We start from the raw sequence: 57671 nt of genomic DNA on the forward strand, positions 1-57671 counted from the left end.
GAAAACAATATACATTTGGCAAAGGGCCTGAATATGAAAGTGAAACCGCTAAGTTACAAGCAGAGAATCGTTATTTAAAGCAACAAATTGAAGTGTTAAAAAAGTACGCAGAGTTGGAGAGGAAGTGGTCCCAAAAGTTGTAGTAGAGCTAGTAGAGGAGTTAAAAGAAAGGATGCCGATTGGTGAAATCTGCCGTCATTTAGGTGTAGCTCGTTCGTCGTATTATCGCTGGAAGGTCAATGAAAATAAATTCACTCAAAAGGATCTTCGAGACCAACAAATTGGCGACTTGTGCAAGTTACACAAATTCAGATACGGCTATCGAAAAATCACAGAATTACTTACTGACATTAGTGAGAAAACGGTGCAACGTGTGATGCAAAAATACGGCTGGCAATGTCGTGTAAAGGTAAAGAAACGTAAACGTACGGGACAACCAGCTCACATTGTTCCTAACTTATTAGCACGTGATTTTACGGCATTAAAACCGCTAGAAAGGCTCGTAACAGATATTACTTACTTGCCTTTTGGACAATCTATGATGTACCTTTCAAGTATCTTAGACCTATTTAATGGCGAGGTTATTGCGTTTACAATTGGTTTTACACAAGATACCGACTTTGTCTTAGATACGCTAAATCAATTACCCGATCTACCAGAAGGCTGTATCCTGCATAGCGACCAGGGTTCTGTTTACACATCTTATGCATATCAGAAGGCAGTCAAAGAAAAAGGAATGACCATGAGCATGTCTCGTAAAGGCACGCCCGCTGATAATTCCCCAATTGAAACGTTTCACTCCTCGCTAAAGTCTGAAACGTTCTACCTCGATGATATTTATCGCACAACAAATGCGTGTGTCATAAATATTGTCGAAGAATACATTTACTATTATAACAATATTCGGATTAAAACGAAATTAAACAACCAGTCGCCGGTTCAATACCGTCAACTGGCTGTATAATAAGGTGTTTTCATACTGTCTCAAAAATAGTATTCAGTGCCTTTTGCTTTAGTGAAGGATAAGGTTCTTTATTTTTCGTACACAACAAACCAATCATTATTTTCTTTAAACATAGCTGTGCCTAGATAGCCTTGCTTTAAGAGCTGTTGCTGAGCTGCTGTATCTTCCATTGATACGGTTTGTTTATCTGTAAAAACAGGCAGTTTTTGACGTAAATCCTTATAGAAAATATAACGTAATTTATCGACATATTTAATTTTTAAGCCTTTAATCACAAGCCCTTGAGAAAATTTATCCTTTAAGCTTGGAATATTATAGGGCTTCACGGTTGAGCATATATAATCGTATTTTTCTAAATCAATATGGCTCATCACCACCGCTGCTAATGTTTGCTGTAAGCCATAACCGCGATATTTCGGGGAAACATTGGATATTTCCTGATATAAAACGCGATGGAAATCATGCTCTGCAATGCCACAGTCGTATCCAAGATGCTCATCGTCAATCGGAGGATTTAATAAAGCACGAAAGGCTATTAATTCTCCCCCTACATACGCACCAATCATCATACCATTGCCATTTAAAATATAATCAAATTCCTCTGTCGTTAAAGGCTGTAAAATCGTTTGATCTTCTAATGCCTGATAAACCTCCATCTGTAGCCTCTCAATTTGCTGTAAATGCTGCGATGCTAATTGTATAACATAAAATGGTGTTTCACCAAGCATCCCTGTATAAAGCTTTTCCATACGCTACCCCCTTAGGCTGTGACAACTGCTGAGAATTGACATAATTCCTGAATGACAGCTTCATCTACATCTACGCCTAAGCCAGGCTGTTCATTTAAGCAAATAAATGGTACATCATAATGTAGGTTGCCCACATCTTTTGAGAATTTAAGTGGTCCTGTTAATTCAACACTCGTCATAATCTTTTTTGAAAATGCTACATGGAAGCCTGCAGCAGAACCTACAGAGGACTCTACCATGGAGCCAACCTGACATTCAATGCCTGCCATTTCAGCCATCACAGCAAGCTTCATAGCAGGATAAATGCCCCCGCATTTCATTAATTTAATATTTACTTTATCTGCTGCACGTTTAGCAATAATTTCACGCATTTCACGTACACCACACAGCCCCTCATCAATCATCAATGTTACATCCGATTTTGATTTAATCTCAACCATGCCATCAATATCTTCACTATTAACTGGTTGCTCTAGCCAATCAATATTCAGGTCTTTCATAACGCGTAAGCCCTGTAATGTAGTGGCTGCATTGCCCCATCCTTGATTGACATCAACTCGAATCGCAATATCCTCTCCCACGCGCTCACGTACTGCTTTAATACGAGCAACATCACGCGTTACCTCTGTTCCTACCTTCATTTTAAATGAACGGTAGCCCATTTCTACACGCTTAGCCGCCTCCTCTGCCATAGCTTCAGGTGTTCCAATACTTAAGACATGTGTAATTGGGAATTTCTCATGATAGCGTCCACCTAATAGCTGGTATACAGGCACGCCTAATGCCTTCCCTGCAATATCGAAGCAAGCAATATCAATAGCTGCCTTTGCGGCTGGTACATCCTTGACAATTTTATTCATTTTATCATGTAGCTTTTCAAATGCCATTGGGCTTTCTCCAATAACAACAGGCGCTAGATGATTTTTTAATACCTCATAGGTACTTTCCCATGTTTCACCTGTGACATGCTCATCTGGAACGGCTTCTCCATATCCAACAATACCTGTATCAGTTGTTACTTTTAAAATAATGGAAGGCATTGTATCATATGTAGCATAACTAATAATAAATGGTTCAATTAGTGGTAAATGGATAGCAAAAATATCTATTTGTTGGATTTTCATAATTATTCATCCCCTTATTACTTTATTGGTCGTTAATATGTCGCTAATTACTAAAAAAAATAGAAAAGGAACGATGCCCATGTCTACGAAAATAGCGATTATTTGTTCTAAAGCCTTTATGCAACGTATTATTAGTATCGCACAAACTATAACCAATATTCAATTAGAATTTTATTTGTACAATCACCCTGCTGAAGCACCTGCCCTATTAAAACAAATTAAACCTTGTGATGCTCTTTTACTTGGCGGGACATTGCCTTATTTACATGCCCAATCATTGCTTTCGGAACTACCAATACCTTGGAATTATATTAAGCAGGATGAAACAGCGATTTCTACAACGTTATTATCGCTAGTAGCTAAACATGCAATACCCATCCATCGAATTTCAATTGATGTAATGAACCCGATATTTGTTGATAATGTTTTAACTGAAATAGAATATGATGGGGAAGGACCCTATGTTCAGCATATATCCATCACAGAGCCAACTGAAACTATTTTACGCCAGCATATAGCTTTATGGAATACCAAAAGCATCGATTTTGTTATTACAAGTATTCATAGTGTTTTCGACGAATTACAACAACAACAAATACCTGCAATGCGCATGTTAGATACAACGAATGCTATTATCCAAAGTCTCGAGGAAACCAGATCAAAATCTCTATTAACCAAATCTGAATCCGTTAAAGCTGTCGTTGGCTTATTGGAAATTCCTGAAGATACGTCCGTTCAATCGACAATTATCAATCATATTGCTAAGGCTACCTTTTCAACGTATAAGCAAATTACCTCGCACTCCTTTGAGCTTTACACAACTGCTGGACATTTACAAAAAGTACTTGAAAAGGGTAACTTGGAAAAGCTTATTCAGAAAATCAATCAGCCTTTTAAACTGGCATTTGGCTATGGTCATTCCATTTTGGAAGCCACACAACATGCACAACATGCCCTAGCATTTACAAAGTCTTACGAAATTTATGTTCTCGATGAACATAAAAATTTATTAGGGCCTTTTCCAAATTCTGAAGGCAGATTATCTTTAAAAACGGATGACCCTTATGTTTTGCAAATGGCAAAGCTAACAAGCCTAAGTCCATTAAATATTTCTAAAATTATTAATTTCAGCCGTGAACGACAATCAGCTCAATTTACAGCACAAAATCTTGCTGAATATTTACAAGTTACGCGACGCACTACTGAACGTATTATTAAAAAATTAGTTGATAAAGGCTATGCTAAGGCTGTAGGTGAAGAAATGACGCATCAGCAAGGCCGCCCACGTACCATTTATGAATTAAATTTTGCTACATATTAAGGTAGAATTCTCGTAGATACACAGATGTCTACGAGAATTCTAAGCTATTAATCTGTCGTTATCATATGATCAGCTTCTTGTTCCTCTTGACGCTTCTCAGCGGCAGCAATTTCTTCAGGTGTTAGCTTCACAATTGCAAATCCAATATAACCATAAATAATTGAAATAATCGGCACTACAAAATTCAGAATAGCGTATGGTGCATATTCCATCGCACCTACACCTAAAGTTGCTAAAATAAACACACCGCACGTATTCCAAGGGAAGAATACAGAAGTTAATGTCCCCCCATCTTCTAAGGCACGTGATAGATTTTTGGAATGAAGCCCGCGTTTTTGATAGACACCTGCAAACATACGCGATGGAACAACAATTGAAATATATTGCTCAGAACATGTTGCGTTTGTTGTTACACATGCTGCAATTGTTGAAGCAATAAGACTACCTGTAGATTTAGCAAACTTCACAATGACATCCATCAGCGCTTTTAACATGCCTGAATACTCTAAAATACCGCCAAAAGTCATGGCAACAATTGTCATTGAAACCGTATACATCATAGAATCTAGGCCACCACGGTTAAATAAATCGTCTACCATATAATTGCCTGTCGAAATTGTAAACCCTTCCTGTAAGGCTTGGACAGCACTTGTAGCTGTACCGCCTTGTACAAAGATTTGTAGGAGGAAGCCTGCTACAATTCCAATAATTAAGGCTGGAATCGCGGGTACTTTTTTAGCAACTAATACAATAACCCCTACCGGTACAAGTAATAATAATGGAGAAATCACAAAGCTGTCCTCCATCACTTTTAATGTTGTTAAAATTTCATCTGACTGCATTGAAACATCTGCAAATTTTCTACCCATAATACCGAAGACAACAAGCGAAATAATCAATGCTGGAATTGTTGTATAAAGCATATGCTTAATATGATCAAATAAATCTGTACCTGTTAGGCCTGCCGCTAAATTCGTTGTATCTGATAACGGTGACATTTTATCCCCAAAATATGAGCCTGAAATAACCGCACCAGCAATCATTGCCGCTGGAATACCCATACTTAAGCCAATCCCCATACCTGCGACACCAATTGTCGCCATCGTTGACCATGAACTACCAATCGCTAAAGATACGATTGAACATAAAATCATAATTGTTACTAAGAACCACGCTGGAGAAATTAATTTTAAGCCATAAAAAATCATCGTTGCTACAACGCCGCCACCGATCCATGCACCAATTGTTAAACCTACTAAAATAATAATAACAATAGCAGGTAAAGCAAGACGTATTCCTTTATACATCATTTCTTCAATTTCTGACCATTTATAGCCATGTAATTTGGCAATAATTGCTGCTACAGTTGTACCGACAAGTAAAGGTACGTGAGGACTTTGCTCTAAAACAACTACAGTAATAAGCATTACAATAATCATAATAGCAAAAGTCAACAGTGCCCAACCTGCATTGATATTTTTTTTCATCTTTTCATCCCCTTTTTGCACCAAGCCCTATTTCGAATTTATAAAGACGCAAATATTTTTTTACGTTTTTTAGCTTAATATTCAAAAAATTAAAAGTCAACGCAAAAAAATTATGCTTCTCAAGCAAATTTCACTATTTTAGCGTAATAAAACGCTTCCAAGTAGCAATTGAAAACCTAGTAAACCCTTGAATATCCATGTATTTTTAAAAGTGTTCATACAAAAAGCTATATGAAAAAACGTTACATTTTTTCATATAGCTTTTTTTAATTTTTTATTCTGGTTTTTTTTCCAATACACATGCAAGCACTTTTGCAGCATCTATGAGGGCACTACGATCAAAGGTCATTTTAGGATGATGTAATCCTGGTGATAAGTTTGCCCCTATTCCAATCATTGCCGCTTTTAACTCTGGTTTTTTCACTGTATAGAAATGGAAATCATCACTGCCTGGTGTAGTTATTTCATCTGCTAGATGCTCCTCACCTAATGCTTCAATAATTGCATCCTTTGCCATTTTTGCAGCAATCGGTGAAACCTCAGCACCTGGTGTAAAGTCAAGCCACTTCCACCCCATATCAATATCAAATTGTTGCTGGATTGATTTTAAACCAGCTTCAATTTTACTGCGTAGCAACTCAAGTTGCTGATTATGTTGCGCCCGAATATCCATTGAAAAACTAGCCTTACCAGGAATAATATTGGTACTACCACCATCTGCAATAATTTTTGTTAGCTTTGCAGAATGTGGTTCAAAAGGCGATAGATGGATGCTATGTAGCATTTGTTGGACAGCCATAATCACATCAATCGAATTTTTCCCCTGATGTGGTCTTGCACCATGTGCGTCAATCCCTTGAATGGTTCCCTCTAAAAAGTAGGCTGCACCATGATGAATTGCTGGCGAAACCTTACCAAGTGGCAATTCTTCAATTGGTCGTAAATGTACACCAAATAAATGTGAAACCCCTTCAACCGCTCCATGGTCATAGGCTGCACATGCACCATTCCCCAGCTCTTCGGCGGGTTGGAAAATAAAACGTACACGATGCTGTAATGGTTGGTCTTTCAGCAGGAATAATGCACCAAGTACCATTGTGATATTCGCATCATGACCACAGGAATGATTCGCCTGCCATACCCCATCCACCTCTTGCCACAATGCATCCATATCTGCGCGTACCGCCACCATCTCATCGCCTGTTCCGATTTCAGCAAGTAGTCCAGGAACATCACCAAATAAACGATATCCTACATTCAATTCATCCAATATCGAAGCAATCTTCTTCGTTGTCTCAAACTCTTTCCAGCTTACTTCTGGATATTTGTGAAAATGATCAAACCATTGATAGATGGTTTCCTCTATTGTTAACACTGTTGACATCACTACACCTCTCTACGCATTTTTGTTTTTCATTATACATGAATCAATTTGATAAACACATATCTACCTTTAGACCTATCTAATCAAAAAAACTTACTATATTCAATAGATATGCCTCTAACCATCCATTTAGTCATCCCATATAAAAGGGCTATGTTAAAAGTTATCCACTTTTAGCATAGCCTCTTCGGTCAATCTTATAAACTTGTAAAAAACCCCTCTGGATATTCTTCATAATGTACTTTAGCTGTTTGCTCCTCCTGTTTCTCTTCCTCATCTTGAAAGTCAAACTCCTGATCCATCAAATATGTTTCGAATTTTGAGTTTAATAATTTTCCCATTATAATCACTCCCTAATTTATTGAATTTTCTGATAAAATAATTATACATTAAGAAATTAATAAAAAGCAATGATTTATACGCATTATGCATTATTTATATCAAACATATCTCATAATTAGATTAAAAATAAATCTATATACTGTTCAAATTTATTTCCCTTCAACCCATAAAAAATCCGCTCAATTTTAGTTGCTAAATTGAGCAGATTTATATTTTACTTTACAAAAAAATAAGCTAAAAGAACTAATTAATTTCATTAAAATTCTAAAATTTTCTGCCTGTGCTCTCTCTTTCTCCTGCTTAAGCATTTCATTATTACATAGAAATAATATTTTATCCTGTTGTTTATAGGAGATTTTACATTAAAAATTTAGTTTTTCAAGATACTGGAACACCTGTTTTATTATCCGTATTATCATGGTGATTGCCCTTTTTATGCGATAAAAATTGAATGACTAACATCACAATAAAGATGGCTAAACCTGTCCAATCGGAAAACTTCTCTGGATAAATAAGTAATAATCCTGTAGCAATAATAATGATTCTTTCAACCCAAAATAGTTTACGATACCAATAACCAATCACCCCTGCTCCAATTGCTATCATTCCAGTAATCGCCGTAAATATTACCCATAATATTTGTGGTATTGTTGTATCAATCATTAATAAGGCTGGTGAAAAAACAATCATATACGGAATAATAAATGCCGCAATGGCTAGCTTTGCTGAGTTAACACCTGTTTTAATTGGGTCACCACCTGAAATACCTGAAGCTGCAAAGGCTGCAAGTGCTACTGGCGGTGTAATATCCGCAATAATCCCAAAGTAGAACACAAAGAAATGAGCAGATAGCAGAACCACTACTGGTACTAATTCTTGCGGTGTATTTGGTGATAATAATGCCACAATTGCTGGTGCAGCAATTGTTGATGTGATTACATAGTTAGCCGTAGTAGGTGCTCCCATACCAAGAATTAAAGAAGCAATCATGACAAAAATTAATGTCAAAATAATACTACCGCCAGCTAAAGCTACTAAACTATTAGCTAGACTTAAGCCAAGACCTGTTTTTACAACAACACCTACAATAATGCCAGCACAAGCTGTAGCTGCCACAACACCTAGAGCAGTACGAGCACCTTCCACCAATGCATCAATCACATCTCTAGGTTTTAGACGTGTTTCCTTATTAAACATCGTTACGACAATTGAAATAACAATTCCGTATAGTGCTGCATGCATAACGGGCGTACCTGTTAACATTAATATGATAATAGCAATAATAGGTAGTAACAGATAAATCTTCTTAAAAACTTCTTTTCGATTTGGCATTTGATCATCTCGTAAACCTTTTAAGCCAACTCGTTTCGCTTCAAAGTGTGTCATAATCCAAATACCTGTAAAGTATAAAAGTGCTGGGATAGCTGCCGCTTTTGCAATATCCCAATATGTGATACCTCGGCCAATAAACTCGACCATTAAAAATGCTGCTGCGCCCATAATTGGTGGCATAAGCTGTCCACCAGTTGACGCTGCTGCTTCAACTCCCCCTGCGAATTCCTTACGATAGCCTAGCTTTTTCATCATGGGAATTGTATAAGAGCCTGATGTCACTACATTGGCGACAGAGCTCCCTGAAATTGTACCTTGAAGGGCACTTGAAAATACAGCTACCTTTGCAGGTCCTCCAATTAATTTACCAGCTAGTGCGACTGCTAGATCATTAAAATATTGACCTACCCCTGTTTTCACAAGAAATGCTCCAAATAGTAAAAATACAAAAATAAATGTGGCTGATACACTAATTGGTGTACCAAATATACCATCTGTTGTAAAATACATGAGGTTCACAATGCTTTCTAAATCCTGTCCTCTATGTGCCATAAACGCTGGGAAATATGGCCCATAGTATGCATATGCTAAAAAAACAATTGCAATAATTGTAATAGGTAATCCGACAGCACGTCGAGCAGCCTCCAATACTAATACAACCGCCGCTAGCCCGACAATAAAATCTAGCTGTGTTATAGAACCATTGCGATTCACAAGCTCTGCATAATTCATTGTCCAATACGAGCCTACCCCAATAGAAACCAACGCTAATAAATAATCAAACCATGCAATTTTATGCTTTGGCGCCTTTTTACGAGCAGGAAACAATAGAAAAATCAGCGTTAACCCAAATCCTAAATGGATCGTACGTTGAATCTGAGCTGGAAATTGCCCAAAAATAGCTGTATAAAGCTGGAATAATGAAAATGCTAAAAGACCAAAGAAAATAACATGCTTCATAACACCCGATATATTTCTTACATTTGATTCGATATCATATTTTTCAAGTATGGCTTGTTGCTCTTCAGCAGAAATTTGTTCGAACTCTTCTACTTTTTCTTCTTTTTGCGGTTTTCCCCTTGTTGTCATTTCATCCTAACTCCTTTCCACTGTTCATAGAATGATAATCGTTTAATTTGAAATAAATAGGATTTTCCCCTTTGTAAATTTTCTTTTAAATTATATTCAACATCTTGATAAATCAATACAAGCTCTAAATCTAAATCCCCTATATAAATAGTAAAATTATCAATTACCTTATCATAAAAATGTAGAAAATACTTGCCGTCTTGTTGAGTTAGCGTTTGATTTTCTTCTGCATAGCTAGGCATACCAATTGCTAAGTCCTCATACTCCATCTCTAACATTTGTAAACGATGACCCTCTACATATTGATAAGTTTCCAACACATCTGTTTGATGGATGGAATGCGTATATCTAATTTGAAATTTCTTCTCCGTTGTAAGTGGTATGTAGTACTGTTTTGGCTGTTCCGTACGTGTTTCTGTAAAGATGAACACCTTTTGAAGAGGAAGCAATAGGGCAATGCCTAGGCAAAAACAACATAAAACTGCTATCATCAATGTTCGCTGCCGCATTTTATCTATACCCCACTTTAAAAGCTATTCGTCTATACTTGCCGTAAGAAAGAGGCTCGAAGCTTTATGCAACCCGAACCTCTTTGTGTTTTAGACAATTATCATTTATATTTAGATCGCTTTATCATTATTTCTTCTCATCAAAGTATTTTTGAGCCCCTGGATGTACATCAATGCTAATACCATCTAAACCTGTTTCTGGCTTAATAAACGCTCCCTTCGGATGGGAAATTTTATCTGTATTATCATAAATCGCCTTTGTCATTGAGTACACAACATCCTCTGGTAAATCCTTTTTCACAGCTAACATCGCAAGCACAGAAACTGTTTCTACATCATTTGCAATACCGTACGTACCTTCTTTTACTGTATCTTTCGCATAATAAGGATATTTAGCAATTAGCTCATCTGCTTTACCCGCATCAACACCAATAATATTTACTTTCGTTGTAGCATTTAATGCTTCAACAGCAGCTGTTGGTGTACCTGCTGTAATAAATGCCGCATCAATTTGACCTGATTGTAAACCATCTGTCGACTCACCAAAATCTAAATTTTGAGCTTTAATATCATCCATTGTTAAGCCATGGATTTCAAGTAATTGCTCGGCATTTGCATAAGTACCTGAGCCAGGCGCACCTACAGATACCTTTTTCCCTTTTAAATCTGCATACGTTTTAATACCTGAAGCTTCAGTTGTTACTAATTGGATTGTTTCAGGATAAAGTGCCCCTAAAGCTGCAATTGTATCAATTTTATCTCCTTCAAACATTAACGTTCCTTCAGTAGCATAGTAAGCAATATCTGTTTGAACAAATGCAATTTCACCTTTATCTTTTTCTTTTAAAGCAGTCATATTGGCAGCCGATGCTTGTGACACCTCAGCCGTTGTTTTAATACCTGTTTCTGTTGAAATTAAATCAGCAAACGTACCACCAAGTGCATAGTAAGTTCCTTGTGTACCACCTGTTAATAAGCTCAAAAATTTAATATCAGACGTTGGCTTATCAGATGAGGCAGAATCATCTCCCTCAGAGCTCTCTGGCTCACTTCCGCTATCTGATCCACATGCTGCTAAAATAAATAGCGCAAAGATACTCAATAGCATCAATAATTTAAATTGCTTTTTCTTCATAAATAACCTTCCCCCTTTGGTTAAAATTTAAGAATCTCCTTAAAATTATCAAAGATAGTATAATAATGTCAATCTATTTATAGAAAATTTAGTATTTTATAATTATATTCTTTCTCCATTTCTACTAATTTACAATATACGTTATTCCTCTAATTACCCTTTTTTTTCTACAATAAACCACTATTTCATCCTATATAAAAACTGTATCCACCAGCTAGCAGATACAGTTTATCTATTATTTTATTGAATAACACCACAAGCAATTCTTGCCCCTGAATTACCTGCTGGATCTGTTTTATAATCATCCGCTGACTCATGAATCACAATGCTACTGCCATCGTTATCTAACAATGAATTTACTTGATCCTTTTGCAACGTAAGCCCCTCTGCTAAGAAGGTTAGATCTACATTCCCATCCTCACCAACTTCTAAATTCGGTAAATCGCCTAGATGATAGCCTTTTGGATTTAGCTTGCCATGCTCCTTATTAGTTGGGTTAAAATGCGCACCTGCTGATTCAAATTTAGGAGGCTCACACTTCCCTACCTCATGAATATGAATACCATGTGTACCCGGTGGCAAATCTGTTAATGCTAACGTCAGCATTACGCCATTACTCTCTTCCTCAAAATAGACATTTCCGTAACTTTCATTATTAGCTCCAATAACTTTTGCTGTAGCTGTTAGTTGCGATGCATTTACAGGCACCTGCTCCTCCTTTTTATCAAAGAAACTACAGCCACCAATAAAGACTAATAAAGAAAGACTGATTAAGCTTATTTTTTTCATCCACAATACCTCCTTTATTTCTGATGGTTGCCAACTTCACTACTACTTATGCAACATAAAAGGGATTTCTCCACATTTAAGAAATCCCTCACCCCACCTAATTTAAAACTTTCACTGTTACTGTTTTGACACCCCATTCGAGTGCTTGTCCCTTCGTTGGAATAAATACATCAATTTTATTTCCCTTAATTGCTCCGCCTGTATCAGCTGCTATTGCTTCACCATAGCCTTCCACCCAAACCCTTGTGCCCAGAGGAATTACACGCGGGTCTACTGCAATTACCTTTAAGTTTGGATTCGAACGAATATCTGTTCCGTTTGCTGTAATACCAGAGCAGCCCTCACAATATGCTGTATAAGCAGTAGCACGCATCGTAAATGTTTTACTAGCGCTATTTGTTGGAGCACTTACAGACTGTGTTTGTGCTGCTGTCTCAGGATTTGTAGAAGTACGCTCAACTGCCTTAGGTTTTGCCTTTGCTGCCGAAGCCTTGATAGCCAAGCTTTCACCCGCGTAAATTAAATCTGAGGCAAGATGATTCCATGCCTTTAATTCATCTACCGACACATTATTTGTACGTGCTATGGAAAATAATGTATCACCCTTTTCAATCATATACTGGCCCTCTGGCATTTTTATTATTTCCGTTTTTTCCTCATGCGCCTTTTGTTCTAAGGACTGTCCTAGTGACTCCATTTCGTTTAATTGTTGAAATTCACCAACCGATAAATTATAAATTTGTGGAATAGCCCATAGAATACTGCTTGGTAAATTCACCATTAATTTAGCGTCAGCTGAGGATGGACTAGCATACAGGCTGAAACTAAAGGACAACGCTACTGCTATAGCTAATGTTTTTTTCTTCATTTTACGTAATACCTCCATCATTTTATTATTTTTTGCAAATCTGCTATGAATGCACTAGAGTTGAACATTCTATTATGCAAGCAACAACAAATTCACAAATTGATAACTCAGGATTATCTACCTGATATTAGGAATTATTACTATAAAAGCGGAAAAATATACAATTCCGATGATTTTTTTAGCCATTTAAATGATTTTAGAGGAACCATCATAATGTTGGAGCGATTTTAAGAGGAATTAAATTTTATATTAGCTATTCAAATTTTTAACCGATAAAAGAGAAAAGGAGGGATGTAATATGGAAATGAATTCACTAATGTCCACACAGTTATTGGAGCTTCAACAAACTGTCCAAATGAGTGTAATGCAGAGTGCACTCAATGCAAATACATCTGCCGCTCTCGAATTGTTAGAAGACATGCCTCAGCAGCAAGCACCTCATCCTTATAAAGGATCAATGATTGATATTTCAGTTTAAGGCAAACAAAAAGCATGCTAGTCAATGACATTAGCATGCTTTTTGCTTCAAACCACCTGTTATTTAATAATCATTTGTCTCATATTTTTCACTACACATATACAATTTCTCCCTGAACGTTTTGCCTTATACAAAGCATGATCGGCAATTTCTATTAATTGATTGGGACTTTGTATATTAGGTGTAAATGCCGTAATGCCCGCAGACATGGTAACGGGTTTACCACAGACTGTTTCTTGTAAAGCTTGTTTAATACGTAAATTCTCGGCTAACTCTACAGCATCCTCGATTGTCCCTAAAGGGAGTATAATTAAAAATTCTTCGCCCCCATATCTAAAGCACATGCCCTGCTCCTGTGTACGCTCCTGCATATGATGAGCAAAGCCTTTTAGTACTTCATCCCCCACTGTATGACCATATGTATCATTTATATGTTTAAAATTATCTAAATCAATTAAGATGATGGCATGGGGCACTTTATTGATAATTAATTCATATAAAGTTTGATCCATTTGTCTACGATTAGGGATACCTGTTAACGCATCTAAATTCAATTGATTCGTTAAATCCTTAATTTTACTTTCCGAGCAAATCATCATATTTTGCACGTTTTTTTTCAACACATGGGCTTCATAATACCAAGCCCCAACCTTCTGGATCCCTTCCCCTCGTTCGATAGCTGTTGTGAGGACCTTTAAGGGCTGGACAATCTTTAGCGCAAATCCTATCACAAACGCCAATAGAACAGCTGTAAGTATAATAATCGGAATAATACTTTTTTTAAAAAATAAGCTAAAGGAAACAACATTATTATTCGCTGTTTGCCCCATAGTAGAAGTATTCTTTGTTAGATTTTGTAGATCGTCTTCAGTCATAGATGAAATTTCATAAAAGCTTCGATAGCTACTCCAAATACTGACGCTAGATGTGACGAGCATCACCATTATCGCCATACCCACAATAAGAAACGATAACTTTAACTTGAATTTACCCACAATAAATTATTTCTCCCACCTGAGATAATTTTTTCGTTAATTCTTATCCTTATTTCAACCCATAAACCTATATATATTTATTCAATCATCATACGCCTTAGTACTTAAAAAAAACTTAATATAACACCCATATGCTTTTCCCTAGAAAAATTAAATAACTAAAAAGATAATACTAACTACTTAAAGTTTTCTTTTATAGATTCTCAAGCAAAAAAAATCGCACTCTCTAAGGGGTGCGATTTTACCAAATTATTGGCTTTGCTACCATGAGCCATAGCATAATAAGCAATAACACAATATACATCCATGTCTTTCTCTGTAAAAGCGAGACAAATTGTTGGTGGTGATAGACTGGTGTATGAAATGTATGTAATGTCGGCTTAAAGGCTCTCGCCAAAAATACAATAGAAGCAAGCATTACAAGAAAAGTTAATATAATCCATGAAGTATTCCATGCATAACCAGCATGCCACATTAATAAAATACCTGATATAACAAGAATATGGCCTGAATGCTTGACAATCGCAATAGCTCCCTGAAAGGCTTCTATATAGGGAGGCATTTCAGCATTTGAAGCGATGCGCATTTTCTTTACAATCATGAGCATAACAAACAAAGGCCCAATCGAAAGGACAGCACTTAAAATATGTATATAAAGAAAAAATATATAGATTGAAAACATCATTTCGGCTCCCCTCTTTAGCAGTCCCCACCATTATAACATCCAGCCTAAGCTTGCTTGATTGGCATTTGTGAATCCTTTGTAAACATAGATTGAAACATTGTTAAATTGTTTGAAAATCACACAAAGAGGGTAAAGATTATAGTAACATGCACATATAGAACAAAAAGGAGTGATTTTTATAGGGATTCATCAATTTTTTACAAGCCTAAATGATTTAGAACGTATTATTCGTTGTCCTGGCCGCTTCAAATTTGAAGAGCATAATGTAGCAGCCCACTCTTGGAAAGTATCACAGTATGCTATGTTCTTTGCTACATTAGAAGAAATGCATGGGGCAAAGGTTGATTGGAAATCCTTATATGAAAAAACAATCAATCATGACTTTGCGGAGGTTTTTATTGGTGATATTAAAACACCTGTCAAACACGCAAGCCCAGAGCTAAAGCAAATGCTAGCCCATGTGGAAGAAAAGATGATGGAAAAATTCATTGTCAACGAAATTCCACAAGAGTTTCAGGTAGTTTTCTTTGAACGTATGAAGGAAGGTAAGGATGATACGTTAGAGGGTCGTCTACTTGAATTCGCGGATAAGCTTGATCAATTTTACGAGGCTTTTGCAGAATTAAAGCGAGGCAATACAGATAAGGAATTTGTCTATATGTATCAAACAGCTCTCTCTAAGCTTTTAGCCATTCCTCTTGAGGCCACAGTTCGATATTTCCGTACTGAAATTTTAAAGGACGCTGTCAAGGAAAAAACACATATTGATATTCAAGCATTAACAAATGAAGTGCTCACAGCAAACTAACAAGGTGCATGTACAAGTTTTCCGAATGAAAGAAAAATTCACGGAAGGCTTTTTTTATTTTCGATAAAAAGTCGTATAATTAGGAGGAGATTGGAGGAAAAGTTTTGTCACAAGTATGCGCCATTATCAAAGATTTATTACCGCTCTACCAAAAACAAATGCTGCAAGCACCAACAAAGGCATTTGTCGAACAACATTTAGCAAGTTGCCAGCAATGTCAGCAGCTCGCTAGCTTAAAACAAGTTAATCATCACTATTTACCGATGAAAAGAACCTTAGCATTTTTTCATATTATCTTTATTGTGTTGTCTTTTATGTTTGCCCTTAACTCATCCTTGCTTGGCAATCAAAAGGGCTTTGTAATCTCCTATGCCATTTTCGGTTGCCTTTCTTATCTTTTCTATAAAAATAGTTGGATTGTGGTTATCATCAGCTCCGTGCCTGTATTTGTTTGGGCTATTATTCATAATCTGTATAATGGGCTTTATACGACTGCCTCCTCCCTCACAGCAATCAGCACATTGCTAGTTGGTGCAAGCTATATCGCTCTTTTACATACGATTTTCGCCTTAATCGGGGCCGCTTTTGCTATTATGATGCGTAGAGTTACAAGGAGGTAGTTGTCTCCACAAAGCCGAGACAACTACTCATTACTATCTATTATCCCAATTCCATAGCTCAACAGCTCCAAGCACTTCATTAGAAATTCCTTCAATGTCTTTGAGCTTTAATAATTCCTTCGTTGGCCCTGTCACCACAGCCCCATAAACCTGAAAACCATTCGTTTTTAAATAATCATAGCGCTCTTGCAAATGAGCTACACCAAGAAAATCTTCAATATAGCTTTGTTTTTCATTGTTCAATAATTTTTCCATATTTTCTAGCATAATATGCTGACTTTTTTTAATGTTCGTAAAATTCTCCCCTATCCAGATATGCGAATAATCATCACTAACCTCCAATCCTGCTGACAGCCCAAAGGTATCATAAATTGTAATCGTGCCACTACCTTTACTGTGAAAAGCTGGATCAAAGGATTTTAATTCACCCGTATATAAAGGCATCCAAACAATGTTTATATCGTACGAAGCAAGTTTTCTCACCAGCTCTATTGGCTCCATAAACGTTGACATAGAAAAGGCCAGCTCCGCCACCGTGCCTTCAGGTATTTTTTCGAGTGTCTTCCAAACATTATGATTCAGCTGAGAGGAGGTTGCTTTCCCTGTTTGAGGATCTACAGGTAAATTAAAGCTAAATTTCTCAGACGCCTCTGTCGATGCTAAATCCATTCTCATCGTGGAAGCTGTATTCCAAATAGATTTTTCTATATGCATTTCGCCCACAACTACATCTTCTTTCCCTACTTGCTTCACAAGAGGGTAGTTTATTTTTTGTGTCAAAAGTGGTGTTATTTCCGTAGGCAACCTTGAGTTAAACTGGCCTTTAATATTCGGCTGTTGCCACTCTAGGACAATTAATGAATTATAAAGGTGTTTAAGGTCTGGCTGTGTTTTTTGGAAAATAATAGACACTCCTATAAGATAAAGTCCATAAATCACAGCGCATATTAACAATATACGTAATACACGAAACGTTAACGTAAAACGGTATTTCCGTAAAATTCTTTTTTCCATATCTTGCGACCACTCAGTCATCCTGAAAACCTCCATTCTTTTTAGCTACCTCTGCCAAGCGCTTTCGTGCACGATGTAAAAGTATTTTCACCTGTCCCTCTGATAGATCAAGTGCCTCCTGTAACTCTCGATAAGAAAATTGCTCATATTCGCGTAAATATAATATCACCCTGTAATTTTCAGGAAGAAATTTTAATAATAATTGGACATCCTCTGTGCTTTCCTGCTTCACAATAGCTTCCTCTGGCAGCCCATAAGGACTAAGCAGCTCATCTTTCCAAAATAAATGGGCAAATGGTATTGTCCTTCGCCTCGCTTGCTTACGCCATTCATCCAAATAAGTATTTCGTGCTACTTTAAATAACCATGCTCTCACATCCTCCTCTGTGTAAAATGACAGCGATATCGTAGCTCGTACAAAGGTTTCTTGCACTAAATCTTCTGCTATATGTACTGATCCAGACATTTTCAGCAGAAAATAATACAATGATTTCGCATATTTTTTATAAAGTTGCTCAAGCTCATTTTTCCGCTGTCTGTCCATACAATCCTCCTCGCTTGCTGTTTCACCAGTAAAACGCATGTCCCTGCTAAATGTTACAGTCATTACTAATTTTTTGTAAAAATAAAAAGAGCCGATTTTGAGTAGCTGTTATTGCTTTGGGCTACTCAATTCTCGGCCCTTTTTATGATCACTATGCTTTTTTCACGAATTCTGACTTTAATTTCATAGCTCCAAAGCCATCAATTTTACAGTCAATATTATGGTCACCTTCCACTAGGCGAATGCTTTTCACCTTTGTACCAATTTTTAATGTGGATGAGCTGCCCTTTACCTTTAAATCCTTAATAACAGTAACTGAATCACCATCAGCAAGTAAATTGCCATTTGCATCCTTGACAATCAATGCATCTGCTTCCTGCTCAATTGCCTCCATGCTCCACTCATGCGCACATTCTGGACACACATAGTTAACCCCATCCTCATATGTATATTCGGAATGACATTGTGGACAATTTGGATAAGCTGCCATTTTGTTTCCCCCTTTATATTTTTGCTACCTGTTCAATTATGCCCCGGCATCATGGCGTCCGGATTTTTTTCGAGTTCACACTAAATGCGTCTCTTCAAAATTCGTGACTTTTATCTTAATTTATCGAGGTTCGGATACTCGTAACACATGCCATCTGTAGAGGCAAACATTGAATCAAGATAATCCCTGTATATGCCTTTATCTTTACATAGTTAGGCATAATAAGCAAAGGTTGTTCGTCTTTTTTGTTCGTGTTTGTGAAAGAAATATGAAGCTCCTGTCCCTACTTGGAAACATTTCTATAGTGGAATTGTCGGCTTTGGTACATCTAACCATTGACATATTTGTTAAAACCCTCTTACTTGCAAGTTGAGCGATCATGTTTTATTATATCCATAAAGGCTGCATTGCTCGTATAATATTAAGTTTTAACCTTTAAGCTGTAAAAGGGAGTTTTATTATTGGAGTTGGAATGACGGGCCTCACACCACGGTGCATGAGGATAAGCAGGAAGGCTTCTGCGAACACCCACTTTGAGGAGTGGTGGTTTAAAACTTTCTATAATAACTACGGCATACGCGGCTTTTTACTTAAATATTGTTATATCAAGATGTATACAAGCATCTTAGCCAAATTGGTTAAGGTGCTTTTTTATTCCAAAATAATCCTTGAGGTTAAACTTCTTTGCTATTAAAGATAAATAACAATGGACCCCCATTATTGAATGGTCTTCAATAATTGAGATACTGCACTTCAAGACTTCTTCGCTAAATCATTGAGAGTTCTACTATCTTTTATTAAATTAGGATGCAGTATTTTATTTCTTTCTAGCTTCCTAGATTCATTAAGTGGATATTTAACTTGTGAACTGATGAGGCCATTTCTTTTTGCAAGTTGAATATTTGAATTGAAATTACCACTAGGATTTATTTCGTTTTTTCTAAGAAAATTATCCAACTTTTCTTCTAACAAAACCTGTGATAATGCTATAACTGCTGCATCATGACCTAATTTATAGTTCTCTTTTAATTCATGATATATAGTTCCTGTAATTGTCCATCCCACCTTATCAAAATATACATAACCTTTATTGTATTTATATTTTAGTTTTTACTTAAATCCATCATATAACTCCTAATTACCTGCTCACAATATACCCCACCTTAGCGGGGCACAATTACCAAATTTCCCAAAGTAGAACTGATAGGTAGAGTTTATAGAAGTGTTCAATGGTTTTAATAGCCAATGGTTTACTATAACAATTATTACTATTAGCAGCATAAAAAAGATGATGTCTATTCAATATAGGAATCATCTTCTAGTTGTTTAATCTCTTTTTTATTGTGCCCTTGACATTGCGTTAGTTCTTCTGCATTCGATCATTTACTATTTTAGTCTATATTAGAATCTATTTCAGCTGTCCACGAACCACTAGTACTACTTGGTAATTTGCCATCAATATAAAGTGATGTCATTGTATAATATTCTGCTTTTGTAGCACTTTTTAATTTATAGTAAGTAGTACCTTTTATAACAACCTCTTTAGAAACAAGAGCTCCTACACCAGCCAATAATGCAGCTGTTATTTTTGTTGGAATTTTATATCTTTCCGCAATCCAAGTACCAATATACGCTGCACCCGCAGCCAGTACCCATGTAGGAATTGTTTGGTTAATTGAGTAAAAACCATCCCAGTATGTAGTTCCGCCTCCTGGATCAACTCCATATAGTATAACGCTTCCCAAATCGAAAGAAAATTCAGAGATAGGTGTAAAATCCTCTGGAACCTCTAAATTGATATTTTCTATTACAACAACATCAGAAATCATTCCGTTTTCTAATATTTCTTTAGCTAATTCTTCGTTCGAATTTTCGGTTAATACGCTAGGTACTACTAATTCTGGCTCTGACTCTTTTGCACTTGCTAGATTTGTTGAAAATGAAGGAACTACTAAAGCTGATAAAACCTTCTTGGATACCTTAACAAAATCCTTTTTATTCTTAATATTACAATTAATTATATAACATTATTTAAAATATTAATATAAAAATTATATATTTTCAAGATAATATTGTAAAATTATTTCTAATATTAATAAAAGGTGGATTGATTATGAATTCAATATATAAATCATTAATTTTAGCGGTGGTAGTAGGGTTATATGTATATAGTTAGTAAAAGTGAAAATAGTGTAATTCTAAATTTCGTCATACTTTATATTATAATTATAATAGTTTATTTATGATTTAGAAAAATTGAAAAGAAAAAAAGAGTAAGGAAAAGATAACTTAATTAAAAATATGAGATTCGAAAGCTATAGTTACTCTGTGAAAAGATTCACTGTAAATTAGCCAACTATCTGAAAAAAAGCAGCTGATAGTAGCCAAAATAAAAAAATGCCCAGGCTCAAATTAATGAGTACTTGGGCTTTGAGTTTATGCAAATAATAATAATTTTACTTGTTTGTTTTTCCTGTCCAACCTTCTTCTTCATAGATACAACTTACTAAGATATGTCCTAGTGTACCAGCTATTACAAACACATTCCCTTTTATACCAAGTTTAATCAATTTTTTGGCTGCTTCAGTATAATCACCTTTATACATTAGCTGTAATACTGCAGTCCATGCTGCTGGCCCGAGAAATGAACCAAAATAATTTCCAATTTCTTTTTCAACGCATCTATCTACAGCTGCAGTGTAAGTTACAATTAAACCGTCCTTGGAGTTATTAAAGTTTTCATTTGATGTCTTTTCATTCTCTAAATTAAAATTAACAATGGCTTCTAAAGCTTCTGGATCTTCACTTTGGCCATATGTATTTTCCATTTTCTCAATATCAAAACCAATAATTTTTCCGCTTTCATCTTTAATAGATGCTTCTTCCCATACAAATTTTAATTGCTCTGCGAATTCTTGAATTTCTTGTTCTTCTTGCTCTTTAATAATTTCTTCTGCCTTAACAACTTGTGCTATTGGGCTCACTACCAACGTAAAAGTTAATACTGAAACAACAATAGATGCTAAATACTTACTAAACTTCATTTCCTATTTCCCCCTTTTATGTATTTTTTCTTACATGTATAATATTACCGAAAATATAAAGTAAAGTAAACCCTTTTATGTAAATTTATTTCCTGTTATAATGTTTTTAATATAATTTTATTAAAGGATGCGATATATATTAGAAAATTTATCTTTGCTGTAGTTGGCTTCTTTGGTTTACTGTTAACTTTTGTTGCATATGATTATTTTAAGTTTGACAAAATAAATTTTGGAGCAAACATATCGAAAACCACATTAACTATTTTCTTTATCTCTTTATATACATGGGCATCAAAAAATAATAAGCAAAAAAAACAAGAATGATATTATCCCCTTTAGGTAGACAATGTTAAAAAAACTACAGTACGCTGTAGATAACATTTTACTTTAAGGGGATTTTTCTATGTCGAGAAAAAATAATACGTATTCAAATGAGTTGAAATTAGAAGTAGTACAGGCTTATTTGGCGGGAGAAGAAAGTATGCAAAAGATTGCGGAAAAATACGAGATTCGTCATGTTTCACAAGTAAAGGTATAGGTGAGAAAGTTTAAAGAAGTAGAATCGATTGAAGCGTTTAACCGTCTTCCATCTTCAGGGTCAGGGGCGAAAGGCGTAAAAATCCGTTAAAAAGGCAAACAGATTCACTTCAAGGATATAGAAGAAGAACGTGACTACTACAAGGCGCAGGTAGACTTAAAAAAGCAGTATCCAAATCTGTAAATGGAGGAATGCCCACTTATCCAGATCGTTATCAAATAATTGAAGAAATGAAGGACCGTTATCCGATTACATGGCTGGCTGAAATGGCGAAAATCCAACGTTCCGGCTATTATAAGTGGTTGAAAAATGGCAAGGTATCGTTGCGGAAACAGGATGATATCCTTTTAAAAAAACACATTTTAACGATTCATCAAACAAATAAAATGTATGGCTATCCACGCATAAAATCACTTTACGTGATAAAGGGTTTAAGGTGAATCACAAAAAAGTGTATCGATTAATGAGCGAATTAGGCATCCAATCCATCATCCGTAAGAAACGTCGCGTGTGGAAAAATCGAGTATCCCGTACATTTGACAATGTGTTAGAACGCCAATTTAAAGACCGTACAGAGAATGAAATATTCGTCACAGACATTACGTATTTACCGACAAAAACAGGCTTTCTCTATCTGTCTGCCATTCAAGATTTAGACAACAACGAAATTGTGGCTTGGCAAGTAGGCAAACGGAATGATTTACAGCTGGTGATGGACACATTAAGCGAGTTAACGACAAAAAGAAATGTGCATCGAAGCATCATCCACTCGGATCAAGGCTTTCAATACACATCCCTTAACTATCATCAAACAATTGAACACCTCGGTATGATTGGCAGCCATTCCCGCAAAGGTAATTGCCACGATAATGCCTGCATTGAATCATTCTTCTCCCACTTTAAAAGCGAATGTTTGTCTCTTTTACAAGATCATTCTGAAGAGGAAATGATCCGATCTGTTGAGCAGTATATCTACTTTTATAACTATAAACGCTTCCAAAAACGACTCAACCACCTGACACCGATAGAATATCGACGTCAGATGGCTGCTTAGTCTTTTTAAAACTGTCTACTTGACAGGGGTAAGTCCATCCTAAGCCTTGATATTTTTGGTGTAGTGCAAGTAAACTTAGCCAAGGCTTTTGATAGCGAGGACTTGACATGCCATAATCCAAAATGGCTATATAGTCTTCATCTTTTTTTACTAAGTATCGCTCAATGTGCCATTCATCTGCTTCTTTAAATGTTGCTAAAATGTCCTCCTTATCAAGAATCTGTTTATCATAGGCTATTGCATTATATTCCTTATTTGAATTCATAATTTCTTTTTCTATCTCTATAAACTTTCTATCATTTTGAATTAATGTCAACATATCCAGCTCTCCTATACTTGTAATTTATTGTCACCAACCTACACTATTAATTTTATAATAGAACATGCACAATAAAAATTAACGGAAAAATCCCGCTGAATTCCTAAAAAATTCACCTATTCTATTATCAATACTGTTTTTTTAACCATTCAATAGCTACTTTAGCATGTAAAGCAGCCCCATATTTAAAGATATCCTCATGTTGCTCCATACGAGGATTGTGAACAACGAATCCATTCCAGATAAACCTACTTATTTCCTCCGTATTATGGCTCTAGGTAAGCAATATTAGAATGGCTTTATAAATATTCATTTTTTCTTTCCCCTCTTTCCTTGTATAATTCCCTTTCTTTTTGCCCATATATGGAGTAACAAGGGAGGTTATGCTATTGAAAAAATTCATGTATTTATTACTTGCTATCTCATTATTGCTAACAGCTTGTGGAAAAAAGGGAGAGCCAACGGAGGTAGCTGTCGATGAAAACACTTCTGTTGAAGATATTGTTGGTGCGATTGTGAAAAATAAATTTTCTGTGGAAGAATCTAAAGGTATTGTGACGATCTCTATTCAGGATACGGACGTAACTGAGGGCTCAAAAAGTCAAATGCTAAAGGATTCAGCTAAAATTTTTGCGGAATTATCAAAGCTTAAAAGTGTTAAGACACCAGCCATTACTTGGTATGCCCCACTGACTGAACCTGATGGTGATCAAACAATGACAGAGCTATTAAATATTTATTTTAGCGAAGAGGACTATAACAGAGTGGATTGGGCCAACTATTCACAGATTAATGTCGAAACCGCAGCAACTCATTATCATGAAGATGAGGCTTTAGAGGATTAATGACTAAAAAAGATGAGGCTTGCTAGATGAGCCTCATCTTTTTCCTATTACTGGGCTAAAGCTACATTAAACGAAGCTGCTGTCTTCTTTTTAACTTCCTCTAACGTAACACCCTCAGCTAGCTCGATAAGCTGCATACCCTTTTCTGTGAAATCAAATACAGCTAGGTCTGTAATTAAACGATGAACAACACCTTTACCTGTTAATGGTAGCTCACATTGCTTTTTAATTTTCGATTCGCCATTTTTATTCACGTGCTCCATCACAACAATAACCCTTTTAGCACCCACGACAAGGTCCATGGCACCGCCCATTCCTTTAACCATTTTCCCTGGAATCATCCAATTTGCAAGGTCACCTGCTTCAGATACCTCCATCCCGCCTAAAATAGCAAGATCAATATGACCACCACGAATCATAGCGAAGGACTCAGCACTATCAAAAAATGAGGCTCCTGGCACTACCGTTACGGTTTCCTTCCCTGCATTAATTAAATCTGGGTCTACTATATCCTCCGTTGGGTAAGGGCCAATACCAAGTAGTCCATTTTCAGATTGTAAAAGCACATTGTAGTTAGCTGGAATAGCATTGGCTACAAGGGTTGGGATACCAATACCTAAATTGACATTCATACCGCTTTTTATTTCCTTCACTGCTCTCGTCACAATTTTTTGTCTTGTATCCATTACGCTTCCCCCTTTGTCACCGTTAAACGCTCAATACGCTTGTCGTAATGCTCTCCTACTAATACACGCTGTACAAAAACGCCTGGTGTATGAATATGGTCTGGATCTAGCTCGCCTACCTCTACAATTTCCTCCACCTCTGCAATCGTAATTTTTCCAGACATTGCAGCTAATGGATTAAAGTTACGTGATGTTTTTCTATATACTAAATTTCCTAGCTTATCTGCCTTCCATGCTTTTACAAGTGCAAAATCGGCGACAATTCCCTCTTCTAAAATATATTCCTTCCCATCAAACACCTTTATTTCTTTGCCTTCAGCAATCGGTGTGCCAACGCCAGTAGCTGTATAGAAGCCTGGAATTCCTGCACCACCTGCTCGAAGACGTTCGGCCAGTGTGCCCTGAGGTGTTAATTCTACCTCTAGTTCACCACTTAAAAATTGCTGCTCGAAAATTTTATTTTCACCAACATAGGATGCCACCATTTTTTTTATTTGCTTATTTGCTAGTAGTAGCCCTAAGCCCCAGTCATCTACTCCACAGTTATTGCTAACCACAGTTAAATCCTTTGTGCCCTGCTGTACAAGCGCTGCAATAGACTTTTCTGGTATCCCACAAAGTCCAAAGCCTCCTACCGCTAATGTATCGCCATTCTTAATATCTGCCACAGCTTCCTGAAACGAACTCCATACTTTCCCATCCACCATTTCAAAGCCCCCTAAAATTGCTCGTTTATTAAGAAAAATTCTACCTCATTACGAATTTATAAGTAAAGGAATTAATTTGAATACCATTTATTCCTAAAAAGAATAAATTAATTTTCTCCCTTCATACATATCATTTGGAGGAGCTGCTTTAAAGCATAGGATTGATAGGTATTTTTTTTCGTAATAATGCCTAGACGCCAAGGCATATTAAAATTATCAAGTGGAATAATTTTCACATTGTTATTTGTTTGCTTGGCTGCAATAGAATATGGGAGCAGCGTTATCCCTAAATTGGAGGATACAAGTTCTACAATTAAATCCCATTGTGAGCTTTTATAGCCTACTACTGGTGTAAATCCAACATTTTTACACGATTTAATGACATAATCATGTAACGTGAATTCCTCTGCAAAAAGAATAAATGTTTCATCTTTTAATTGTTGTAGTTGAATAGAATCTTGCTGTGCTAGTGGATGAGATTCATTGATAAAAACAAAAAACTGATCCTCCACAAAGGGCTGAATTGAGAACTTCCTTTCATCTGTGGGCAATACAACAATTCCCATATCGACTTCGCCATTTTCTACAAGCGAGCCAACCATTTTAGCTCCACGCTCAACAAGCTCTAAATGGACATTTGGATATTGTTGATGAAATCTTCTAGCGATTTCCGGAAAAAATAAAGTCCCAATTAAAGGTGGAATCCCTAGCTTGATGGAGCCTGTTTTAATATTTAATAAATCATCCAATAAAATATGTAAATCTTGCACAGATCGTATGATTTTTTGCCCCTGCTTAAACACAATTTTACCTGCATCTGTTAGTTCTATATGACGTGTAGACCTGTTTAATAGCTCAACATGTAATGTGTCCTCTAATTTTTTTATACTTTTGCTTAATGAGGGCTGGGATACAAATGATTCATTTGCAGCCTTTGTAAAGCTCCCATGTTCAACCACCGCCATAAATGCTCTTAAATCTCGTAATTCCATATAACTCTCCCTACTTATTCTAATTTGTTATAAAAAGTATGCAAAATGTATTCATAAGTAATAACTTCTCTTCTTTCATTTTTAGCCTTGAAATAATAGCGATGAATATAGTAATGACAAGGCTTTGTTATTTATTATAACAATATTTGTTCATATAAAATTCAAAATAATCAACAAACAGCTTATTCTATTTTAAGTTCTATCTGCTGTCCTTTGTTCCATTTTTCTCTTTATTTAGCCATTTTTCTATGCAATATTATCAATAGGAGATGGTAGGAAAAAGAAAGGGGATTTAGATTATGAAAACTTTAACAAGAATTTCAAATGCTATTATGGAAAAATATTTACCTGACCCATACATATTTGTCACTATACTCACAGTATTAGTGTTACTATTAGGGGTTACTTTAACGGATTCTTCTCCACTTGATATGGTGACATATTGGGGAGATGGCTTCTGGGGGCTATTATCCTTTACAATGCAAATGGTCATTGTCTTGGCGGCAGGTCATATTTTAGCAAATAGCCCTGTTTTTAAAAGCGCTTTATCAACGTTGGCAAGTAAAATAAAAACACCAGGTATGGCTATTATTATTGTGACCTTTGTTTCACTAATTGCATGCTGGATTAACTGGGGATTTGGACTTGTAATCGGCGCTCTCTTTGCAAAGGAAATTGCTCGTTATGTTAAAAAGGTGGACTATCGTCTATTAATAGCAAGTGCATACTCAGGTTTTGTGATTTGGCATGGCGGTCTAGCTGGCTCTGTTCCACTATCTATTGCAACAGAAGGACACCCATTTGCAGATATTATGGGTGTAGTGCCTACAAATATAACGCTTTTTTCAACATATAACTTATTTATTGTCATTGTTATTGTCTTAACTTTACCTTTCTTTAATCGCTGGATGATGCCAAAGGAAAAAGATGTGGTGGAAGTTGATCCTGTCCTGCTAGTGGAAGACAAAACAGAGCTGCCAAAGCCTGAAAATAATTTTGCGAGTCGTTCCGAGCGAAGCTATATTTTAACGATTTTAGTTGGCTTAATTGGACTGGTTTATTTATTCCATCATTTTATAACAAAAGGCTTTGTGCTCGATTTAAATGTTGTTAATACAATCTTTATTATATTAGGTATTATTTTCCATGGTACACCACAACGTTTTCTTGCTGCTGCACAGGATGCTATTAAAACAACAACAGGGATTGTCTTTCAGTTTCCGTTTTATGCAGGAATTATGGGAATGATGACCGCTTCTGGATTAGCTGCTGTATTTTCAGAGTGGTTTGTAAATATTTCAAATGAAAATACGTTTTACTTGTTTTCTTTCTATGCAGCAGGGCTTGTTAATTTCTTTGTACCTTCTGGCGGTGGACAATGGGCTGTGCAAGCACCTATTATGCTTGATGCTGCTACATCGCTTGGCGCAGATTATGCAAAAACGGCGATGGCAATTGCATGGGGGGATGCGTGGACAAATATGATCCAGCCATTCTGGGCATTACCAGCTCTTGCTATTGCTGGCTTAAAAGCGAAGGATATTATGGGCTTCTGTTTATTTATTTTAATCTTTACAGGAATTATTATTAGCCTTGGTCTTCTATTCTTCTAATTGACCTTCACGAACGTACAGCTATCTGTATTTTCGTGAAGGTTTTTATTGTAATTCCCTCCTCCTCTACCCCCTTTTTCAAAATTTCGACTTTCCTCCTTGCTTCTCACGTTACGTTAGCTTTTACAATGGAGCTAATAAAGTTCAAGGAGGTCATAGAATGTCCATACAATATTCGATTGGGGAGTTTGCTAAAAAAGCGGGGATTACGATTCGAGCATTGCGCTATTACGATGAAATAAATTTATTAAAGCCATCCTATATAACGCCAACTGGCAGACGCTTTTATACAGAGGACAATATTATGCAGTTACAAAAAATTGTATCTCTTAAATTTTTAGGCTACCCATTGGAAAAAATTCACGAGCTGATTCATTTACAAAATTGGGATTTACAGGAGTCGTTAGAATTCCAAAGGCAGGAGATGATACAAAAAAGAGAGCATCTAAATCGGGTTATTCGTGCATTAGATCATGCGTTATTTATGATGGAGGAGCAAAATACGATAGACGCAAATATATTTATGGCCCTTATTCACAATATTCATAAGGAAGAAGAACAAAAGGAATGGTTCACAAACTATTTTCCGAAAGAGGCCGTTGAAAAAATATTTGATCTACCTGAAGAAAAATATATGAAGTTGAACAATGAAATAGCCTCTCTTTTTAGTGAGCTAAAAGCAGCTTATGGGCAGGATTCGGAAAGCCCATATGTTCAAGCATTGCTAAAGCAATACTTCGATTTAGCCTTGATTATTTACCCTGAGACTTTTGAGCTTATGGAGAATCTTGAAAACCAAGAGATTGAATCGATTGAGGATGAAGATATGCAACTTTTTCCCTCTCCCTTTTCACCGGAGGAAGAAAAATGGCTAGTCCAAGCCCTACAATACTATTGGGATAAGAGGAGGCATTCAAATGAACCAAGCTAAACAGGCTACCAAAGCTCATTGGAAAGATTTTTTACGACTTATTAGAAGCTCTAACCCATCGAAATGGCTGATTGTCTTTGCTATTGTTTTAGGGTTCATTGAAACAGCTGCTGGTCTAGCCGTTCCTCTATTGACAATGCAATTAGTCGATCAGTTAGCAGGCTCTGCATTTAATATCTCCTTTATGTTTTTACTAGCGGGTATTCTCATTGTTCAAACAGTATTCTCTGGGCTGTCCTTTTATTTTATGACCTACATCGGTGAAAAAATTGTAGCTGCTATTCGCAATAGCTTGTGGCAGCATATCCTGAGGCTGCCTATTCCTTTTTTTGATGAACAGCAGTCAGGCGAGACGATGAGTAGAATTACACAAGATACAAATATTATAAAAACGCTGATCACACAACATTTAATTACGTTTCTGACTGGTATTATTTCCATTATTGGGTCTATTATTTTCCTATTAATGATTGATTGGAAAATGACTGTTATTATGCTGGTCTCCGTGCCACTTTCGATTTTGGTGATTCTTCCATTGGGGCAAAAAATGTACAAAATCGCCAACGCTACACAGGATGAAATGGCAGACTTTTCAGCTAATCTTGGGCGAGTGCTAGCTAATATTCGACTGGTAAAAGCGTATCATGCTGAGCAGACAGAAGGTGCTTATGGCCATAAAAATATTCATAATCTTTTTAAATTTGGCTTGAAGGAGGCCAAGGTACAAGCCTTTATCTCACCCTTTATGACCTTTGTGATGATGCTTGTACTTGTTATTTTGATTGGCTATGGTGGCGTGAAGGTAGCTTCTGGTCATTTAACAGCTGGTTCTCTTGTAGCAATTATTATTTATATGTTTCAAATTGTTGTGCCTTTTACGCAACTGGCATCCTTCTTTACCTCCCTACAAAAGGCACTTGGTGCAACGGAAAGAATTCAAGAAATACTTTCTATTCACCATGAGGGCAATCGTGCAAAATTAGAAGTACAGGATGCTAGACAAACCATTTCCTTTCACAATGTTGCCTTTGCTTATCAAAAGGATATGATTATAAAAAACTTCACATTAACAATTCCCCCTGGTAAAATGACCGCATTTGTTGGGCCAAGCGGCAGTGGAAAAACAACGTTATTTTCCATGCTAGAATGCTTTTACAAACCAGGCTTTGGGGAAATAAAGCTTGGCGAAACAAATATCTATGATTTCACCCTTCCATCGTGGCGAAACCAAATTGGCTATGTCTCACAAGAAAGTCCCCTGATGTCGGGAACGATTAAAGAAAATATATTATATGGTATTGACCATGATGTTACTGAGCAGGATATTCAACAAGCTATCCAACAAGCCAATGCCTTAGAATTTATTAATCGTTTACCTGACGGAGTTTATACACAGGTTGGTGAAGGCGGCATGAAGCTTTCTGGGGGACAGCGCCAACGTATTGCTATTGCAAGAGCATTAATTCGAAATCCGAAAATTTTACTACTGGATGAAGCTACCTCTAATCTCGATAGCGAATCAGAGTTGCTTGTTCAAAAAGCATTGCAAAAATTAATGGTGAATCGTACAACCCTTGTAATTGCTCATCGTCTGTCAACAGTATTGGAAGCAGATCAAATCGTTGTGTTAGAGGGAGGCTCTATCACAGGTATTGGTACACATGAGGAATTGCTACGAACACATACATTTTATGAAAAATTAGCGAAGCAGCAATTAAAAAATCCTTCATAAAGTAAAGCTGTCGGGTAAGATAAAGTCTTTCCCGACAGCGTAAGCTTCTATTTAGAAATTTTATTAATTTAATGAGCCTTTTCAAATGCTAGCTTAATACCAAAGCCGATCAGAACTGCTCCTGTCAATCCTTCAATAACAGCCTTTGTCGTTGGCTTTTTCATAAAGGCACTAATTTTATCCAAAAGGTATACATAGAACACAAACCATAGAGCTGTTAAAGCGATATACATTAGCCCCATCATCAGAAACGGTAGGAAGGTACCGCTCTTGCCATCTACAAACTGAGGAAGAAATGTTAGAAAAAATACAGCAACCTTTGGGTTCGTTATATTTGTGAGAAAACCTTGCTTAAAGCAAGATTGCTGTGCATATTTATGGTCTATATTCGCCTCATCCTGTATAACAGGTGATTGTGTCCGAATTGTTCGAAGTGACCACAGTGTTTTTATCCCTAAATAACATAAATAAATAGCACCAACATATTTTAAAATGGCAAAGATATAGGCTGATTTTACAATAATCGCAGAAAGCCCAATCACAGCTGCACATGTATGAATCAACAAGCCACAGCAGCAGCCAATTATTGTCTGCAAACCTCCCTTTCTGCTTACAGTCAATGTGTTTTTAGTGGCAATTGCCGTATCAGGACCAGGTAAAATAATCAGCAAAATGCACATAATTAAGAAAACAGATAGATTGACCATATCATTTCCCCTCCCTCTATCAGAAAATTATAAAAAATATTGTAGCATACATACTCACTAACAAAAAGAGGATAATTTATTTCCATTGACATATAACCATAAGGTGTTATATATTTGCAACACCTTATGGTTATATTTTAAAATAAAGGAGTTATCCAGATGACTGAACAATTGCAGAATATTGTTAAAACAATTACGCTCAATGCCCCTATCGAAAAAGTATGGGAAACGGTAGCAACAGCTGACAAGATTGCTACTTGGTTTATGCGAGGGCACTGAAAAACTTACATTTTTTACGATGAATTAGTTTTTCAAACAAAAATAAGGCACCTTCCATTCGTTTTTGAATGGGAGGTGCCTTATTTCTTTCTTTTTTCCTACTCTTTTTCACTCAGTAGTTTGAGTATCCGTTTCAGATTGACCGCAAAGATCGTCGTGGCTCCTTGAATTTCCATGCCAAATAAACCCGCCGATTTTGCTGTTTTAAAGCCGTGTGGGTTCTTTAATTCACTATTTTTCGCTTCGATTTTATAGCGTTTGCTGGCAAGTGCTTTGAATTCGGCTGTTTCCTGGAATGCTGCTTGTTCTTGATGTGTATTGGATTGAATCGTTACACTATACGTTTTACTTTTCGCCCCTTCCTTATAACAGCCCTCTCGCATCGGGCAAACTTTACATTTTTCAATATCAAAATGAAACGTTAAACTTTGATTCAGGGTTTTCCTGCCCGTACGTCTTTTGTGAGTTGCCATGTGCCCCGCTGGACAAACAAACATACCCGCATCCTTGTTATAATCAAATTCAATTTTCCGTTGTCCGCTGCCATTTGTGATTACTGGATTTAACTTTGAAATTAACTGAAACTGCTCCGATTTTGCATACACTAAATTCTCTTTCCAGGAATAGGCGGCATCACCAATCACCGTGTCAATTTCCATGCCGGCAGTTCTACTTTTCTCTACCAACTCTTGTAAATAGTGCCCATCACTTTTTTCACCCGTTGTCACAACCGCTGCTGTAATAATCCGTTCATCACTCATCGCAATATGCGTTTTAAAACCAAAGAAAGAAGAATCTGCTGACTTATGGCCAACACGTGCATCCGCATCATTTGAATAGCTTAAATGATTCTCATAATCATCTATCACTTCTTTTAAAACATTTAATTTTTCTTTCACAGCCGGGATTTGTGCAACCTTTGATTGTGTTTCGACTGCTTCAACTACTTGACGACAGTAATTTAATTCTTCTGTGACTTCATTTGACGCAGGCTTCTCAGGGAATTTTCCGACCATGTTTTCGTCTAGTTGATACACGGCTTTCCGTACATTTTTGGATTTTTCCTGTAAAAATTCTTTGGGCGTTTTCTGGTTATATCGCGCTTTTGTATGGGTAGCGTCGACAATCACCATTTTACTAAGGAGTAGTCCTTTCTCTAAAGCAATTTCAACAGTTTTCTGAATCAGTAAATCTAATAAATTCATATCTTGAAGACGGAGTCGACGGAATTTTGTCAGGGAACTGGGGTCGATCACTTCCTCTTCTGGTGCCATATCTAAAAAATATTTAAAGGACATATCGAATTTTGAACGTTCGATAAGGTCGGCATCCGACAGGTCATGAATCGCTTTTAACAGTAAATATTTAAACATGCGAATCGGTGGAATCGCGTTACGGCCATTAACTAAACAGTATTTCGATTTTAGTTCGTCTAGAATAAATGAGAAATCCACAAGTTCATTGATTTGGCGAAGCATATTGTCCTTTGGAATAATTAAATCGTACAACGCCATGTACGGGCTTAAATTGAATGTTTCCTGTTTAGAAATCATGGTCGCACCACCTTTTATTAGTCCTTTAATTATACAGGAAATTTGTGAGATTATACGAGAAGAAAACCCTTCTAGTGATGAAAGTGGTCCCAGTTGATTGGAATGGAGGCGGCGACTTCTGCGGGAACAGCACGAGCGGAAGCACCCGGACTGAGCAAAGCGAGGGAGAAGGATGGAGCCGTGCCCGCGAAACGCGTCCGCCGCAATGGAAATCAACGGCATCGAAAGAAAAAGAGAGTACAGGAACGAATATTCGTTCCTGTACTCTCTCACTTGTGCCTGAGGGACTTTTTCAGTGCCCTCGGTTTATGCCGAATGATTTTCAGCCTATTGAAGGTCATGAATTTACGATACAATCGCCTTTTGGTCCATCACCTTGTAAAGTAGAGCGCGTAGATGCACCTCATTTTCTACGTTTTACTTGGGATCAGGATGGCTGGTTTGTAACGTTTGAGCTAAAACAAGTAGGTCAGCAAACAGAATTTACCTTAACACATGGCGGTTGGAAGGAAGCTTCGCATACTATTTCTAAAGCCAATTTAACGGCTGAGGCTGTACGCAAAAATATGGATGGCGGCTGGACAATGATTGTTCACCAAAAATTAAAAGAAGCTGTGGAAGTCTAATGACACAGGCAGCAGTTCAATATGATGTTTTTCAAGCAATTGCTGATCCAACAAGACGCAATGTTTTACAGCTTCTTGCCAAAAGTGATAGACCTATCTCCAATATTGCTGAGCATTTTGCTATAAGCCGAACAGCTGTTGTCAAGCATTTAAAGGTATTGGAACAGGCTCAGCTCGTCTCTGCTCAAAAAAAGGGGCGAGAAAAAATCTATACACTGCATACAGAGCGTTTAAAAGAGATTGAGGACTGGCTCCAATACTTTGATTTATTCTGGGATAATAAATTGGCTCAGCTTCAAAGCTTGGTGGAGAATCATGAATAATAAAAAGGAGCTGCTCTTATAATAGGCAGCTCCTAGCTTAAAATAGATAGAAAATTCCTCCATTAATAATCTCTATTTTAATTTTGGATGCATATTGCTCCTCTAACGCCTTTCTTTCAATTTCATAGCATTCGGGTTTATCGTCCACACCTTCATAGAAATAATCCAGTACACGTTGGTCTCGTTGCCAGCGCTTTTGTGCTTCGGTTGCCCATGAATGATCATCCTGTTCAATCATTTTGTCGATAGTCGCTTTTAATCTTTCAAGTGCTCGAATCGGCTTAATAATATATTGCACATGAAATACATTTTCTGCGGGTTCCGTATCAAACTCAGAAGCACAAATCATATCATGAAAATCCTCCTTGATCACACCCGTCAATAAATTGATACCAAATGAATAAAGCATTTCCTTTGTACGATCACAGCAGTAGGAAACTTTAAAATTAACCCCTAGCCAAGGCGTTAAAATGACCTGTCCCATATCACCATCAACCTTTTCAAACAATTGAACATAAGCACCTAGCTCTCTTGTTGCTTGAAATAATCGATTTAAACGCGGCGAACCATAATGAATAGCTTCTCCAAACAAATTGCCAGCCATAGCAGCTTGATTGGTAATAAAGGTGACTTGCGCTGGATTTGGCTCACTATTGGTAGCCTCTATATACTGCCAATAAAATGGTCTATTCATAATTCTTTTATCAATATCTACTGTTAATTGCACAGTTAAATAGTGATGCTCTTCCCCTAAAATTGTACAATTATTTTCCATAAAAAATTCCTTTAAATAATGCTGGACCTGCTGCGGATACATAGCTTGTTCTCCTCACCTTAAACAGATTCTTTAAAGTTTGTTAAAATAGCATCTAAATCGCCGACCACTTTCTCGAATACATCAATTTTTGTATGAAGTAATGCCAAGATTTTCTCTTCAATTGTATTTTCAATAGCAAGATTATAAATATGGACATCATGCTCCTGTCCTAAACGATGGACACGACCAATGCGTTGCTCTAGCTTCATCGGATTCCATGGTAAATCATAGTTGATTACATGATGACAAAATTGCAGGTTTATCCCCTCCCCACCTGCCTCTGTTGCAATAAGCACCTGTGCCCTTTCTTTAAATAGATGCTTCATATAATCTCGTTTACTTTTATTAAACTTACCATTAAACAGCACACTTGTTATACCATTCGCATGTAAATACCATTGCAAATAAATTTGCGTAGCTCGATATTCTGTAAAAATAATAACCTTGTCATTTGCTTGTTTAACAATTTCCAGCGTCTTTTGTGCCTTTGAATTCACTTCCAAGGCCATTAATTTTGCTAAAATCGCTTCAATTTCTTGTGAGTGTGTATGATCTTCTAGCATATTTGTGAGGGTGAGAGCTGTCGCTTCTTTACTGCTACACATTTCCTTTTGCAGCGTAATTAGTGAAAATGAACTTGCACCTCCGAGAGCTCCAAGCATATCGTAAACTTCTCTTTCTTCGTCTGTAAATGTAATCGGTACAATTTGCACACAGCGATTTGTCCAATCAATCCCTGTATCCTCTCGCCGATTTCTTACCATTACCTGATTGACCAATTCTTTTAAATAATCATCATGTTCTAAATGATGTTTACTAGCTGAGAAAGCAGATTGAAATGTATCATAATTTCCTAAATGACCAGGCTTTAATAAAGAAATTAAATAATACAATTCAAAGACATCGTTTTGAATAGGTGTAGCCGTTAATAATAAGCAAAACTTTTTCTTTAATCCTTGTACAAATTCATAAATTTGTGTTTTATTATTTTTTAATTTATGTGCCTCATCAATAATAATCATGTCATAATCCTGCTCATAGATACGCTCTTTATGGGGGCTTTTTTTAGCGGTGTCCATGCTCATAATTAATACATCATAGCGCTCGATTGGGCAATTTTTTTTATAAGCCATAGCAGGTATATGAAATTTACTATTTAATTCTTCAATCCACTGATTAATAAGAGAGGCTGGTGCTAAAATTAATGCCCTTTTGACAAGACCTCGAATTAAATATTCCTTTAAAATTAAGCCCGCTTCAATCGTTTTACCAAGCCCCACCTCATCCGCTAGAATAGCTTTACCATTCATGCGTTCAATAACCGTCTCAGCAGCTTCTAGCTGGTGCTTCAACGGCTGTAAATTTGGCAAATATTTTGTTGCCTGTAATCCTGTAAAATCAGGAATCAATTTCATTTTCACTGTATCGTAGCTCATCTTATATAATGTCCAGCTCTGCCATTGTTCAAGATGATTTAAGCGATTATTAAAGCCTTCTTCCCATTCAGATGACCTTTCGATGATCATAATCATCACCTCATATTATTATTTCTAGCTTAGGTTATCCAAAAAAGAGAAAGCTATGTTCTTTTAATATAAAAAACACCGAATGAACGTTATTTTTTCATTCGGTGCTATATTATAGTTTATTTTAAACTTTCCTGTAATAACTTACGATTACGTTGTTTGAAAATATCGTTATGTGACGATACAATACCGCCCTCAGAAGCATCAGGCTGAATATATTTTTTCGCACTATTTACAGCATGAAGCGCATCATGGAAGGCTGCGGCAATTAAATGGATTTTACCATCGTGATGCAAAATATCTCCTGCAGCAAAAAGACCAGGGATAGAAGATTCACTATTAATGGAGCCTGCAATAAAATAGTCATTTTGACGCTCAATGGCTAACGGACTATTATCTAACAGCTCTTTGTCCCGGACATAGCCATGGCTGATAACAACCTCATCGACTGGAATTTCTGTTACCTCTCCTGTTTCATGATTCGTTAAAGATATCGCTTTGATCATGCCTGCTTGATCGTCTGCAATGAGCTTTGTAATTTCAGAGTTAAAATGACATTCAATCGTACTATTTGCTAGCTCTGTAATTTGAGCCTCATGCGCGGACAATGTATCTTTTCGATAGGTTAAATAGACCTTGGATGCTACCTCCATTAACTCTAATGCCCAGTCTACTGCTGTATTACCGCCACCAGAAATAATAACCGCTTTATCCTTAAATTTTTCATAGGATTTAATTGTGTAATTTAAATTCGATACTTCAAAGCGTTCAGCGCCCTCAATCTCAATTTTTTGAGGATTCAGAATACCACCACCGATCGCAACAATAACTGTTTTGGAATAGTGAATATTTCCTGACTCAGCTGTTATTACAAAAATATCTTCTTCATTTTTAGCAATGGACAGTACTTTTTCATCTGTATAAATGGAAGGGTTAAATGTTAAAGCTTGTTCCACTAACTGCTTAATTAATTGTCCTCCTGAAATCGGCGTTACACCGCCAACATCCCAAATCATTTTTTCTGGATACACATGAATCTTCCCACCAAGCTGTGGCTGTGATTCAATAAGCTTTGTTTTCATTTCACGTAAACCACAGTAGAAGCTTGCATATAAACCTGCTGGTCCTCCACCAATTATCGTTACATCATATAGTTCTTGTTCTAACAACGCTAAGCACACCCTTCATTGTATTGGTATTTATTTCAACAGTGGCGCTATCACCACTGTACTTATTTAACTCCTCCTATAGCCATTATACGATAATGATAATCATTATCAAACAAAATTATTAATAAATTCTTATATTTTCTAGTATTCAAATGAAAGTTAAGCTTCAAATATTGGAGAACAAGCGGCTAGAGAGCTACTAGTGAGGTATTAAAGAGTGAAGGACATAAACTGATTTCATCTAACCGAGACAAAAGCACAGTAGTAGAAATAAAGGATATCGATTAACTATATATAAAAATAGTCACTATAGAAAATCTGTGGACACTGAAAAAAGTTAATTTGCTTAGAAAATCAACTTTTAAAATTCGCTACATTTTCCAGTGCCTTACAGACTTTATTAAAAAGCTCTTACTTATTGAGTACATAAAGATTAATATTGTTATACTTCATTGATCTACTACCTGTTAGCTTCATTTTTATATACATAGATTACTTATTTATTTGCAATAAATGCAACTGCTCTTACTGGGGAAGCTGTTGCATTTTTTAATTTAAGTGGCAAAGCCATAAATGTAAAACGTTCATGTAAAGGCAATTGTTCAAGATTTACTAGGTTTTCTACTATATAAATGGGTGCACTTAGCAGCTTTAAATGTACTTCTCTTTTCATATTATCATGAACATCTATATTCGCTAAATCAAGACCTATACATTTTACCTGTTTCTCAAGCAACCAATCTCCCGCACACGTAGCAAAGGCATGCTCTGCAAAAAAATCGCCTTCTCCCCATTGTGCAGTCCGTGTCCTTACAAGCACAATATCACCTGGCTGAACAGTAATTCCTTGTCTTTGCTCAGCTTTTGTTAGTATATCAGCTGTTACTGGCTCATATGGTGCTTTTATAGAGGATACATCCAGTACTACTGCTGCCCCATATGTTTTTGTTAAATCCATTTCTGCTGTGGATTCTCCATCTCTAATAAAATGGATTGGTGCATCTATATGTGTGCCACTATGATCAGACATACGTAAAAAGCGAGATTCAAATCCTTCACACGGTGCTGTATAACGATGACCTGAGTTTTCAAACGTAGATTCAGCTTGAATGGCAATTGGTGGATGTGATGTGTAAGAAACTAGGCCATCAAAAATTTCTAAAGTTAAATCAATGATCTTCATTTAAATCTCCTCCTTAAAATCTATAACTACTTTTCCATTCACTTTATTTAATGCACTTTCAAAGCCATCTAAACTTTCACAAAATGGTACAGTTTGCGCAACTAATTGCTGGAATGGATAGGCTGGATTTGCTGCCATTTGCAACACTGCCTTATAATTGGTTGGTGTAATCCCATAACTTCCTTTAATCATTATTTCACCCCGCACTATTTGGTCCATTGGTACAGAAAATTTGGCTGCATTAATACCTACAAGTACAAGTTGTCCACCTCGTTTTAGTAAACGAATGGCTTCACTTGGAATTGAAGGATGCCCTGAACAATCAATAATCGCGTCATAGCCTGAAAACTCTTCATGCATCAAATCATTTGCTGAGGTAAATATGGCTTGTACCCCTATCTCCTGTGCCAATTCTAAACGGCTCTGATCCTGTGCTACACCAAGCATATGGATTTTTCGATTACCCTCTCCGACGAGTATAGCTGCAACACCTAATCCTATCGGTCCAGGTCCCACAATTAAAATCGTTTTATTCACATAATCAGGAACTTTTAACACTGCGGTATAGCTTACTGCTAGCGCTTCAGAAATAGCTGCCACCTCATCTGTAACAGCATCATCAATAACAATAATATTATTGCTATCTACTATCATATATTCTGCCATACCACCAGCCTCTCGAAACCCATAGCGTAATGCCTCAGTGGGTGTTTTAATATACTTATAGTTATTAAAATCACAGCAATTGGTGTCGCCTCGTTTGCAGAAGTCACAAATACCACAACTTTTATATGGATTGATGACTACTCTTTTATTGACAAGAAATTGTTCCACCTCAGCACCAACATCAATGATTTTCCCTGTTACCTCATGCCCTAGGACAAGCGGATAATTCACCCAGCTATAACCATCATGACCATCATACATATGCAAATCACTGCCACATATCCCAACTGCATTGACCTTTAGCAAGCACTCATTACTTTTTAATGTAGGAATTGTATATGTGGTAAATTGGATATCCTTTTTCTTTGGTGAGCATTTCACTAATGCCTGATATTCCATACTATCGTGTCAACTCCTAATCTCATTTTATTATTTTCCGACAGAAGACTCTCACTTTAAGGAACTTGAAGAAGATAGCCCTGTGAGTAAGTGGAAGATGAATGTCAGTAGGCGTTAGCCTAAATTGCCGCACAATTAGAACGTATGTGCTAGAATGAACCTGTACAGATTGCTCTTTGAAAATTGAAGATATGAGGTTGTAACAGGAAAGTTTGTCTGTTACGTAAAATCTTCAACGTTCTATCGCTCTGTCTAGCCGAAAAGCGAAAACTAAGCAGTACGCTAGCCAACGGAGTCCAACGTACAATCATTGCAAGTTTTTCACCGTAGGGACTACAGGTAGAGCCTGCTACTATAACTAGATGTTGGTCTAGTGTTCGCAGGAATCCCCACTTCTATAAGTTCAATCGTTTAATGATATCGATTAATGTCTTTTCCTTTTGTGCTAAATATTGCTGTTTATCAATGGATGACCAGTCATAAAAGCCCTGATTAGACTTCATACCGAACTGTTTGGCATTTATTTTGTCCTGATGAATCGCAAGTGGTGTTGTACGATTCTCCAATGTTGGATATACATAATTCACAATAGCAAAATGTGTATCCAGCCCATTAATATCCCGTTGCTCTAATGGTCCTGTATCCGCTAAGCGAACACCCAGACTCATTTTTGCAATAAAATCCAACTCCTCAGCAGTAACAATCCCCTTCTCAACGAGAGACATGGCCTCCCTAGCAAGCGCACTTTGTAAACGATTTGCTACAAATCCCTGCACTTCTCGCTTTAATAACACTGGCTTTTTCTCAACATCCTGTAAAAATTGCATAACCTCATTTGCTTTTTCCTTGGATGTATAGGAGCTAGGAACTACCTCTACTAAAGGAGTTATATGAGCTGGTGAAAAGAAATGCGTGCCTATTAAACGTTCCTTGTGTACCATTTTTTCAGCAATATCACTAATCAAATAGCTTGATGTATTCGTACAAAATGTTACATTTTCCTCAAAAATTAAATCTAATTGTTCAAATAAATTTTGCTTCGCCTGAAGATGTTCAGTAATTGCCTCTATAACATATGTGAAGCCATCCATTTGTTTAAGCTGTGGTAAAAGCTCAATCCTAGCCAAGTCCAATTGCTCTTTTAGCTGTTGCAATCTATCCTTATTAGGTTCGTATAAGAAGACGCTTACATTATATTGTGCCAAATATTTAGCTATGGCAGAGCCCATAAAGCCACCGCCAATAATTAGTACCTTTTGCATACATCTAATTCCCTTCTGTGTCATGCCAAATAGCTTTAATACCAACTGCATATATACATAGAGCTTTTATCTCTTCAAATATGGCAGCATCTGCACCAAGCATTATAGCATTTGATTTATGAATGGAAATCCCCTTTTCATAAGCCTCACATACATTAATAGCATATAGCAGTAATTCTTTTAGCAATCTGGATACTACTCCATCACGTAGGGAAGTCGTTCGTAGATTACTATATTTCAATAATGTATCTGGTGCATAATCAATTAAGTATTGAATCCAAGTTGGTAAAACGTCAAACTCAGATTGATAGTAGTCTATACATTCTTGCTGTGAGGAAAATACTATAACTTCACCCTCCTGTTGTTTACGTAAAACCTTATCACCAGAAAGGTTTATAGCATAGGTAATTGCCTCTATGCCTGATAACCAAGTAGGAATTCCTCTCGAAATAATCGCTGAGGCAATAAGCTCTGCAATTTCAGTAACACTATTTCCAGCTTCAACTGCTTGCTCTACAAAATACAGCATTTGTTTTTCTTCACGTCTTGCAGCAAATAAGCCCACTATTAATAATGTTTTATTCTTTTTGGTTAAGGCCCCCTCTGTTAAAAGAGCCTGATACATCATGGACATTCATACTCCTCCTTATATAGAAAGCCTTTGCCATCTACAAAGGCTTTCTAGTTATTTTAAAATAGGTAGGACCAAGCTAAAGTGGCAACGATATAAATAATCCCCACATAGAACATAATCATAACAAGGAAGCCCATAATATCCTTTAGCTTTAAACGTGAAAGTGCTAATGCTGGTAAAATCCAAAACGGTTGTACCAAATCATTCCAAGCATTACCGAGCATAACGGACATGGATGTTTCTGCTAAAGATGTGCCAAGCTCTTTCGCTGCATCGATCATAAAAGGTCCTTGGACTGCCCAGTGCCCACCTGCTGAAGGTGCAAAGAAGTTAATAAAGAATGAACTAATCAGCCCCCAAAATGGCAGAGTTTGTTCATTTGATAGATCAACAAATACCTTAGCAATTGTATCTACTAAACCTGAGGCAGCCATAATTGCCATAATCCCTGCGTAAAACGGGAATTGTAGAATAATCCCTGAAATAGTTTTAATACCATCTGCTAAATGCTCAATATAACGTGCTGGTGTACCAAGTAAAATAATACCTATGAATAAAATGACGAAGTTTAAAATATTTAAGTTTAATGAATTACCTTGCGTGAAATAAATCACAATGTAAATTAGCCCTAACACACCAATTGTATATGCTAAAATACGGCTATTATTTAATTTGTTTGCTAATGTATTATCTTCTAACATATTTGATGTTGTTTTTGGCTTATCTGCATATAATGCTGGATCAATTTCAATCACATTCTCAGGATTTTTCGGATGCAGCATCGCATTAAATAACGGTAATGTAATCAAAAGAACAATTGTCGTTAAAATCATCGGTAGACTAAAAATTGTTTCCGATAATGTAATCAAGCCCATTGAGTCTTCTAGGAAATGACCTGGTGTTGAAATTAAAATCGGAATGGATGCTGATATACCCAAGCCGTAGAACGTAAATCCAGAATACGCTGCTGCAATAATAAGTGGATAGTGAACACCCTTTACCTGTAATGCTAATTTTTTAGCAATAATACCACCGATTACTAGACCAAAGCCCCAGTTCAAATAGCTACCAATCCCACCAACAAGCGTTGCAACGATAATAGCCATTTTAGGCGTATGCACCATACTAGCAATTCTGTTTAATAATCGATCTGTAACAGGTGCAGTTGCTAATACATAGCCCATTGCCAAAATAACAGCCATCTGTGTTGTAAAGGCTAATAAATCCCAAAAACCGCCACCCCAAGCAGTTGTTAAATCTATAAAGCTAATATCCTCAATTAACAGTGCCAAAACAAAGGTTAATAACGTAAGACCAATAGCAAATACAAATGGATCTGGTAAATACCTCTTCATGATTTCCGTGAAAAAATTTGTTAACTTTTCCAAACTAATTCCCCCTTGATTTGTTCTACTAGGTAATTTTCGTAAGATGCACTGCCACATGTAAAACATGATAAAATAGAATCATCATTTATACATTTTGGAGGTTATGTTCTTGCAAAAATTAACGAGTATTTTAGTGACTGCTTATGCCAAAGCACCCCAAGGCACGTCCATGTATGAAATGTACAAGCATGCTGGTATTGTCTTAGAGATTGATAAAGAAACACATAAAATCATTGATGCAGAGTTCACCTTTATCACTGGGCTTGCACAAGATTTCTTTAAACGGATGCTGGTTGGCTTTGATTTTACAACCAATATTGATGATTTAATTGCCCGTGTTGATGAGCACTATTATGCTCCATCCAGCGGTTCCGTTGCAGTTGCATTAAAGTCTGCACAAAAGCGATACCTAGAAAAAATCCAAAAAGATCATTAACCTACTAGCACCGAGTTCAAACACGCTCGGTGTTTATTTAATATTGGCAGTTTTCAACAATCGTTGTAATACCAAGCCCGCCTGCAATACATAATGTAACTAGCCCATAGCGTTTACCTGTACGCTGTAATTCGTGAATAAGCTTTGTCATTAAAATAGCACCTGTTGCTCCAATAGGATGACCCATGGCGATGGCACCACCATTTGGGTTGACACGATTACTATCTAAATTAAGCTCCTTCATTACGGCAAGTGACTGTGCAGCAAATGCCTCATTTAATTCAATGACATCAATATCTTCGATGGTTAAGTTTGCCTGCTTTAGTGCTTTTACTGTAGCGGGTACTGGGCCAATCCCCATAATAGACGGATCAACGCCCGCTGCTGCCTGTGCAAGAATTTTTACTTTTGGCGTATAGCCTAATGCTAATGCCTTTTCCTTTGACATCAGTAACAATGCCGAAGCGCCATCATTGCGACCACTGCTATTTCCTGCTGTCACTGTTCCCCCCTTACGGAAAACGGGCTTTAATGTACTTAGCTTTTCCTGATTTGTTAAAAACGGATGCTCATCTATTGCAAAAACCTCTACAGCTTTTCTCTTTTTTACTTCATACGGTACAATTTGTTGCGTAAAATAGCCTTCTTGTATAGCATGGGCTGTACGCTCTTGGCTTCTATGTGCAAAAGCATCTTGCTGCGCGCGAGAAATAGCGTATTTTTCGGCTAAATTTTCTGCTGTTTCCCCCATTGTTGAAATACCATAAACCTCAAATGGCTGAGAGCCTGGCTGACTCTCTGTATTAGGGTCTAATAAAGCTGCATTGCCTACACCATAGCCATAGCGTGCATTGCGCAAATAATAAGGTGCTGTACTCATTGATTCCGTTCCACCTGCAATCATAATATCGCTGTAGCCAAGAGCAATTTGTTGTGCTGCATTATTGATGGATTGTAAACCTGAGCCACATTGACGATGCACGGTATAAGCTGGCACTGTCATTGGTAGCCCAGCTCGTAGTAATGAAAGGCGTGCAACATTCGACTGGTCGGCACTTTGTTTGGCTTGTCCTAAAATCACTTCATCAATCAATACTGGATCCAACGCTGTTCGCTCGACAAGTGCACGAATTACTTGTTCCCCAAGAAAATCTGCCGTTTCATTTTTTAAAGAACCGCCTAATTTACCAATTGCTGTACGAACACCATCTACAATGACAACTTCTTTCATGCGTGTCCCTCCTGTTCCAATGCATTGACAAAATGTGCTTCTGTATTCGCCTCTACCTGTGCTAACGTAGCTTCTGGCATTAACTCAACTAAATGTAATTGTCCATTCACATAGTTAAAAACAGCTAGCTCTGTAATAATCGTATCAACGCTTCGTGTAGATGTTATAGGATAGGTACAATCCTTTAAAATTTTACTTTTTCCATTTTTCGCTGTATGGGTCATCGTCACAATGACCTTTTGAGCACCAATCAACAAATCCATTGCCCCGCCAACGCCGATAATATTTTTACCTGGAACTGCCCAATTAGCAATACGTGCCTGTTCATCTACTTGAAGTACACCCAAAATAGCAACATCTACATGACCACCACGAATCATACCAAATGATTGTGCGCTATCGAAAAACGATGAGCCTATTGCTTCCCCTACTGGTATCTTGCCTGCATTGACTACATTTGGATCAATATCCTCCTCATTGACCCCTATCACTCCGAGCATCCCGTTCTCTGTATGAAAATAAACATTATCATTGTCTACGTACTTCGCTACTAGTGTTGGAATACCGATTCCTAAATTAATCATTTGCCCATCCTGCACTTCCTTCGCAGCTCTTTTGGCAATAAGCTCCTGTATTGTACTAGCCATGTTCTACGACACCTTCCTTCGTTAAAACCTTTTTCGCAATGACAACACGATCAACAAATAGATGTGGTGTAATAATCGCATCACTTGCCAATTCACCCGCTGCAACAATTTCATCAACTTCAACAATGACCACTTTAGCTGCTGTTGCCATAAGAGGATTAAAATTACGAGCTGTTTTGTAATACACTAAATTTCCAAGCTGATCCGCCTTATGTGCACGGATAATAGCAACATCTGCTTTTAATGCCTTCTCAAAAACATATTCCTCACCATCAATGATTTTTGTTTCCTTGCCTTTTGCTAAATCTGTGCCTACAGAGGTTTTTGTATAATAGCCACCAATTCCTGCACCACCAGCTCGAATGGATTCAGCTAAAGTACCCTGAGGCAATAAATCAATGGCAATTTCCCCACGTTGGAATGCCTCACCAACATCTCGATTTCCAGTAAAGTAAGAACCTACTGCTTTTTTCACCTTTTTTTGCTCTAATAATTTTCCGAGTCCCTTGCCCTGCTCGCCTAAATTATTACTAATAATTGTTAAATTGTTGACGTCTAATTCTACTAGTGCATCAATCAATGTGAGCGGACCACCTACTAAGCCAAAGCCACCAACCATAATTGTCTGACCGCTCGCTACACAAGATAAAGCTTGCTCTGCTGAATCATAAACTTTCATTTGCTTCACTCCATTACTTTTGTATCAACGCATCACTAATTTCAAACCACGCTGGAATTCCCGCCGTTAGTAGACAAATATAGCCCAACTCTGCCAATTCAGCTTCTTCTACCCCTACTTCACGGGCTTGTTGTGCCCAATAGTCCGTTTCTGCATTTTTCAGTACTGTGGTGTAAATACCTGTCATTAAGATGTATTTCATTTGTGAGGATACACAATTACCGTCTAATAAATGCTGTTTTAAAGCGTTTTCATCCTTAGTCACTAAAAGAGCGCTTAATTTTTCAAAATAAGTCTTACTTTTATCGCCTTTCGCAAACGAACTATAGTAATGCACAATCTCTCTAGCAGACGCGTCATGTGAAATTTTTTCAGCATTCGTATTCGTAAGCTCTAATGCATAATCAAATGACTGCAATCCGATTTGTAATGCCTTTTCTCCTCCATAGTTGAATGCAACAAGTAAATATTCGATCAGCTCTTCCAGTGTTGCTCCACCGTCTATAGCACCTTTCGTGTGATACAGCATACTACGTGCATAATGTCTAGCTGCATTCATTCCAACTAGCAAAATATCCTTTTCCTTCACAGATAGTACACCTGGTGCCATCGCAGCCCCTCTAAGCGCAGTATAATGATCTAGCATTACTGGGTTATAATCATGCATTTTTTGCACCCATCCTGGTACAACATCATAAACCTGTTTAAAATATTCTAATCCTGTCACTATCTACAACTCCCTTATTGAAAAATTCAAATAAAAAAGGCCACACTCTTCCTAAAGCACAGCATTACCGTACTTTTAGAAAAAGTGTAGCCAACAGTCAAGCAGGGAAAATAGAAAAAGGTCTTTTTTCTATAACTGCTTAATAGGCAACTTATGTTGTTATTTAATTAATTACATAAAATTAAAAAAACTGCAACTATTTTTTATAAATTCTCTAAAAAACGCTGGATTGCTGGATTAACATCTTTTCTTTCTTCAAAAACTAATGTGTAGTGATTGCTATCAGAAGTCAATTTCCAAATATCCCTAGCATATTGCTGTGTCTCACGATATGATTCTGCTAAAAATAAAGCAGGCATAGCTCCAATACTACCTGTGGAGTGAATCAATAATACAGGACATGCCACGTTTGAAAAGACTTTTTCTGGCTTGTAGTCATAAAAGCTTTGGAAATCTTGACGGATTCTATCCTCATCACATTTGTTTTCCCAATGCCCATCCTTTTCTGCAATTTCATAACGCCCCACATGTTCTAAATGCTCTGTCCATGTAACGCCAAGGCGATTATAAATGGCTTTAATTTCCTCAATATAAGCCTCAGCTGTCTCATAATGCTTACTAATACGGCCAAGCGAAGGCTCTACAATTTGACGCTGATGCTCTGTACAAGTAGCGGCACCATCAAGCAATATGACACCTTTCACATCACTGCGCTTACTGGCAACATTTGCCATAATAAATGCTCCCATCGAATAACCCATTAAAATTGGCTGTTCAATGTTTAATGCATCTATCAGTGCTAGGATATCCTCCGTATGTAACGCTATTCCCGTATTTTCTGATGCAGCCGCACTATGACCTCTACCCTTTAAATCCACAGAAATAAAACGATACTCACCCTTTAATAACTCTGCATAATAATGCATTTGCAGATGATTTCCAGTTAAGCCATGTGCCGCTATAATTGTTCCTTTTTCACCTGGGTAATCTGCAAAATGCAATGGACTTCCATTTACATTAACTGTTTGGTAGTTCATTTCCAACACCCTCCTTAATATAAAATAATTTTTATACTATTATTTCAAAAAAGTCAAAATTATTTTTTAAAAGAAGTGTGGATTGTCAATAGTCTATTTTTTGATTAATGGGAATTTAGCGAAATATAAAAATTCCAGCAAAATTATTTCAATATATCATAAAATAAGTATTTACCGCTAAACCTCTAAGCTTTTTTATACTTGTTTATTTGATAAAGGTTGCGATAGATATACTATTCCACCTTCATCGTTATGGTTTCTTTAAAGTTATTTTTAAATTTCTAATTTGGTGGTAAAAATATACGTTGCTATTACTTTTTGTTACACTATTGGAAACAACAAAGGGGTAAAATAATGGATAGAAAATTATTTATTTTACATGAAATATATGGTGTTAATACTTTTATAAAAGATCAAGCTCTTATTTTTCAAGAGCCAAATACAGATATCGAATGTATAGCACTTTATCCAAATAATAAAGTTTTCTCCTATGCACAGGAAGAAGAGGCTTATGCCTATTTCATGAATGAGGTTGGCTTTGATGCACCTTTAGAAACATTAACAAAGCAGCTAATGATAGCCATTCAACAATATCAGGAGGTTATTGTCATTGGCTTTAGCATAGGTGCTACACTCGCTTGGCGACTTTCTATATTACCTTTACATCGTGTTATTTGTGTCTATGGTTCTCGAATCCGACAATATTTAGATGTAAAGCCAAGTTGCCCTACTCTCGTTTTATTACCAAGCCTTGAAAAAAGCTTTGATATTCATGCTATAAAACAGAAGCTTGATCATATACCTTTTGTACAAAGCATACAATTTGCTGGCGAACACGGATTTATCGATTATTATCAGCCTGCATTTCATCAGGAAAGTGCCCTAGCCGCACAGAGATGTATTAAAAATTTCTTATAAAACTTCTGGAGGCTACCATTTTGAATCCACAATCATTCTTAATCATAGACCCTTATATTGAAGTGGGAAATGTTATTTATCCTAGCTTTCAATTACCCATACAACAAGGAACAGTTATAGGTATATATACAGATGTGACAAAAATCCATACATTGATGCAGTGGTTTGAGAAGCAAACCACTACATATACATTGAGCCGTGAAAGTGCTTTATACGAACGCCTTACAGTTAACGAGTATGTACAGTTCTCCCTAAAGCTTTTCATGGCTTCTTATAGCAGGGATAATTTATTGAAAATCCTGTCTTTAATTGACCAAAAGAATGTGAGAATAAGTAAGTTATCAAATGGCGAAAAGCAGCGATTAAAGCTGCTTCAAGCATATCTCAGTGAGGCATCCATACAAATTATTGAAGAGCCCTTTCAAAACTTAGATGAATTTTCAAAACAACAAGTTCTTCAATTGCTTACTGCTCTTGATAGCCAACAGAAATTTATTATTTTACTGTCAAATAACTTGGAGGACTTAATGATGTCGTGTAGCGATATTTATCGACTAGATACAACAGGTTTACATGTATTGGATGTAAAGGAGGATAATAATGTGCAAACTCCTCCATCTCCTGAGCATACACCTATTCGCTTAGATAAAATCCCTACAAAGAAAAACGATAAAATTATTTTATTTAACCCACCTGAAATTGATTATATTGAAAGTGTTGAGGGAGTTGTTTTGGTGTATGTTGCGGGAGAGGCATATCCATGTACTTTATCTCTAAATGAATTAGAGCAAAAATTGACACCATTTGGCTTTTTTAGAAGCCATCGTTCTTATATTGTGAACCTACAAAAAGTTCGAGAAATTATTACTTGGACACGCAATAGCTATAGTCTAGCATTGAACAGTACTGAAAAGATGGTTGTACCATTGTCGAAAAATAAACTAGCAGATTTAAAAGAAATACTCGGAATTTAGTAGATTTCCCAGGAAATAAACGACTCCTGTCACCTTAACTATTGTTCCATTGAAGGTCAATTTTCTGCCTTTCACCTAAAATTTACTGTATAGCACCTCTTTATTGTTTATAGTGTAGACATCAACAATAACTAGGAGGCTTATAGATGAATACAGTAGTCAGTGTACAGCATTTGAAAAAAACATTTCAGAAAGAAGCAGCATTACAAGATGTTTCCTTCGCTATTCAAAAAGGAGAAATATTTGGCTTTCTTGGACCAAGTGGCTCTGGAAAAACAACTACTATTAAAATTTTAACTGCTCAAATAGTTAAAACATCTGGAAATATTTCACTTTTCGGACAACCTGCTGAAAATATGAAGCAACAGCAAAACCGTCAACGTGTTGGTATTTTATCGGATAATAGTGGTTTATATACACGCCTATCAATTGAAGAAAACTTGCAGCTTTATTGTGAACTATACCAACTACCAGCAACTGCAATTAAAGAGGCTTTAGACTTTGTCAACTTATATACGGAGCGTAAAAAGAAGGTTAGCCAGCTTTCAAAGGGCATGATTCAACGTGTTACCCTTGCTCGTGCTATTATGCATAAGCCTGAATTATTATTTTTAGATGAACCTACCTCTGCCCTTGATCCTGTGAATACACAGCATATTTATAATGGCTTGCGCAAATTAAATGATATGGGGACAACGATTTTCTTAACAACACATGATATGAGTGAGGCTGAAATACTTTGTGATCGTGTAGCCTTCCTGCATAATGGCAAAATCCAAGCGATTGGCACACCAAAGGATTTAAAACAAGAATTCGGAGACGACTCCATTACAGTAGAGCTCAAAAATGGTGGACAGCAGGTGATTCAAAATGGTGGGCAGGACGCAGAGAAGCTCTATCAATGGATGCAAGCGAATGAAGTTGCTCGTATCTATACAAATGAGCCAACATTAGGTGAGATTTTTATGCAAATAACAGGGAGTGATTTAGTATGAATATTTCAATGACACGCATTCAAGCAATCTTTAAAAAGGATTATAAGGAATTTTCACGTAATTATGCTGTATCCCTAATGGTGTTGCTGCCATTAATATTAGCTTTTATCTACAATAAAACTGGTGCTCATACAATGGACACTCTTTTTCTGCCAATAAATATGACCTTTGCAGTTGTAACAGCCTATGTACAATGCTGCTTAATTGCTGAGGAAAAGGAAAAAAATACACTGCGTAGTTTAATGCTTTCACCTGCTTCACTTGGTGATATATTAATTGGCAAAAGCTTATTTACATTTATCTTAACAATTATTGTTGTAGCCTTAACAGCCTTTCTTGTAGGCTACGAGCCCGCTAATCTACTACTTATTGCTCTTGCATTAGTGCTCTCAACAGTATTTTATATTGCATTAGGCACTATATGCGGCTTATTTGCTAAATCGACAATGGAGGCATCGATTATTGTCTTACCTGTTATTATTATTTTCTCACTAGGACCACTTGCCATGATGCTATCTTCGACTTATCCAATTTTAAAAATAGCAGAGTGGCTACCTAGCTCGCAATTACTCCTATTAGCGGAAGCATTAGAAGGTAAGTATTCTATATCGGATGTCATTATTCCTATGGTTACAATTATTATCTGGTCACTGTTTACTTGGTTTATGACAGCAATTATCTATAAAAAAAGAATGGTCGATTAATGACCATTCTTTTCCATTCGATAGTAATTTACGTTGTTAGCAGTTGTATAAGACATGTCTTTACCTTCGTCCATTTCTCCAATGTACTACTATACATCACCTTATGCCGTGTTGTGCCATCTTTGCGAATCAATATAATTGCGTAAAGTAGCACCTTGTAAAGCCATGGAAGGGTCTTGCTATTGAACAATAGCTTGCATTTTTGTATGAGAAGAACTATGAAAATAAGAAATGATTTATAAAAATTTACATAAAACAAACCTACTGATCTGTAAATATTATGGTTTATAGGTACAAATATTTTTAAGAGAGTATAAAATATTTTGTGTAAATGAATAAGACGACAAAAAAGGAAGACCTTTTCTTGGTAGAATTAAGTCACCACAACCAATCCTAGAAAAGAGGTCTTCCCTATGAATCAGTTTACAACAGAAATCGTCGAGGCTCTAGTAAAAAAACAAGATATTACTGAGGTTTTTCGTGCGCACTTAGAAGTAGCCGTGAATACGCTCCTGGCGACAGAGCTGACGATATTTTTAGATGACGAGAAATACGATCGAATGGGCTTTAACTCTGGCAATTCACGGAATGGCTCGTATTCCCGTACGCTACACACAGAATATGGTGATTTAAACATCCAGATTCCACGTGATCGCAATGGAGAGTTTAAGCAACAGACGATCGCACCATATAAACGCTCAAACGACACGCTAGAATCCACAGTCATTCATCTCTTCCAAAAAGGGATTACGATGTCAGAAATTGCAGGATTAATTGAAAAAATGTATGGCCATCATTACACACCACAGACGATTTCGAATATAACAAAAGTGGTGACAGAACAGGTAGAAGCCTTTCATAAACGTTCCTTAAACGCACGTTATGTCTGCGTTTATTTAGACGCAACGTATATTCCAGTGCGACGTGAAACAGTGTCCAAAGAAGCCGTTTATATCGCTGTTGGAATTCATGAGGACGGCTCAAAGGAAGTGCTGGCTTACACGATTGCGCCAACCGAATCTGCGTACAACTAGCAGGAACTTCTCGCTGAACTCAAAGAACGTGGGATCGAAGAAGTGCTTCTGTTTATTTCTGATGGCTTAAAAGGGATAGTAGACGCCATTTCTACGGTCTTTCCAAAAGCACAGTACCAAACATGTCTCGTTCACGTAACACGCAATCTATCACATAAAGTTCGCGTAGAAGATCGCTCAGAAGTGTGCGAGGATTTCAAGACAATCTATCAAGCTGATACCAAAGAAGCTGGCCAAGATGCGTTGGATTCCTTCTGTTCAAAGTGGCAAAAAGCGTATCCAAAAGTGATGAAAACACTAAAGGAGAACGATCATTTACTAACGTTTTATAGCTTTCCCAAAGCCATTTGGCGTAGCATTTACTCAACGAATTTAATTGAGTCATTCAACAAGCCAATCAAGAAATACACAAAACGTAAGGAACAATTCCCAAATGAAGAAGCGTTGGAACGATTCCTTGTTTCACAGTTCGAAGACGACAACCAACGCTTCGCCACACGTGGTCACATTGGATTTAATCAAGCCCGTGCTGAGTTACTAGCGATGTTTGAATCGCAAGAATCAGCAAGGGAATGAACAGCGCGAAATATTGTTTTTTAGAAGGGGTTAACCCTTCCTAAAAAACAAAATCAATTCTTCGAACAAATGTAATTAAAATAAAAATGTGATGATCTACTCGAAAAGGTGGGATTGTCATTTACACAAAATTATTGACACTCCCATTTTTAAAAAAGTATTGAATATTATACAAATATTAGGTATATTTAATTGTGTAAATGAAATATATTACATTTACGAAAAATCTATAACCTCCCAGACCTCACATAAATATAACACTAAGTAAGACATCTCCTTTTTAAATTAAAATCACTAAAGAAAGGAAGAAATCAATGAAAAAATTATTTACCTCTATCTTATCAGTAGTCTTATTATTTAGTATGGTGGGAAGTGTTTTCGCAGAAAGCAAGAAAGTTAATTATGAATACTCAAGTGCATTGGTAACAGCTGCCCAATTAGATGAAATATTCGTTGGAGCCGTTGGAGTGGATGGAGAATTTCTTGTTTTAGATCAGCAAAAAGCCATTAATAATGGTATTTCATCCGATAAAATAAAAGAAGCAGAAGAAAAAATTAAAGAGTATAATAAAATAACCAAAGACGTTCTAGTAATTTCACCCTTATTAACATTCGTTGGAAATCAAATTCAATTTGATGAAATAGCAGCAGAAAAAAAGGGTGTTTCAAAGGAACTCATAAATGCCACAAAAATCGATGTAGAAAAGATTAATAAAGCAGCAGCAGAGGGTATCGTTAATCTTGCCGCTTGTGGAGGAACAAATAAGTATGAAGATCGTTGGTATGGTTTTGATACATACTTCGATAGTTGTGTATCTAATCAAATTATTGGTTATTTGACAATTGGAGCAGGGATTACGACAATTGCTTCTCTAGTAACTGCGGCTATATCCCCTCCTGCGGGCATGGCTCTCGGAATTGCTGCTGGGTTACTTGGTATAGGAGTGGGTGCGTTAACAGTTGCTAATGCATATGGATGTGGTGTTTTAATAAGATGGAGTTTTGATAAGCCATTTTGGACAAGTTCACAATGTTAATGAGTTAGTAAGTAAAGGAGCGAAAAACATAGATGTCTGCGTTTCTACTAGCAAAAATACTTGCCGGTCTTGCGTTTGTGTTGGGGCTAATCATGGTTTTCTTCTTTAAAACAAAGAAGAAGGAAGATAAAAAGTATCAAATTTATACACTTCTTCTTATCCTGTTTACTAACATTTGCATTTGGGTTGTGGCAGCAGCTAATTCTTAACGAAAAAAGAAAGGTGGATCTAATATGGTACCTGTGGATAGGACACTTGAAAAAGAGTGTGCGATTCACAGGTATTTTTTATATACTAGACTTTCAAGAGAAAAAGGACAGAAAAGAGACAGCTATGAGTAAACAATTATTTTCACTCGAACAGATCAAACAATTACAAAAGAACCCACATGTATGGAAGGTAAGTGAACGTACGATTACCTATTCCGATGCATTTAAAAGTCAATGTATTGATGAATATTTAGCAGGCAAAACACCTCGACAGATTTTTGAGGAATACGGCTTTGAGATTAAGGTGTTAGGTATGAAACGCGTTGAACAAGCCTCTTCTCGTTGGCGAAAAGCGTATGAAAAGAATGGCTTGATTGGACTAACAGATACCCGAAAAACGAGTTCCGGTAGACCATTAAAGCGTGAGTTAATGATGACAGAAATTTTAGAAAGACAAGCCGCACGTATTGAGCTATTAGAAGGCCAAGTGGAGATGCTAAAAAAGCTCGAAGCGACAGAAAGGAGGCTGTTAAACCACTGTCAAAAACTCAGCACTCATAAGATATTTCAGCTAATTTCCGATACACTCAATCTGTTTCCATTTGAACGAATGGTAACTTATTTTGCACGCTCTTAAACGTCTCACGCTTGGGCTATTACAATTATTTAAAGACAAGTGAGGCGCGTGCAGCGAAAGAGCAGAATGATTTAGCCGCACGTGATTTCATCTTAAAAGCCTTTCATCGCCGTGGCTATAAGAAGGGCTCCCGTTCCATTAAAATGACGTTGGCGCACGACTTTGGCATCGTGATGAATCGCAAGAAGATCCAACGTATTATGCGAAAGTATGGAATTGTCTGCCCGCACCGCAAAGCGAATCCATATAAACAAATCGCGAAAGCAACGAAAGAACATCGTGTCGTGCCCAATAAACTACAGCGCCAATTTAAGCAAGGTATACCAGGAAAAATCCTATTAACGGACATTAGCTATCTTCCTTACAACGGAACAATGGCTTATTTGTCGACAATCAAAGATGGCTCTACGAATGAAATTTTAGCGTATCATGTGTCAGACCGTATTACGTCAGACATTGCGACAAAAACCGTTGAAAAGCTGTTCCGTAATAGGCGTGTAAAACTACATCCAGAAGCCTTCATTCATTCAGATCAAGGCGTTCATTATACGAGCCCTAAATTTCAAAAGCTTTTAAACCACTATAAACTTGGTCAATCGATGTCACGTCGAGGGAACTGTTGGGACAATGCACCACAGGAATCCTTCTTCGGACATTTCAAAGACGAGGTTGATTTCAGCATGGTCAAAACATTGGACGAACTACGCGCAAAAATTGATCACTACATGGTCTATTACAACAACTATCGTTATCAATGGCATCTAAAAAAGATGGCTCCTGTCCAATACAGAAACCACCTTTTAGCAGCTTAAACTCTTTTTTTAGTTTGTCCTTGACTTGGGTACCACTTTAAAGATTGATCGATTAATGATCATTCTTTTTCTAGTTGCGCCTCAAGTTGCTCAATCTCCTCTAGTGTATCTGCATACCAAATACCAACAAATCTACTGGCAACAGGCTCCTCAAAATAATCACCATCATAGAAGGATAATGGCAATAGCACCCCTTGCTCAATAAATGCTGTGATGGTTTGATAGAAATCAGCATTTTTCTGAGGAGTTGGTGCTGCATAAGAGGCAAACTTATTAATAGGCTTACCTAAAGCATCATGGAACATCAGCATAGAAGTAGAGCCATTCTGACGGAAATTTAAGTCGATTGCCTGAACATCGCCAGCCTCTGTAACAATTAAATCAAATCCTGCTACACCTACAAAGCCCTCTGCAACGCCACGTTCCATAATATGACGCCCCGCTTGAATGACCTTTTCAGGCACTTTTTCGACCATAATATTACCTTCATAAATACCATTATCATCGGTAATTTGCTGTGAAGCGCCTAAATATTGAATGCCCAGTTCCTCACAATAAATAAATTGACAGCTATAATTATCCTTTGTCTGTAATAGTTCCTCAATAATGATGCTTTCTGTCTCTGTCATGCGAAATTGACGTAAGCCTTCGGTCAGCTCCTCTTTATTATGACAAATAATCACCCCGTACCCTCCTGAGGTTGGAGAATCGTCGCCTGGCTTCAAAACAACAGGTGGCTGCCAGTTTTTAATAGCATCTGAAAGTTTATACGTTTCCACATTTAAACGACTCGGGACAAATTTGCTATCAATTAAATGATCAATATATGCCTTTGTATTTAATTCATTAAATTTCTCAGCATCCATCCAATAGCATTGACGATCCATATGCTCAAAATCATGTATATATTGACAAACAATGGTCTTGCCCTCTGCACACCATGCTTGAAGCTGTGCTAGATATTCCTCCTCCGTCTCGTAGCTATAAGGCTGCTCAATCCATGGTAATCCTGCTAATTGATGAAGTTGCTGGGCTTTTTCTGTTTGTGTGGCTTGATGCACTAATACAGGAATATCCGCAATCGCTACTTCTCTCGCAGTTAAAGCATCTAGCTTATGGGGATTATCCAGCATCCATGGATTATCACTATAAGGTGTTCTTGGTGTATAGACAGCATTATCGCCGTAAATTTGTCTTAGTGTAAATTTTGGTTTCAAATAGATTACCTTCTTTCAAGTTTTAGGTACTCTACCCTTCCCCCTATTTCTTTACACTTTTTAAAAGAAAAAACAGACTTA

60 protein-coding genes, 1 other RNA gene and 2 pseudogenes (1 of these 63 running past the window's edge) are annotated in these 57671 nt (G+C 36.8%); 25 read left to right on the forward strand and 38 right to left on the reverse strand.

Annotated elements, in window-relative coordinates; genetic code table 11:
• A protein-coding gene (locus tag ADM90_RS01485; protein WP_152927953.1) for an IS3 family transposase occupies positions 1-964 on the forward strand; the annotation gives its coding sequence in 2 pieces (ribosomal slippage) (positions 1-96 and positions 96-964; 1143 coding nt in all) (it extends 178 nt beyond the left edge of the window).
• Positions 965-1032: 68 nt separating this feature from the next.
• On the opposite strand, the gene ADM90_RS01490 is transcribed toward ADM90_RS01485, so the two are convergent.
• Together ADM90_RS01490 and ADM90_RS01495 are read right to left on the reverse strand one after the other, a co-directional pair.
• On the reverse strand, positions 1033-1713 hold the full coding sequence (locus ADM90_RS01490; RefSeq protein WP_053993306.1) for a hypothetical protein: 681 nt from the start codon (positions 1711-1713) through the stop codon (positions 1033-1035).
• A gap of 11 nt (positions 1714-1724) precedes the next feature.
• Positions 1725-2837: a mandelate racemase/muconate lactonizing enzyme family protein gene (locus ADM90_RS01495; RefSeq protein WP_053993307.1), complete on the reverse strand. Its 1113-nt coding sequence runs from the start codon at positions 2835-2837 to the stop codon at positions 1725-1727.
• 79 nt (positions 2838-2916) lie between these two features.
• Between ADM90_RS01495 and ADM90_RS01500 the strand changes: the two genes are divergently transcribed.
• Positions 2917-4158, forward strand: a complete 1242-nt coding sequence (locus ADM90_RS01500) for an HTH domain-containing protein (protein ID WP_053993308.1) — start codon at positions 2917-2919, stop codon at positions 4156-4158.
• A 47-nt stretch (positions 4159-4205) separates the two neighbouring features.
• Here the strand turns inward: ADM90_RS01500 and nhaC are convergent, their stop codons facing one another.
• The 8 genes from nhaC to ADM90_RS01535 all read right to left on the reverse strand — a co-directional run bounded on the left by nhaC (position 4206) and on the right by ADM90_RS01535 (position 13093).
• Positions 4206-5645: a Na+/H+ antiporter NhaC gene (nhaC, locus tag ADM90_RS01505; protein WP_053993309.1), complete on the reverse strand. Its 1440-nt coding sequence runs from the start codon at positions 5643-5645 to the stop codon at positions 4206-4208.
• Positions 5646-5919: 274 nt separating this feature from the next.
• Entirely contained in the window at positions 5920-7029 is a 1110-nt protein-coding gene (locus ADM90_RS01510) for an amidohydrolase (protein ID WP_053993310.1), read from the reverse strand.
• Positions 7030-7226: 197 nt separating this feature from the next.
• Positions 7227-7370: a hypothetical protein gene (locus ADM90_RS24650; RefSeq protein WP_162838593.1), complete on the reverse strand. Its 144-nt coding sequence runs from the start codon at positions 7368-7370 to the stop codon at positions 7227-7229.
• A gap of 379 nt (positions 7371-7749) precedes the next feature.
• A complete protein-coding gene (locus ADM90_RS01515) occupies positions 7750-9792 on the reverse strand; it encodes a TRAP transporter permease (RefSeq protein ID WP_053993311.1) in 2043 nt (680 codons plus the stop codon).
• Positions 9789-10301, reverse strand: a complete 513-nt coding sequence (locus ADM90_RS01520; RefSeq protein ID WP_053993312.1) for a DUF1850 domain-containing protein — start codon at positions 10299-10301, stop codon at positions 9789-9791. The genes ADM90_RS01515 and ADM90_RS01520 overlap by 4 nt, the downstream gene beginning before the upstream one ends.
• A 127-nt stretch (positions 10302-10428) precedes the next feature.
• The gene (locus tag ADM90_RS01525) at positions 10429-11436 is read right to left on the reverse strand and encodes a TAXI family TRAP transporter solute-binding subunit (RefSeq protein ID WP_053993313.1); all 1008 of its coding nucleotides are present in this window, start codon (positions 11434-11436) and stop codon (positions 10429-10431) included.
• 240 nt (positions 11437-11676) lie between these two features.
• Entirely contained in the window at positions 11677-12225 is a 549-nt protein-coding gene (locus ADM90_RS01530; RefSeq protein ID WP_053993314.1) for a superoxide dismutase family protein, read from the reverse strand.
• A 97-nt stretch (positions 12226-12322) separates the two neighbouring features.
• On the reverse strand, positions 12323-13093 hold the full coding sequence (locus tag ADM90_RS01535) for a LysM peptidoglycan-binding and 3D domain-containing protein (protein ID WP_053993315.1): 771 nt from the start codon (positions 13091-13093) through the stop codon (positions 12323-12325).
• A gap of 298 nt (positions 13094-13391) precedes the next feature.
• On the opposite strand from ADM90_RS01535, the gene ADM90_RS01540 reads away from it, so the two are divergent.
• Entirely contained in the window at positions 13392-13571 is a 180-nt protein-coding gene (locus ADM90_RS01540) for a putative motility protein (RefSeq protein WP_053993316.1), read from the forward strand.
• 59 nt (positions 13572-13630) lie between these two features.
• On the opposite strand, the gene ADM90_RS01545 is transcribed toward ADM90_RS01540, so the two are convergent.
• Together ADM90_RS01545 and ADM90_RS01550 are read right to left on the reverse strand one after the other, a co-directional pair.
• A complete protein-coding gene (locus tag ADM90_RS01545; protein ID WP_053993317.1) occupies positions 13631-14566 on the reverse strand; it encodes a GGDEF domain-containing protein in 936 nt (311 codons plus the stop codon).
• Positions 14567-14807: 241 nt separating this feature from the next.
• Complete coding sequence (locus ADM90_RS01550) at positions 14808-15248, reverse strand: hypothetical protein (protein WP_053993418.1); 441 nt, start codon at positions 15246-15248, stop codon at positions 14808-14810.
• 172 nt (positions 15249-15420) lie between these two features.
• On the opposite strand from ADM90_RS01550, the gene ADM90_RS01555 reads away from it, so the two are divergent.
• Complete coding sequence (locus ADM90_RS01555; RefSeq protein ID WP_083448420.1) at positions 15421-16059, forward strand: YfbR-like 5'-deoxynucleotidase; 639 nt, start codon at positions 15421-15423, stop codon at positions 16057-16059.
• A gap of 104 nt (positions 16060-16163) precedes the next feature.
• The gene (locus ADM90_RS01560; protein ID WP_053993318.1) at positions 16164-16679 is read left to right on the forward strand and encodes a zf-HC2 domain-containing protein; all 516 of its coding nucleotides are present in this window, start codon (positions 16164-16166) and stop codon (positions 16677-16679) included.
• A 33-nt stretch (positions 16680-16712) separates the two neighbouring features.
• On the opposite strand, the gene ADM90_RS01565 is transcribed toward ADM90_RS01560, so the two are convergent.
• The 3 genes from ADM90_RS01565 to ADM90_RS01575 form a co-directional block, all read right to left on the reverse strand.
• Positions 16713-17714 carry an anti-sigma factor gene (locus ADM90_RS01565; protein WP_053993319.1) on the reverse strand — a complete coding sequence of 334 codons (1002 nt, stop codon included), beginning with the start codon at positions 17712-17714 and terminating at the stop codon, positions 16713-16715.
• Positions 17707-18237 carry a sigma-70 family RNA polymerase sigma factor gene (locus tag ADM90_RS01570; RefSeq protein ID WP_053993320.1) on the reverse strand — a complete coding sequence of 177 codons (531 nt, stop codon included), beginning with the start codon at positions 18235-18237 and terminating at the stop codon, positions 17707-17709. Before ADM90_RS01570 ends, ADM90_RS01565 begins: the two co-directional genes overlap by 8 nt.
• Positions 18238-18388: 151 nt before the next feature.
• Entirely contained in the window at positions 18389-18727 is a 339-nt protein-coding gene (locus ADM90_RS01575) for a zinc ribbon domain-containing protein YjdM (RefSeq protein ID WP_053993321.1), read from the reverse strand.
• A 396-nt stretch (positions 18728-19123) separates the two neighbouring features.
• Here ADM90_RS01575 and ssrS point away from each other — a divergent pair.
• Positions 19124-19316, forward strand: a non-coding RNA gene (gene ssrS / locus ADM90_RS23565) — 6S RNA.
• A gap of 164 nt (positions 19317-19480) precedes the next feature.
• On the opposite strand, the gene ADM90_RS01580 is transcribed toward ssrS, so the two are convergent.
• From ADM90_RS01580 to ADM90_RS01590, 3 genes are all read right to left on the reverse strand, one after another.
• Positions 19481-19792, reverse strand: a complete 312-nt coding sequence (locus ADM90_RS01580) for a hypothetical protein (RefSeq protein ID WP_053993322.1) — start codon at positions 19790-19792, stop codon at positions 19481-19483.
• 326 nt (positions 19793-20118) lie between these two features.
• Complete coding sequence (locus tag ADM90_RS01585; RefSeq protein WP_053993323.1) at positions 20119-20556, reverse strand: hypothetical protein; 438 nt, start codon at positions 20554-20556, stop codon at positions 20119-20121.
• Between the two features lie 627 nt (positions 20557-21183).
• On the reverse strand, positions 21184-21771 hold the full coding sequence (locus tag ADM90_RS01590) for a hypothetical protein (RefSeq protein ID WP_053993324.1): 588 nt from the start codon (positions 21769-21771) through the stop codon (positions 21184-21186).
• Positions 21772-22174: 403 nt separating this feature from the next.
• On the opposite strand from ADM90_RS01590, the gene ADM90_RS24920 reads away from it, so the two are divergent.
• The 3 genes from ADM90_RS24920 (at position 22175) to ADM90_RS01600 (ending at position 23363) form a co-directional block, all read left to right on the forward strand.
• A complete protein-coding gene (locus ADM90_RS24920) occupies positions 22175-22309 on the forward strand; it encodes a transposase (RefSeq protein ID WP_235473240.1) in 135 nt (44 codons plus the stop codon).
• A gap of 191 nt (positions 22310-22500) precedes the next feature.
• Complete coding sequence (locus ADM90_RS24140; protein ID WP_152927954.1) at positions 22501-22749, forward strand: hypothetical protein; 249 nt, start codon at positions 22501-22503, stop codon at positions 22747-22749.
• On the forward strand, positions 22746-23363 hold the full coding sequence (locus ADM90_RS01600; protein WP_161804046.1) for an IS3 family transposase: 618 nt from the start codon (positions 22746-22748) through the stop codon (positions 23361-23363). The genes ADM90_RS24140 and ADM90_RS01600 overlap by 4 nt, the downstream gene beginning before the upstream one ends.
• On the opposite strand, the gene ADM90_RS01605 is transcribed toward ADM90_RS01600, so the two are convergent.
• Entirely contained in the window at positions 23317-23682 is a 366-nt protein-coding gene (locus ADM90_RS01605) for a hypothetical protein (protein ID WP_053993325.1), read from the reverse strand. The genes ADM90_RS01600 and ADM90_RS01605 overlap by 47 nt on opposite strands.
• A gap of 383 nt (positions 23683-24065) precedes the next feature.
• On the opposite strand from ADM90_RS01605, the gene ADM90_RS01610 reads away from it, so the two are divergent.
• Entirely contained in the window at positions 24066-24527 is a 462-nt protein-coding gene (locus ADM90_RS01610; RefSeq protein WP_235473242.1) for a hypothetical protein, read from the forward strand.
• A 47-nt stretch (positions 24528-24574) separates the two neighbouring features.
• Here ADM90_RS01610 and ADM90_RS01615 read toward each other — a convergent pair whose 3' ends face one another.
• The 3 genes from ADM90_RS01615 to ADM90_RS01625 all read right to left on the reverse strand — a co-directional run bounded on the left by ADM90_RS01615 (position 24575) and on the right by ADM90_RS01625 (position 26912).
• The gene (locus ADM90_RS01615) at positions 24575-25213 is read right to left on the reverse strand and encodes a 3-oxoacid CoA-transferase subunit B (protein WP_053993327.1); all 639 of its coding nucleotides are present in this window, start codon (positions 25211-25213) and stop codon (positions 24575-24577) included.
• Positions 25213-25920, reverse strand: coding sequence for a CoA transferase subunit A (locus ADM90_RS01620; protein WP_053993328.1), 708 nt, complete (start codon positions 25918-25920; stop codon positions 25213-25215). Before ADM90_RS01620 ends, ADM90_RS01615 begins: the two co-directional genes overlap by 1 nt.
• Before the next feature lie 107 nt (positions 25921-26027).
• Positions 26028-26912 (reverse strand): LysR family transcriptional regulator, encoded by an 885-nt coding sequence (locus tag ADM90_RS01625; RefSeq protein WP_053993329.1) that lies wholly within the window; start codon positions 26910-26912, stop codon positions 26028-26030.
• A 299-nt stretch (positions 26913-27211) separates the two neighbouring features.
• Here ADM90_RS01625 and ADM90_RS01630 point away from each other — a divergent pair, with 299 nt between their 5' ends.
• From ADM90_RS01630 to ADM90_RS01640, 3 genes are all read left to right on the forward strand, one after another.
• Positions 27212-28525: a short-chain fatty acid transporter gene (locus ADM90_RS01630; RefSeq protein ID WP_053993330.1), complete on the forward strand. Its 1314-nt coding sequence runs from the start codon at positions 27212-27214 to the stop codon at positions 28523-28525.
• A 160-nt stretch (positions 28526-28685) separates the two neighbouring features.
• A complete protein-coding gene (locus ADM90_RS01635) occupies positions 28686-29456 on the forward strand; it encodes a MerR family transcriptional regulator (protein ID WP_053993331.1) in 771 nt (256 codons plus the stop codon).
• Positions 29443-31188 (forward strand): ABC transporter ATP-binding protein, encoded by a 1746-nt coding sequence (locus tag ADM90_RS01640; protein ID WP_053993332.1) that lies wholly within the window; start codon positions 29443-29445, stop codon positions 31186-31188. The genes ADM90_RS01635 and ADM90_RS01640 overlap by 14 nt, the downstream gene beginning before the upstream one ends.
• 68 nt (positions 31189-31256) lie before the next feature.
• On the opposite strand, the gene ADM90_RS01645 is transcribed toward ADM90_RS01640, so the two are convergent.
• Positions 31257-31895: a LysE family translocator gene (locus ADM90_RS01645; RefSeq protein ID WP_053993333.1), complete on the reverse strand. Its 639-nt coding sequence runs from the start codon at positions 31893-31895 to the stop codon at positions 31257-31259.
• Positions 31896-32054: 159 nt separating this feature from the next.
• Here ADM90_RS01645 and ADM90_RS23570 point away from each other — a divergent pair.
• Positions 32055-32162, forward strand: a pseudogene (locus ADM90_RS23570) (SRPBCC domain-containing protein); the annotation flags it as partial.
• Positions 32163-32272: 110 nt separating this feature from the next.
• Here ADM90_RS23570 and ADM90_RS01650 read toward each other — a convergent pair.
• Positions 32273-33727 (reverse strand): IS1182 family transposase, encoded by a 1455-nt coding sequence (locus ADM90_RS01650; protein ID WP_053993334.1) that lies wholly within the window; start codon positions 33725-33727, stop codon positions 32273-32275.
• Between the two features lie 74 nt (positions 33728-33801).
• Here ADM90_RS01650 and ADM90_RS24925 point away from each other — a divergent pair, with 74 nt between their 5' ends.
• Both ADM90_RS24925 and ADM90_RS01660 read left to right on the forward strand, forming a co-directional pair.
• On the forward strand, positions 33802-34353 hold the full coding sequence (locus tag ADM90_RS24925) for an SRPBCC family protein (protein WP_235473244.1): 552 nt from the start codon (positions 33802-33804) through the stop codon (positions 34351-34353).
• Positions 34353-34676 (forward strand): ArsR/SmtB family transcription factor, encoded by a 324-nt coding sequence (locus ADM90_RS01660; RefSeq protein ID WP_053993335.1) that lies wholly within the window; start codon positions 34353-34355, stop codon positions 34674-34676. The genes ADM90_RS24925 and ADM90_RS01660 overlap by 1 nt, the downstream gene beginning before the upstream one ends.
• Positions 34677-34713: 37 nt before the next feature.
• Here ADM90_RS01660 and ADM90_RS01665 read toward each other — a convergent pair whose 3' ends face one another.
• The 8 genes from ADM90_RS01665 to ADM90_RS01700 form a co-directional block, all read right to left on the reverse strand.
• Positions 34714-35493, reverse strand: a complete 780-nt coding sequence (locus ADM90_RS01665) for a YqhG family protein (protein ID WP_053993336.1) — start codon at positions 35491-35493, stop codon at positions 34714-34716.
• Between the two features lie 17 nt (positions 35494-35510).
• Entirely contained in the window at positions 35511-37025 is a 1515-nt protein-coding gene (locus tag ADM90_RS01670; protein ID WP_053993337.1) for a DEAD/DEAH box helicase, read from the reverse strand.
• A gap of 113 nt (positions 37026-37138) precedes the next feature.
• The gene (locus tag ADM90_RS01675) at positions 37139-38188 is read right to left on the reverse strand and encodes an NAD(P)/FAD-dependent oxidoreductase (RefSeq protein WP_053993338.1); all 1050 of its coding nucleotides are present in this window, start codon (positions 38186-38188) and stop codon (positions 37139-37141) included.
• Positions 38189-38684: 496 nt separating this feature from the next.
• The gene (locus tag ADM90_RS01680; RefSeq protein WP_053993339.1) at positions 38685-39371 is read right to left on the reverse strand and encodes a cyclase family protein; all 687 of its coding nucleotides are present in this window, start codon (positions 39369-39371) and stop codon (positions 38685-38687) included.
• On the reverse strand, positions 39372-40436 hold the full coding sequence (locus ADM90_RS01685) for a zinc-dependent alcohol dehydrogenase (protein WP_053993340.1): 1065 nt from the start codon (positions 40434-40436) through the stop codon (positions 39372-39374).
• 395 nt (positions 40437-40831) lie between these two features.
• A complete protein-coding gene (locus ADM90_RS01690) occupies positions 40832-41698 on the reverse strand; it encodes a 3-hydroxyacyl-CoA dehydrogenase NAD-binding domain-containing protein (RefSeq protein WP_053993341.1) in 867 nt (288 codons plus the stop codon).
• 4 nt (positions 41699-41702) lie between these two features.
• Entirely contained in the window at positions 41703-42332 is a 630-nt protein-coding gene (locus ADM90_RS01695) for a carboxymuconolactone decarboxylase family protein (protein ID WP_053993342.1), read from the reverse strand.
• A gap of 56 nt (positions 42333-42388) precedes the next feature.
• Positions 42389-43720, reverse strand: coding sequence for a short-chain fatty acid transporter (locus ADM90_RS01700; RefSeq protein WP_053993343.1), 1332 nt, complete (start codon positions 43718-43720; stop codon positions 42389-42391).
• Between the two features lie 103 nt (positions 43721-43823).
• On the opposite strand from ADM90_RS01700, the gene ADM90_RS01705 reads away from it, so the two are divergent.
• Complete coding sequence (locus ADM90_RS01705) at positions 43824-44156, forward strand: DUF3870 domain-containing protein (RefSeq protein WP_200908502.1); 333 nt, start codon at positions 43824-43826, stop codon at positions 44154-44156.
• A 37-nt stretch (positions 44157-44193) separates the two neighbouring features.
• Here ADM90_RS01705 and ADM90_RS01710 read toward each other — a convergent pair whose 3' ends face one another.
• The 5 genes from ADM90_RS01710 to ADM90_RS01730 all read right to left on the reverse strand — a co-directional run bounded on the left by ADM90_RS01710 (position 44194) and on the right by ADM90_RS01730 (position 48477).
• Positions 44194-45387, reverse strand: coding sequence for a thiolase family protein (locus tag ADM90_RS01710; protein ID WP_053993345.1), 1194 nt, complete (start codon positions 45385-45387; stop codon positions 44194-44196).
• Positions 45384-46034, reverse strand: a complete 651-nt coding sequence (locus tag ADM90_RS01715) for a 3-oxoacid CoA-transferase subunit B (RefSeq protein ID WP_053993346.1) — start codon at positions 46032-46034, stop codon at positions 45384-45386. The genes ADM90_RS01710 and ADM90_RS01715 overlap by 4 nt, the downstream gene beginning before the upstream one ends.
• Positions 46027-46713: a CoA transferase subunit A gene (locus ADM90_RS01720; RefSeq protein ID WP_053993347.1), complete on the reverse strand. Its 687-nt coding sequence runs from the start codon at positions 46711-46713 to the stop codon at positions 46027-46029. The genes ADM90_RS01715 and ADM90_RS01720 overlap by 8 nt, the downstream gene beginning before the upstream one ends.
• A gap of 13 nt (positions 46714-46726) precedes the next feature.
• The gene (locus tag ADM90_RS01725; RefSeq protein ID WP_235473247.1) at positions 46727-47440 is read right to left on the reverse strand and encodes a carboxymuconolactone decarboxylase family protein; all 714 of its coding nucleotides are present in this window, start codon (positions 47438-47440) and stop codon (positions 46727-46729) included.
• 203 nt (positions 47441-47643) lie between these two features.
• Complete coding sequence (locus tag ADM90_RS01730) at positions 47644-48477, reverse strand: alpha/beta fold hydrolase (RefSeq protein WP_053993349.1); 834 nt, start codon at positions 48475-48477, stop codon at positions 47644-47646.
• Between the two features lie 354 nt (positions 48478-48831).
• Between ADM90_RS01730 and ADM90_RS01735 the strand changes: the two genes are divergently transcribed.
• The 8 genes and pseudogenes from ADM90_RS01735 (at position 48832) to ADM90_RS23575 (ending at position 56373) form a co-directional block, all read left to right on the forward strand.
• Positions 48832-49395: a dienelactone hydrolase family protein gene (locus ADM90_RS01735; RefSeq protein WP_152927956.1), complete on the forward strand. Its 564-nt coding sequence runs from the start codon at positions 48832-48834 to the stop codon at positions 49393-49395.
• A gap of 20 nt (positions 49396-49415) precedes the next feature.
• Entirely contained in the window at positions 49416-50369 is a 954-nt protein-coding gene (locus tag ADM90_RS01740; RefSeq protein ID WP_053993351.1) for a LytTR family transcriptional regulator DNA-binding domain-containing protein, read from the forward strand.
• 146 nt (positions 50370-50515) lie between these two features.
• On the forward strand, positions 50516-51364 hold the full coding sequence (locus tag ADM90_RS01745) for an ABC transporter ATP-binding protein (RefSeq protein ID WP_053993352.1): 849 nt from the start codon (positions 50516-50518) through the stop codon (positions 51362-51364).
• Positions 51361-52068, forward strand: coding sequence for an ABC transporter permease (locus ADM90_RS01750; RefSeq protein ID WP_053993353.1), 708 nt, complete (start codon positions 51361-51363; stop codon positions 52066-52068). Before ADM90_RS01745 ends, ADM90_RS01750 begins: the two co-directional genes overlap by 4 nt.
• A 413-nt stretch (positions 52069-52481) precedes the next feature.
• A pseudogene (locus tag ADM90_RS01755) lies at positions 52482-53678 on the forward strand (IS256 family transposase).
• A 314-nt stretch (positions 53679-53992) separates the two neighbouring features.
• Positions 53993-54715 carry a hypothetical protein gene (locus tag ADM90_RS01760; protein ID WP_053993354.1) on the forward strand — a complete coding sequence of 241 codons (723 nt, stop codon included), beginning with the start codon at positions 53993-53995 and terminating at the stop codon, positions 54713-54715.
• A gap of 32 nt (positions 54716-54747) precedes the next feature.
• Complete coding sequence (locus ADM90_RS24425; protein ID WP_161804047.1) at positions 54748-54924, forward strand: hypothetical protein; 177 nt, start codon at positions 54748-54750, stop codon at positions 54922-54924.
• A 124-nt stretch (positions 54925-55048) separates the two neighbouring features.
• A protein-coding gene (locus ADM90_RS23575) for an IS3 family transposase (RefSeq protein ID WP_235473249.1) occupies positions 55049-56373 on the forward strand; the annotation gives its coding sequence in 2 pieces (ribosomal slippage) (positions 55049-55547 and positions 55547-56373; 1326 coding nt in all).
• A 59-nt stretch (positions 56374-56432) separates the two neighbouring features.
• Here the strand turns inward: ADM90_RS23575 and ldmS are convergent.
• Complete coding sequence (gene ldmS / locus ADM90_RS01775) at positions 56433-57590, reverse strand: L-aspartate--L-methionine ligase LdmS (RefSeq protein WP_053993356.1); 1158 nt, start codon at positions 57588-57590, stop codon at positions 56433-56435.
• Positions 57591-57671: the final 81 nt, after the last annotated feature.

The sequence above is a fragment of the Lysinibacillus macroides genome, from assembly GCF_001281525.1.
Taxonomy (GTDB): Bacteria; Bacillota; Bacilli; order Bacillales_A; family Planococcaceae; genus Lysinibacillus; species Lysinibacillus macroides.

Excerpts from the sequence above, each read along its gene's own strand:
- ADM90_RS01490 (WP_053993306.1), bottom strand. The coding sequence starts at position 1,713 with ATGGAAAAGCTTTATACAGGGATGCTTGGTGAAACACCATTTTATGTT.
- ADM90_RS01495 (WP_053993307.1), bottom strand. The coding sequence starts at position 2,837 with ATGAAAATCCAACAAATAGATATTTTTGCTATCCATTTACCACTAATT.
- ADM90_RS01500 (WP_053993308.1), top strand. The coding sequence starts at position 2,917 with ATGTCTACGAAAATAGCGATTATTTGTTCTAAAGCCTTTATGCAACGT.
- nhaC (WP_053993309.1), bottom strand. The coding sequence starts at position 5,645 with ATGAAAAAAAATATCAATGCAGGTTGGGCACTGTTGACTTTTGCTATT.
- ADM90_RS01510 (WP_053993310.1), bottom strand. The coding sequence starts at position 7,029 with ATGTCAACAGTGTTAACAATAGAGGAAACCATCTATCAATGGTTTGAT.
- ADM90_RS24650 (WP_162838593.1), bottom strand. The coding sequence starts at position 7,370 with ATGGGAAAATTATTAAACTCAAAATTCGAAACATATTTGATGGATCAG.
- ADM90_RS01515 (WP_053993311.1), bottom strand. The coding sequence starts at position 9,792 with ATGACAACAAGGGGAAAACCGCAAAAAGAAGAAAAAGTAGAAGAGTTC.
- ADM90_RS01520 (WP_053993312.1), bottom strand. The coding sequence starts at position 10,301 with ATGCGGCAGCGAACATTGATGATAGCAGTTTTATGTTGTTTTTGCCTA.
- ADM90_RS01525 (WP_053993313.1), bottom strand. The coding sequence starts at position 11,436 with ATGAAGAAAAAGCAATTTAAATTATTGATGCTATTGAGTATCTTTGCG.
- ADM90_RS01530 (WP_053993314.1), bottom strand. The coding sequence starts at position 12,225 with ATGAAAAAAATAAGCTTAATCAGTCTTTCTTTATTAGTCTTTATTGGT.
- ADM90_RS01535 (WP_053993315.1), bottom strand. The coding sequence starts at position 13,093 with ATGAAGAAAAAAACATTAGCTATAGCAGTAGCGTTGTCCTTTAGTTTC.
- ADM90_RS01540 (WP_053993316.1), top strand. The coding sequence starts at position 13,392 with ATGGAAATGAATTCACTAATGTCCACACAGTTATTGGAGCTTCAACAA.
- ADM90_RS01550 (WP_053993418.1), bottom strand. The coding sequence starts at position 15,248 with ATGTTTTCAATCTATATATTTTTTCTTTATATACATATTTTAAGTGCT.
- ADM90_RS01565 (WP_053993319.1), bottom strand. The coding sequence starts at position 17,714 with ATGACTGAGTGGTCGCAAGATATGGAAAAAAGAATTTTACGGAAATAC.
- ADM90_RS01570 (WP_053993320.1), bottom strand. The coding sequence starts at position 18,237 with ATGGACAGACAGCGGAAAAATGAGCTTGAGCAACTTTATAAAAAATAT.
- ADM90_RS01575 (WP_053993321.1), bottom strand. The coding sequence starts at position 18,727 with ATGGCAGCTTATCCAAATTGTCCACAATGTCATTCCGAATATACATAT.
- ADM90_RS01585 (WP_053993323.1), bottom strand. The coding sequence starts at position 20,556 with ATGATTTCTGATGTTGTTGTAATAGAAAATATCAATTTAGAGGTTCCA.
- ADM90_RS01590 (WP_053993324.1), bottom strand. The coding sequence starts at position 21,771 with ATGAAGTTTAGTAAGTATTTAGCATCTATTGTTGTTTCAGTATTAACT.
- ADM90_RS24920 (WP_235473240.1), top strand. The coding sequence starts at position 22,175 with ATGTCGAGAAAAAATAATACGTATTCAAATGAGTTGAAATTAGAAGTA.
- ADM90_RS24140 (WP_152927954.1), top strand. The coding sequence starts at position 22,501 with ATGCCCACTTATCCAGATCGTTATCAAATAATTGAAGAAATGAAGGAC.
- ADM90_RS01605 (WP_053993325.1), bottom strand. The coding sequence starts at position 23,682 with ATGTTGACATTAATTCAAAATGATAGAAAGTTTATAGAGATAGAAAAA.
- ADM90_RS01610 (WP_235473242.1), top strand. The coding sequence starts at position 24,066 with ATGCTATTGAAAAAATTCATGTATTTATTACTTGCTATCTCATTATTG.
- ADM90_RS01615 (WP_053993327.1), bottom strand. The coding sequence starts at position 25,213 with ATGGATACAAGACAAAAAATTGTGACGAGAGCAGTGAAGGAAATAAAA.
- ADM90_RS01620 (WP_053993328.1), bottom strand. The coding sequence starts at position 25,920 with ATGGTGGATGGGAAAGTATGGAGTTCGTTTCAGGAAGCTGTGGCAGAT.
- ADM90_RS01625 (WP_053993329.1), bottom strand. The coding sequence starts at position 26,912 with ATGGAATTACGAGATTTAAGAGCATTTATGGCGGTGGTTGAACATGGG.
- ADM90_RS01630 (WP_053993330.1), top strand. The coding sequence starts at position 27,212 with ATGAAAACTTTAACAAGAATTTCAAATGCTATTATGGAAAAATATTTA.
- ADM90_RS01635 (WP_053993331.1), top strand. The coding sequence starts at position 28,686 with ATGTCCATACAATATTCGATTGGGGAGTTTGCTAAAAAAGCGGGGATT.
- ADM90_RS01640 (WP_053993332.1), top strand. The coding sequence starts at position 29,443 with ATGAACCAAGCTAAACAGGCTACCAAAGCTCATTGGAAAGATTTTTTA.
- ADM90_RS01645 (WP_053993333.1), bottom strand. The coding sequence starts at position 31,895 with ATGGTCAATCTATCTGTTTTCTTAATTATGTGCATTTTGCTGATTATT.
- ADM90_RS01650 (WP_053993334.1), bottom strand. The coding sequence starts at position 33,727 with ATGATTTCTAAACAGGAAACATTCAATTTAAGCCCGTACATGGCGTTG.
- ADM90_RS01660 (WP_053993335.1), top strand. The coding sequence starts at position 34,353 with ATGACACAGGCAGCAGTTCAATATGATGTTTTTCAAGCAATTGCTGAT.
- ADM90_RS01665 (WP_053993336.1), bottom strand. The coding sequence starts at position 35,493 with ATGTATCCGCAGCAGGTCCAGCATTATTTAAAGGAATTTTTTATGGAA.
- ADM90_RS01670 (WP_053993337.1), bottom strand. The coding sequence starts at position 37,025 with ATGATTATGATCATCGAAAGGTCATCTGAATGGGAAGAAGGCTTTAAT.
- ADM90_RS01680 (WP_053993339.1), bottom strand. The coding sequence starts at position 39,371 with ATGAAGATCATTGATTTAACTTTAGAAATTTTTGATGGCCTAGTTTCT.
- ADM90_RS01685 (WP_053993340.1), bottom strand. The coding sequence starts at position 40,436 with ATGGAATATCAGGCATTAGTGAAATGCTCACCAAAGAAAAAGGATATC.
- ADM90_RS01690 (WP_053993341.1), bottom strand. The coding sequence starts at position 41,698 with ATGCAAAAGGTACTAATTATTGGCGGTGGCTTTATGGGCTCTGCCATA.
- ADM90_RS01695 (WP_053993342.1), bottom strand. The coding sequence starts at position 42,332 with ATGTCCATGATGTATCAGGCTCTTTTAACAGAGGGGGCCTTAACCAAA.
- ADM90_RS01705 (WP_200908502.1), top strand. The coding sequence starts at position 43,824 with ATGTTCTTGCAAAAATTAACGAGTATTTTAGTGACTGCTTATGCCAAA.
- ADM90_RS01710 (WP_053993345.1), bottom strand. The coding sequence starts at position 45,387 with ATGAAAGAAGTTGTCATTGTAGATGGTGTTCGTACAGCAATTGGTAAA.
- ADM90_RS01715 (WP_053993346.1), bottom strand. The coding sequence starts at position 46,034 with ATGGCTAGTACAATACAGGAGCTTATTGCCAAAAGAGCTGCGAAGGAA.
- ADM90_RS01720 (WP_053993347.1), bottom strand. The coding sequence starts at position 46,713 with ATGAAAGTTTATGATTCAGCAGAGCAAGCTTTATCTTGTGTAGCGAGC.
- ADM90_RS01730 (WP_053993349.1), bottom strand. The coding sequence starts at position 48,477 with ATGAACTACCAAACAGTTAATGTAAATGGAAGTCCATTGCATTTTGCA.
- ADM90_RS01735 (WP_152927956.1), top strand. The coding sequence starts at position 48,832 with ATGGATAGAAAATTATTTATTTTACATGAAATATATGGTGTTAATACT.
- ADM90_RS01745 (WP_053993352.1), top strand. The coding sequence starts at position 50,516 with ATGAATACAGTAGTCAGTGTACAGCATTTGAAAAAAACATTTCAGAAA.
- ADM90_RS01750 (WP_053993353.1), top strand. The coding sequence starts at position 51,361 with ATGAATATTTCAATGACACGCATTCAAGCAATCTTTAAAAAGGATTAT.
- ADM90_RS01760 (WP_053993354.1), top strand. The coding sequence starts at position 53,993 with ATGAAAAAATTATTTACCTCTATCTTATCAGTAGTCTTATTATTTAGT.
- ADM90_RS24425 (WP_161804047.1), top strand. The coding sequence starts at position 54,748 with ATGTCTGCGTTTCTACTAGCAAAAATACTTGCCGGTCTTGCGTTTGTG.